Here is a 57671-nt window from a genome sequence, read left to right as displayed (position 1 = left end):
TCGGTTTTTACAAACTAAGTCCTACTTCTATAATTGTGTTTTATAGAAGTAGGACCTAATGATCAACAACTACTCCACCACAACTCTCCCAGCGCCGTTGTAGCTGCGGAGTTCGGGGTTGTACATGGCGTCGGCGGAGGCGGGGCCTACGATGAAACGGCCTTTGGAGACGGCGCGGACCATGTAGTAGACGGTTTTGGTTTCTGAGCCGCCCACCGAGAGATAGTAATTGACCCGGTCGTCGCGGATGTCGAAGTAATCGACGGGCGAGGCGTTTTTGATCCAGTCGAGGGTGCGTTGTTCGGCCGTGCCGTTCTGGGCGGTGGCGCCGCTGAGGCGTGGGTTCTCTACCTCGAAACCGGCGGGGAGCAGGTCGGTCAGTACCACGTTCTTCACCGGTAAGCCCGATTGGCTGCTCAGGGTCAGCTTCACCACGATCAGGTCGTTTTGCTTGAAGCGCGTTTGCACGGCACCGTCGCGGCTCAGGTACGTCCGGCGCACGATCAGGCCACGGTCTTCGTCGGGGACAAGGCCGCTGGTGGGTACGCCTTCGCTTTGGCCGAAATAATACAGGCTTCCGCTGCCTTTGGCGGTCAGCGTCAACGGTTGGCCAGTGGGTAATCGGCGGAGGGTTACGTCGGTGCCGGTAAACGTACCCAGGGCTTTACCAGCGCCGGTCAACGTGGCGGTGGCGGTGCTGTTGGCGTTTTGTTTGGCCAGCTTGCCGAGGGCCAGAAACGCGAAGGCGGCTTCCTGCGTGTTCAGGTAATCGGCCTGCTGCACCGCACCTGACAATTGCCGGGCCAGCGTCGGAATCTGCAAATTATCGGGATCGGTGTCGACCAGGTTGCTGAGCACCAGCGCCACGTTGCGGATCGGCGAGGCGTAACTGTCGCCGGTTTCGCGGCCCATCGTTCCGTCGGCAAACTGCTTGGGCAGGAGGGAGGCGCTGCTTGCCTGATCGCCGAGGCGGGCGTAGGTCGTTGCCAGCAGGTACCGTCCGTCGGTGGTCAACAACGTACCCGCCGATTCTTTGTAGACGCTCATGGCGGCGCGGTTCGGTTTTTCGGCCAGCGCCAGCACGTACAGGCCGTAGAGGTTCGTCCGGCTCGCCACGGTGCGGTCGGTGCGTGATCCGTCTTCGTTCATCACCGATACCGTTTCGGTGCGGTTGTTGCCCGTCAGCGTCGTGAGGCGGTCAATGAGTTTGCTCTTCATCGTGGCGTTGGCTTCAAAGCCCGCCTTTTCGGCTTCGACCATAAAATGCAGCGCATAGGCCGTGGCCCACGGATCTTCCACGTTGTAGCCCGGCCAGAGCGTGACGCCGCCGTTGAACAGTTGCCGGTTTTCGATCTGTTGCAACGCCTGCTGAATGTTCGTCGCCGGGTTATAGTCGGACTCGCCATTGCGGACGAAATAGACCGTGCCCTGCCGAACCGTTTTGGTCAGGTCGGCGAAGTAGAGCTGCGGAAACGCTTTCGAGATGGTCTGTTCCGTGCAACCGTGCGGATAACCCAGCAAATAGCTCAGCGTTTTGGCGTACTGTACCACCGGCGACCGGCTGATGGTAAGGCTACTGCGCGTGGTGCCCGGCAGGAAATTGCCTGTCAGCGTCAGGGTCTGGGTACGTCCACCCGCCACCACGCCCGCTACCGTCTTTTTCTGCAACGGCGCGGCGGGGCGAACGGTGATGTCGGTTTTCTCGACGTACGTTTTGCCCATCGCATTCACCGTCACCGTAATATCGCCTGGCCCCACGCCGCCCGTAGCCCGGATGCGGAAGGTCGTGCGGCTTTCGCGCCCCGGTTGCACGGTCAGCGACTGCGACACGCTACGCCCCGAATCGGCTACGACTTGAAGCGGCCCGCTGACGGTGACTTTCGCCACCACCCCGGCGGCTTTGCTGGTCGTGTTGCTCAGGTTGACGGGCATATTCAGCTCATCGCCGGGCGACAGGAAACGCGGAATGCCGGGGCTGATCACGATCGGGTCCGACACGGTCATGCCCTGCTCGCCCGACCCGAAGGCGTTATCTTTGTAGGCCACCGCCATCACACGCAACGTACCTGAGAACTGCGGAATGTCGATGGTGTATTCGGCATCGCCCGAGCTGTTGGCTTTGAGCACGCCACTCCAGAGCGCCACCAGTTGCACGCGCTTGTTGCTCAGCGGATTCACGCGCCGTTCCAGATCGTAGCCGTCACCGCCACTGCTCGACCGGCTGCGGAGTGACAGTTCAGGATACAGCAAGGCGTAGCCATCGGACGGGATCACTTCCAGCGCCCGTTTCTGGAAAAAATAACCGTGCGGATCGGGCGTTTTGAAGTTCTTCAACTGCAAAATCCCCTCGTCGACCACCGCCACCGTGACGGATGCGTTGGCCTTCGTTTTTACGCGAATGGTCTGTTTAGTTTTGGAAAACGACTTCGCTACGGCCTCAATCGCCACCGGCAACTTCGTGTCGGGGTCGGTTACGGCCACCGACGCAAAGCCGTGGGCCACGGTCAGCGGCAGGTCGGTACCGTCCATCGCGCGGATGAGCGTGGCCGTGACATACGCGTTGGGCAGGTGTTCGTCATCGACGGAAAAGGTCCATTCGGCGGCTTTGTTTTCGGTCGTCAGCCAGGCGTGGGTCAGCACGCCGCTGCGCTCTACCGTCACCAGGATTTTGCCCTCGAATGGCGCTTTGAACAGCACCTTCACTTTGTCGCCGGTTTCGTAGCTCGGCTTGTCGAACTCCATCAACACCTCGCCCTCGGTACTCACCTCAAACGACGATGCCGACGTGCTGCCCCAGCCATAGGCGTAAAAGTCAGCAGCCGTGTAGCCTATTGCGCCGGGGCGACGTACCCGCACTTCGTATTCGCCCGACACCGTGGGGACATACCTGAACGGCGTGGGTTTCGCGCCGAGGCTCAGCGTGTTGGTGTACACGATCTTCTCGCGGCGCTTGCTGCTGTATTTGATCTGTCCATCGGCCTGTTTTTCGGTCACGGTCTGGTAATCGAACCGCACCACATCGACCTGCGCCTTCGCCGATTGCGGTTGACCGTCCTTGTTCAGGCCCACGACCTCAACGGCCAGCGGGGTATTGGTTGTCAGGTACGTATCGGCCAGCCTGATGCCGTAGAACACGTCCTGCGTTTGCACGTCGAGGCGGCGGAGGCGGTTCACGGGGCGGCCATTTTCGTCAAACACGGTGACGAACAGCTTGGCTTCCAGTAGGCCAATATCGCGGTAATCGGCGGGGATGGGGAAGCTCTCGGTGGCTTGTCCGGCGGCGTTGGTCCGGCCTTGCCGCAGCGTTTTCTCGAACGATGTGGGTACGCCCGTCGCCTCGGCGGGAATGCTGAACGTGTAGGCCCCGTAGCCTTTGGGCGCGAAGACGCGGCGTTTCAGTTGCAATTCCACTTCGTAGGCGCGATCAGACGCGGGTGGGCCAAACAGGTTCTGCGCCGTAGCTGACAGCACGATCGTCTGCCCAGCCTTGTAGCTCTCCTGCGCCGTTTTCACGTCGACTTTGATGCGGTCGGGAATGAACTCTTCGATGCTGATGGCCTGTGAGGTCAGCAGCGTATTGCTGGCGTTCAGGACCTCCACGGTGTAGCTGCCCGTCACGGCGGCGGGGTCAACCGGTACGTCGAGTGGCACCGACCCCTGTTCGTCGGTCACCTTACGGAACACGCGGTATTCGCTGCCGTTGGGCATCAGCACCCGCACCGTCAGCGGAACCTCGGCCACGGTGGTTTTGCTGCCCGCTTCACTACGGATAACGGTGTTCAGGTGAATGGTTTCGCCGGGGCGGTAAATGTTGCGGTCGCCGTAGACGAAGGCGTTCAGGCCCGTCGCGTTCGTGCGTTTGCCGTCCACCTCGAAGCGCGACGTTTCTACCTGCGTATCGGTCAGGTGCAGGAAGTTGAAATCGTCGGCGGTACGGGCCGTGAGCATGGCGATGGTGAAGCCGGGCGCTTTTTCCTGGATCTTCTCGAATTTGACAAAGCCCTTTCCGTCCGTCTTCAGCGTGTACACCGACTGGTTATTGCTGCTGATCAATGAAATCTCCACGCCATCGAGCGGCTCGGCACTTTGGATGGAATTGGCCCAAACGAGCAGATCGGTATCCGTTTTCCGGGCAATCAAGCCAATGTCGGAAATTGAAACCAGCTGCGTCGCCGATACATACGCCTCGTCTTTCGACTGCACCGATACCAGATACGCGCCGCGCAACGGCCGTTCCCGATCACCGCCGCCCGTTTCAGGAATGGACAGGTTCAGTGCCGACACACCGCGCACTTTCGGCAGATCACTCGTCTGTACCGTTTTGTCGACCAGCACACTGCTCAGATCACCTTCTTCGTCGTTGCCGTAGGTATACGTACCTGATGGTCCCCAAGTGGCATCTTCGCCGCTGCCTTGCTGCACGTAGGCCTCGTAGCGATTATTCTTCAGGTAATGCAGCAGGTTGTTTTCGTACAGTCGGGCAATTTTCACCTGCACTTTCGCCACGTTTGTAATGCTCAGCCCCACATTCCGCGACCCTTTCGAGGAGAGGTACAGCGCGTTTTTCGTGGCGAATTGCAGCCCGGCGGGCATTTTTCCGAAGAATACATCGCGCGAAACGGGTTCTTCGAGTTTGGTATTCAGTACCCCGCGCATGGCGTCAGTGAAGGTGATGACGTAAGTGTCCGTTTCGTTGAAATCGCCTTTGATCAGCAGGCCGTTGTCGGTGAGTTCGGCGGTAGTAGCCAGGGCGGGCTGAATGGTGTAGTACTGGCTCAGGTTCTGGGTGGGTTGCAGCGTCTGCGTCGTTATTACACGCACCGTTCCCTGCCGGTTGGCGTAGCCCGTTTGCACGTCGACCACCTCCAGCTTCGAGCGGGTAGGCAGCGTGGCGGTTTGCTCAATGGCCTCGGTGCTCGTATAGGCCGTGTTGGGCACCTTCACGCCTTTGTCGACGGTCAGTGTCAACGGCTGCTCATTATCGGCATTGGGTGCATCGGTCAACGTCACCACCAGGCCACCGCCCGACAGCGCGTCACCCTGCGCCTGAATCGGGCCAGGTGTCACGGTCGCCTCTTCCGCCTTGATGCCTAACCGCGAAGCCACCTCCGCCGCCGAAACCGGGTAGTTGAACCGAAGCCGCGTTTTGGCCACTGGTTGTCCCGATGTACCTGCACCGTTACCCGCCGCCCGTGTCCACCATGTTTCGGTGCCGACGAGTTGCAGGTAGGGCGTATGAAATTCGATCTCCTCGTCCGATACGCTCAGGTCTTTATCGGTCGCATTCCGAAGCAGTTCTTTCGACAGTTCGGCGCGGTAATTTGTGGCGGGGTCAAAGGCCGTGGCGGGTGAAAACACCAGCTCGCTCGGCGATGTCCACTTGAATTGGCCTTTCACGGCGGGCTTAAACGTAATGTAGGGCGTTGATTCCCAGACGTCAGTCTGAGCGCCGTTCCCATCCGGCCCGACGTTTTTGTTAAAGGAAAAAACCAGGTTTTGCGACTGCTGAATCTCGTCTTCGAAATTCCGGCCAACGACCGAAACGGTATTGGATAAACGAGCGCAGTGCGACAGCGTCAGCGTGACGGTCAGGAGTGCCAGCCACAGGCGGGCGGGGGCAGAAAAGAACATGAATGGCAAGGGTTTACGCCGCTAATAAACGCAGAATTCCGGTGCCTTTCGTATAGTTGAAGGGGAATGTATGTTATACGGTAAATGGTGCAAAGAGGGACAAAGAACTTTCGCTAGGCCCTTCGACAAGCTCAGGGTGACAGGAAACTAAAGAATATGAACGACGAACTTGAGTTTCCTGTCACCCTGAGCTTGTCGAAGGGCCTAGCGAAAGCAATAAACGCAAGCATAAAAGCTTTTTGTTCTCTCTCAATGAAAAGCCAGTACGCGTTCGGAGGCTTTTAGCAGGTTATCGGCAATGCAATCGCCGGCGGCGGGTTCGGTGGGGGCGTGGGTGACGTGTACCGTTTTCACGCCCACACGGCGCCCGGCAAGCATATCGCGCAGGGCATCACCAATCATCCACGACTGGTTAACGTCGATGTTGTATTTGGCAATGGCTTTTTCGAGCATCAGCGACTCCGGCTTGCGTGTTAGCGATCGGGTGGTGTAATCGGGATGGTGTGGGCTGTAATAGATATCGTCGATCAGGTGGCCGCATTTTTCCTGGAGGTACGAATGGCAGCGCATCACATCATCGCGGGTGTATAGCCCTTTGGCAATCCCCGCCTGATTGGTAATTACGATCAGCATATAGCCTGCCTCCTTGAGTCTGCGAAGCCCTTCGACAACGCCGTCAGGAATAATAAAATCTTCGACCCGGTAGACATAATCAGACCTGTCCTCGTTCAATACGCCGTCACGGTCGAGGAATATGCATTTATTCATAGTTGAGCTGGTTGGAAATTCAGAAGTTGATGCCAATATACAAATGCAATAAAACTATTTCGTTAATCAATTGTAATTAATCAAGCAAAAATTCGGCCGAAGTTTTCATGAAAGGTAGTTTACGTACTACTCGACTTTCTTGATGTAATCAAAAGACAATGATCTCTATGGTTCGTTTAACGGCTCTTTTCCTTATTTCACTACTTGTTTGCCAAAAAACGGTTGGGCAAACAACCGATTTTTTATCCTACACCCAGGTTATTACGGGTAGCAATCAAACGTATCCGATGCAGGCAATTCCCGGCGGGACGTACCTAATGGGCAGTCCGGCGACCGAAAAAGGTCGTAAACCCGACGAGGGGCCGCAGCATAAGGTTACTATCGAGCCATTCTGGATGGGGAAGTTTGAGATCACCTGGGATATCTACGACTTGTTTACCACGAAGAACATCGAGAAGGAAATGGCTTCGCGTTATCCGGAAGGGGCCGACCTCAGTAAAACAGATGCGACAACCCGGCCTAGTCCCTCGTATGTCGATATGTCGTTTGGTATGGGGCGAACGGGGTATCCGGCCATTAACATGACGCAGTACGCGGCGGTCAAATTTTGCGCGTGGCTTTACGACAAAACGGGTGTTTTCTACCGCCTGCCTACCGAAGCTGAATGGGAATATGCTTGTCGGGCTGGTACTACCACGCCGTTCTCGTTTGGTGCAGACTCGAAACAGCTGGGCACGTATGCGGTCTTCAAAGACAATAGCGATGGCGGTTATAAAAAGATCGGCACCAAAAAACCAAACGCCTTTGGCCTGCACGACATGCACGGCAACGTGATGGAATGGACGCAGGATCAGTACATTGCCGATTACTACGCACAGGTAGCCAAAGGGCTGGTGAAAGAACCTTATGCCCCTCGGAAAACGCTGTATCCGAACAGTGTTAGGGGCGGTTCGTGGGATGATGAAGCCACGGTGGCACGCTCGGCCGCCCGCACGCCATCAGACCCCGCCTGGAAAGTGATTGATCCACAAAGCCCCAAATCTGACTGGTGGATGACCTCGGCCTCATTCTGTGGTTTTCGGATCGTACGCCCGCAGAAAACGCCGTCAGTAGAAGAGATAAGAGCCTACTACGACATCAAGCCGATCAAGGATTATTGATTAAAAATAGCGCCCGCAACAGGCGCTATTTTTATTTTTCATAATACTATATAAAATTTATAGATCAAAAAGGGTGTTGTGCTATACGACCCGCATTCACGCATAAACTGGATTTGACCTATGATTTCAAAAAAAGCTAAATATGCCATCAAGGCACTGAAGACCCTTACCGAGCTATACGGAGAAGGCCCGGTACTTATTTCACAAATAGCGGCCCGTGAATCGATTCCGCAGAAATTTCTGGAGGCTATTCTGCTCGAATTGCGTAACCAGGGTATGCTGCAAAGCCAGAAAGGAAAGGGCGGCGGTTATCTGCTCCGGGTCGACCCAGAGCGTATTACACTAGCCCAGGTAATCCGTGTTATCGATGGCCCCATTGCGCCTACGCCCTGCGTGTCGCTCAACTTCTACGTTCGCTGCGATGATTGTGAAGATGAGGAAACCTGCGCTATCCGGCCTATTATGCTCCAGGTACGTGACGCTAACCTCGCCGTATACGAAACCACAACGCTGCAAATGCTGGTCGACAGAGCCCAGCCAGCACACCTTGTTGAGGTTATAAAATAACATTGCCCGGACTAGGGAAGACCTGGGCGATGTATTGGGCCTAATGCGCGAAGCAATACTCTATAGAGTGAAGCACTCAAGAACCCTACGCCGCTTTCTGGAACGGTACCACTACCTGAACGTCATCCCAGGTTAGCAGCATGTTGAGGCCACCGGGCTGGGGTTCAAAGCTGATAAAAAACTGCTCCGCGGCTGGGCTGTAAGGACGGGTACTGGCCGGGAAACGCATGATGTCGGCCGCTTCTTTATAGCTGACACCCCACTGCCCCGTCCGGCGATTGATGATCACGGTCCAGTCGTTAGGCGTGGGAATGGTGTAGAGTGAATAACGACCTTTGGTGAGCCGATTGCCGTTGATGCGCACATCCTGCGCCAGTTCGATGATGGTAGCCGCGTTGGCTCCGGTGCGCCATACTTTATCGTATTTCACCACGCCCCCGAATATGGTCCGGTCATTTTTGCTGGGCTGGCAGTACAACACTTTCACGGTCATACCATTCTGCGTCGCTTGTGCGATTGCCTTCGGGCTTTTCTTGCCCGACCAGCGGAGGTATAAAGCGACAAGTAGCAGGAAGAGAAGAACACCCCCAATGATAAGCCAGGTAGTGGTGTCAATTGTTGAAAGAAATTCCATAGTTAGGTTGGTAAATTAAGTCATTACGCGTTGCTGTCATTAAGTACTCATTAGGCTTCGCCGTCATTGATTGCTTTACGACGAATGACTATTAATGATGGCGAAGCCTAATGACTACTCAATGACAGCAACGCGTATTGACAATTAAGCTGGAAAGTTACTGTATTAAGCCGGAAACCGTTCGTGTAAAAAATGGTATGCATGCATACTACCTATTAAATTATTCGCCATCTTTGTACGTAAATAGTATGCACGCATAACAATTCCTGAACAATGATTGCGACCGACAATAAAGCTTCGATTAAAGGCGGCGAGTTTTTGATTAAAGACACGGACGCCTCGCAGGTGTTCATTCCTGAAGAGTTTACCGAAGAGCAACAGATGATTGCGGCCACCTGCCGTGAGTTTCTGGCCAAAGAAATCTGGCCTCGTCTGGACGAAATCGATGCCGCCAAATCGCCGGACTTGATGTCGTCACTGATGGACAAAGCGGGTGAACTTGGTTTGCTGGGTACGTCGGTTCCGGAGGAGTACGGCGGATTTGGCATGAACTTCAACACGTCGATGCTGGTGGCTGAGGCAACCGGTGCCGGGCACTCGTTTTCGGTGGCCCTGTCGGCGCATACGGGTATTGGTACCCTGCCGATCGTGTATTATGGTAACGACGAGCAGAAGGCGAAATACCTGCCAAAACTGGCCACGGGCGAATGGAAAGCCGCTTACTGTCTTACTGAGCCTGATTCAGGGTCAGATGCCAACTCGGGTAAAACAAAAGCTAAACTGACGGAAGATGGTAAGTTCTACACCGTCACCGGCCAGAAAATGTGGATCACCAACGGTGGTTTCGCAGACCTATATATCGTCTTCGCCAAAATCGACGATGACAAAAATTTATCAGCCTTCATCGTAGAGCGTTCGTACGAAGGCATCACGATGAACGAGCCTGAGCATAAGCTGGGTATCAAAGGTTCAGATACGCGTCAGGTGTTCTTCACCGACGTGAAAGTGCCCGTTGAAAACCTGCTGTCAGAGCGGGGTAACGGCTTCAAGATTGCCGTAAACATCCTGAACATTGGTCGTATCAAACTGGGTATTGCCGTAGTAGGTGGTGCCAAACAGGCGATCAACGACGCGGTTCGCTACTCGAATGAACGGAAGCAGTTCGGTATCAACATCTCCCGCTTCGGTGCTATCAAGCACAAACTGGGCGAAATGGCGATCAAGGTATATGCTTCTGAATCAGCCAGCTATCGCGCCGGCCAGAACATCGATGATGCTATCGAAGACCTGAAAGCGGGCGGGATGGACGACGCCACCGCGAAACTAAAAGCCCTGGAGCAGTTCGCGATCGAGTGCGCGATCATGAAAGTACACGGCTCGGAAGTGCTCGACTACGTAGTGGACGAAGGCGTGCAGGTGTATGGCGGCATGGGCTACTCGGCCGACGCGCCCATGGAGCGTGCCTACCGTGATGCCCGGATCAACCGGATCTTTGAAGGCACCAACGAGATCAACCGGATGCTGGTGGTGGACATGCTGTTGAAGCGCGCCATGAAAGGCGAACTCGACCTGATGACACCGGCTATGGCCATTGCCAAAGAGATCATGTCGATTCCTGATTTCAGCGCCGATGAAGACGAGTCAATGTTTGCGGCCGAGAAGAAGGTGTTGAAAAACCTGAAAAAATCAGTGCTCATGATCGCCGGTGCTGCCGTTCAGAAGTTCATGGGTAAACTTTCGCACGAACAGGAGATCCTGATGAACCTGGCCGATATGGCTATTGAAGTGTATGTAGCCGAGTCGGTGCTGCTGCGCGTCGAGAAGTCGATCGGGGTGAAAGGTGAAGAAGCGCTATCGTTGCAGAAAGACATCGCGATCACGTACCTGCACGAAGCCGTTGAGAAAATCAGTGCCGCGGGTCGTTCAGCCATTACGAGCTTTGCCGAAGGGGACGAACTCCGCGTGATGCTGATGGGCCTGAAACGGTTCACTAAGATTGAGCCGATCAACCTGAAAGACGCTCGTCGCCGCGTGGCCGATGCCATGATCGCCGAGAACAAATATATTTTCTAGTGGCTGGAGTCACTAATTACGCTTTTTACAACAACTGAAGAATCAAAAAGCCGTTCCTGAATCAGGAACGGCTTTTTTGTGCGTTTGCTGGCGCGAGCATTTGCTCGTGCCTTTTATATCGCAAGCATCTGCTTGCAACGCGAATGCGCAATACGCTCAAGGCTGACAAATGGTAATAGTACAAACGGGTTCTTTTCACTACCGTATGCCTTGTCGGGCAGCAAGCGAATGCTTGCGACATTATAGGCACGAGCAAACGCTCGCGCCAGTTGCCCTAAGCCCTATGCCCCTTGCTACCTACCGCGTCAGCCCATCTCTCTTGGCCCGGTCGCGGATACGCTGAGCGCGTTTGGCACTGTCGGGGTGACTCGACATGAATTCGGTCAACTTACCGCCGCCGCCACCGCTTAGCTTCGCCAGCTTCTCGAACGATGAGGCCAGGGCCATCACGCTGTAACCGTTTTTCTTTAGAAACTGATAGCTGTAATCATCCGCCTCTGTTTCCTGCTGCCGACTAAATTTAGCATTCGCCACATAGTCGAACGCACCAGCCAGTTGTGAGCGCGATAGTTTACCTAACGTACCTGACGTTGAGCCCAATGCGTTGATTGCTGCTGACCGGCGAATGGCTGCTTTCATACCATCGCGTGAGTCCTGGTTAATCACGTGCCCAATTTCGTGACCCATTACCGCCAGCAATTCCTGATCCGTCATCAGATCCATCAGGCCTTTCATCACCCGCACACTTCCGTCGGCGGTGGCAAAAGCATTCACATCTTTTACCATATATACTTTGTAGTTGATGGGCACACCGTTCATGCTACGGTGACGACTGACAATTTTATTCAGGCGAACGGTGTAGGGGTCGTTAGGGCCAGCAATCGGATTTTTGGCGTCCATCTGTTGCACGGCCTGCCGTGAGGCGTCGGCTACCTGCGCATTGGTAATGACAAACGAACTGGCTGCTTCGAGGGCCGCCTGCGTAAGGCCACCATTTTGAGCAAGGGTTAAGGTCGATGACGTAAGCAATGACCCTACCAACAGGAGTGAAAAGCGATTCATGATTTGAGTGTGCGTTGAGTGAAGCACGATCTATTGTGTAGTTATATCTCTATTGACTAACTATACTCGAAATGGTTTAGGCAAAGGATCTTAACGAATGGACAATTGGGGCTTTAGACGCCGGACGTTGAACATTAAACCTTGATCCTCCCCACCCTCGGCCTAATCCAGTACGTGACTCCACCAATTGCCACCACCGCCAGGCCGATCAGGCTTTCGCGGGGGCGGTCGGTTAAGATGAAGCTGAGAACGAACACGCTAAAAGTGATGTAGATCCATTGCAGCCACGGACGGAGCGGGCTTGGGAAATCGCCGGGCTGACGTGGGGTTCGCAGTAAACTCGCCACCGCCAGCGTGCCCATCAGTTGTAGTACAAACGAAGTGCAGAGCAGCACCTGTTCCAACGTACCTGAGAACAGCAGCATTAGCGTGATACCCACCTGTAGCCAGATGGCCCGCACCGGAATTTGCTGCGCTGTCTGCTTGCTAAAGAAGCGCCAAAGCGGAAAATCCTGCGACATGCGCTGCGTGACGCGCCCGCCGATCCAGACGTATGAGCTCATGGTAGCGATCAATTGAAAGGCAATGCCCGCGCTGATCCACCGCCCTCCGGAAGGACCCAGCACATTCGCCAGCGAAATAACGGCCACATCAACCTGCCCCTGCAATTGCTCCACGCGGGCGAACTTGAGGAGTACCAGTTGCAGGGCGATGTAAACAACCGTAACGCCCAACGTACCCAGCAATAGCGCACGCGGCAGATTCCGGCGCGGATCACGAATTTCGGCCACGATATACGCCGCCGCGTTCCAGCCGGTGTAGGCGTAGGTGACGTACAACAATGAAACAGCGAAGGGGGAGGTAAATACCTCGGTCTGGTAACTGGCATCCCACCGCAGGGCATTGTCGGGAATAGCCGACACAAACGCGCCAATCGCCAAAATCACGGCAATAAAACCGATTTTCACCAGCGTCGTCACGTTCTGAAACAGGCTGCTATGGCGCAGGCTGACCGAGTGCAGGCCTCCGATCAGCAAGATGATCACGACCGTTAATATTCGTAGGTTGGGTAGTCCAAACGGAGCCAGGTATGATTCCATCGCTTTCCCCGCAATAGCCACTGGCGCCGCAAATCCACCTACCAGCGAAACCCAGGCTGACAGGTAACCCAGAAACGGATGCAGCCCTTTGCTGATGAACACGTAATCGCCCCCATTTTCGTGGGCGTAATGCGTACCCAGTTCGGCCAGGGTAAAGGCGCCAATCAGGGCCAGCACGCCGCCCAGCACCCACAACAGCACAATCGACCAGGTGTTTTGCACCACGGCGAGCTGAAACCCCAGGCTGGTAAACACGCCGGTGCCCACCATATTCGAGATAACTAACGCACAGGCCGTTCGCCAGGAAATTTTCATTGGGTAGGAAGGTTTCTGTAGAGACGCAATATCTTGCGTCTCTCAGGCGCGTCAGCAATGGGTTGTTTCTGTCAATAGGTTAGGCACGCTTTGTTGCTGACGCGCCTGAGAGACGCAAGATATTGCGTCTCTACAGAAAACCCACGCGCCATGTATCGCCACACCATCGGGCAACGTACCTACACCTTCGCCGATCTGAAAACGCTGCTGGCGCGGGCGTCGCCCCGACGGTCGGGCGATGAGCTGGCTGGTCTGGTGGCGTCATCGGCCGAAGAGCGGGTGGCGGCGCAAATGACGCTGGCCGACTTGCCGCTGACCTTGTTCCTAAACGAAGCCGTGATTCCCTACGACCAGGATGAAGTAACCCGGCTCATCATCGATACACACGACGCCGAGGCCTTTGCTCAGATCAGTCACCTTACCGTTGGTGATTTCCGCGACTATCTGCTGGCGGCTGAGCCGGCTCAACTGACCAACCTGCACCGGGGTCTGACGCCCGAAATGGTCGCCGCCGTGTCGAAACTGATGCGCAACCAGGATCTGATCAGCGTAGCGCGCAACTGCCACATCGTTACCCGATTCAAAAATACGCTGGGTGGTCCCGGTCATTTCCATACCCGCCTGCAACCCAACCATCCCACCGACGATCTGCTCGGTATTACAGCCAGCCTTATCGACGGTCTCTGCTACGGATCGGGCGACGCAGTTATCGGAGTGAACCCAGCCACCGACAGCGTACCTGCCACCATCAACCTGCTCCGTATGCTCGATCAGGTACGTGAAAGGCTGGCTATTCCTACCCAAACCTGCGTGCTGAGTCACCTGACCACCACCATCCGGGCCATTGAGCAGGGCGCACCGGTCGATCTGGCGTTTCAGAGCATTGGCGGCACCGAGGCCGTAAACCGGTCGTTCGGCGTTGATCTGGCCCTGCTACGCGAAGGGTACGAAGCCACCCTGGCGCTGGGGCGCGGCACGGTTGGGCAAAACGTGATGTATTTTGAAACGGGTCAGGGAAGTGCATTATCGGCCAATGCGCATCATGGCGTTGATCAACAAACCTGCGAGGTTCGGGCTTATGCCGTGGCGCGGGTGTTCAATCCGTTGCTGGTCAACTCAGTGGTGGGTTTCATCGGGCCCGAATATCTGTATGATGGTAAGCAGATTATTCGGGCAGGGCTGGAAGATCATTTCTGTGGAAAACTGCTTGGTCTGCCCATGGGCGTCGACGTGTGTTACACCAACCACGCCGAGGCCGATCAGGACGATATGGATACGCTCTTAACCTTACTCGGCGCGGCGGGTGTCACCTTCGTGATGGGCCTGCCCGGTGCCGACGATGTGATGCTGCATTACCAGAGCACCAGTTTTCACGATGCTCAGTATGTGCGCAGGGTGCTAGGTTTAAAACCAGCCCCGGAGTTTGCCGATTGGCTCGAAAAAATGGGATTGACAACAAAAGAAGGCCGCTTATTGCCCGTCCGTCCCGGCAATCTCCTGCTGGACATGGCGGCGAGAAGGTGAAAAGTGTGTTGCCTGACTAGCAGCGGGTTGGTATTAACGCGCAAAGGGCGCCAGGATTAGTATTCCTGGCGCCCTTTGCTTTATTCTCTCCTCTGGTGTTACACGGTAATCGTCTTGCCCGGAACGGCTACTGGGTAGAATCCGTCGGCGTTGGGCAGGAGTTTGGGTTTGGCATCCCAGGCGAGGGTATCGGGGAAGAGGTTGATCTGTGAATTGATAGCGTCGTCCCACTTCACCACATTGCCAGAATACGTTGCCATACGGCCCATGATCGAGGTCATCGTGCTTTTGGCTCCGTTTTCAGCATCCGCAAATTTGTACTGGCCTTTGGCAATTGCCTCGAAGAGCTCGTTATGCTCTACCTGATAGGGGTCGATGTCTGTTTTGGCACTTCCGTGGGCGTAGATGGGCTGCCCTTTATACGATTTCAAGATCGTTTTGTTGCCATTGAAAGAGTCGATTCGGCCTTTGGTACCCAGGAATTGCTCATCTACTTTACTGAACGTTCCTTCGTAATGGCGACATTGGCTATTGATCGTGGTGCCGTCGGCATACACGAAATCAACGATGTGGTGATCGAAAATCTCGCCGTGGTCTTTGCTGTTACGTACCTGACGGCCGCCAGTACCCTGTGCCGAAACCGGATAACCCTGCTTTGCCCAGTTGGCTACGTCAATGTTATGAACGTGCTGTTCGGTGATATGGTCGCCGCATAACCAGTTGAAATAGTACCAGTTACGCATTTGGTATTCCAGCTCGGTCTGACCAGGCTGACGGGGATTCATCCAAACGCCGCCGCTAACCCAGTATACGCTACCGCCTACGATGTCGCCGATGGCTCCGTCGTGAATCCGTTTCATGGCTTCGCGGTAGTTACTTTGGTAATGGCGTTGCAAACCAACCACTACGTTCAGCTTCTTCTTTTTTGCTTCTTCAGCCGCAGCCAACACCCGACGGATACCCGGTGCATCGGTGGCAACGGGCTTCTCCATGAAAATGTGCTTGTTCTGCTTAACCGCTTCCTCAAAGTGGCTTGGTCTAAAGCCCGGAGGCGTGGCCAGAATAACCACGTCGGCAAGGGCAATAGCCTGTTTGTAGGCATCTAAGCCAACAAATTGCCGCTCCTTGGGCAGATCCACTTTCGCAGCATTCTCCGGCTTGTTTGTCAGCGTCTTGTAAGCCAGATCGACCCGGTCCTGAAACGCATCGGCAATGGCCACAATCTTAATGTTCTGCTTGGTATTCAGTGCCTGCATAGCGGCACCTCTTCCCCGACCACCACAACCGATCAGAGCTACTTTGATGGTGTCGTCGACGGAGGTGTGAAAGCCGGGATTTGCGGCGGCAGACAACCCGAAGGGAAGGCTGGAGAGAAGGGCGCTGCCCGTGAAAAGTCCCGACGTTTTCAGAAAACGGCGGCGGTCGCCCGAAAGTGAATCAATATCGTGAGAAGCCATAGCGGTTGATTGTAAAGGGGTTGGTTTTCAGGGAAAGGAAAAGGCAAATCCTTTTTACTTGCAATGCTATCGGCAGAAACGCGAAGCTGGCGCGGCTGGCGCGAGCATGTGCTTGCGCCAGCTTCAGGGGCAGAATCCACGCGCCTGCTTAGAAATCACCGCCCAGTGCCCTCAGTAAAGCCACCAGATATTGCACCTCCTGTCCGCGGAGCTGAACATATTGTTGCTCATTGGCCAGCACGGTACGTTGCGCATCCAGCACATCGAGGTATGTAGTTAGGCCTTTTACGTACAGCTCGCGGTTATACTGTTCGGTGCGTCGTGCCAGAGTAAGCGTCTGATTTTGAAGGTCGAGTTGCTGCCGCAGGTACGTAAGGTTGTCGAGGGCGGTTTCGGCTTCGCGCTGTGCAATCTGGTACGTTTGCAGGTATGTCTGCTGACTTGTGGTAATCTGTTGCCGAGACAAAGCCACGTTTTCCCGGTTGCGCCGACCTTCATAGAGGGGCACAGAGGCATTGACGCCCAGCAGATAGGTAGCACTGCTGGGGGCAAACGTATAACCTAACTGACCGGAAAGTAGCCCACCCGACCCAACCAGTGTAACACGTGGCTGAATACTGGCCTGTTGTAACACCACCTGCGCCCCGGCTACTTGAATAGCGCGGTCGGCTTGAAGCAGATCGGGGCGGCGGCGGAGCAGATCGGGCGTGATGGCGGCGTACGGAAATATCGGTAACGTACCTGGCAACGCACCCGACGGAGACAGGTTAGCCTCGATGCCAAACGTGGCCGGTTCCTGTGCGGTTAATTGCGCCAATGCGTTGACCAGTTCAGTGCGAGCGCGTTGTAGACCCATTACCTGGACGCGAAGGCCGGCCACATCGGTTTCCGCGCGTTGCACATCCAGTTGGTTGACTAAACCTACCCGAAATCGTTCGCGCACAATACCCAATGTAGAATCGCGGGTCGCGATGTTGCGCAGGAAAACGGTCTGTTCCGATTCGTTGGCGCGAATGAGGTAGTAGGTGCGGGCAATGTCGGCGGCAAGGGTAAGACGAAACGCCCGCAGATCGGCTTCCGAAGCCTGCGTTTGCTGCTGAGCCAGTGCGATACCGCTGCGAATGCGCTTGAACAGATCAAGCTCCCAACTGGCATCGATCGGAAGTAGCTGAAACGTACTTAACTGAAAACGAGGTAGCTTATCAACGGCTAACGGAATAGCTACCGGCCGATGTTCGGACAGGCTTTGGGTTGTTACCAAGACGCTGCTCCTGACCGAGGGCTGCAAAAACGACTGCGCCACCCGTACCCGACCCCGCGCCTCTTCAATCCGGCTGATGGCCGCCCGTAGGCTGGGACTATTGGCTAAACCGGTTTGGATAAGATCAGTGAGGAGCGGGTCGTTGAACCGTTGAAAACCCGAGATCGACAAATCAACGGTTGCAGGAGCATCACCTGCCAACGTACCTGGTACAGGAGCCGATTGAGACGTTGCAGTACCCATTGGTTGCACGGTGCCCGCCCCAGGTTGTAACGTAACTGCCCCACCCGGCGGACTGGTTTGCGCAACGGCACAGCTGGAAAGAAAAAAGAGGACGATCAGTTTATTCATAAAGGGAATGGGTTTGTGGTTTGTAGTTTGAGGTTTGTAGTTGCGCTGCTAATCACGACTTGGTTCATTAGCAGCGCAACTACAAACCTCAAACTACAAACCACAAACTCTTTTCTACGCCTGTGCAGGCTTTGTTTTCTGTTGACGTAACCGAACTTTCAGGCCATCTTTCAGGCGGTCATTGGGGTTGGTGATAACCCGTTCGTTGCCAGTCAGGCCAGAGGTGACTTCAATGACGGTGCCGTAGTCGCGACCCAACGTGATAGGCTGGAAGCGAACTTTCATGTTTTCGTCGAGCACAACGGTAACTGCTCCTTTAGGGGTAATTTTCAGTGCGTTGGCAGGGAGAAGGACAGCTCCCTGCGCGGCGCCGCGCGGTGCGAATTTGACCTGGGCGTATAAGCCTGAGGGAATGCTTCGGCCGGGGTTTGGAATCACTACCTCGGTTAACAGCGTTCGCGAATCATTACTCAACGAACCAGCCGTGCGGGCAACGGTACCGGTCAGTGTTCGGCCTTTCAGTTCAGCAATGGTTACTGTAGCCGACATACCTACTTTGATGTGCTGAAAATAGGTCTGTGGTACATCGACATATACGCGCAACCGGTCTGTTTGGGCGAGTGTATACAGGGGTTTCACTGAAGTGGGCGAGATAAGATCGCCTACTTCGACGTCACGCGTTGTGATGATGCCGTTGAATGGCGCTCTGATTTCCTGCAACCCCCGCACTGACTGAAACCGCCGCAGATTGGCTTCGGCCACAGACACCGCCGACCGCCGATTGTCGATTTCCTGTGTCGAGACAGCGCCGGCCAGGGTCACGCTGGTTACGCGGGCGAGATTGGTTTGGGCCAGAGCCAGATCGGCGCGGGCACGGGCCAGATCCTGCTCAATTTCAGGTACGTCGAGCGTAGCCAGAAGCTGCCCTTTCTGAACCGTGTTGCCAATATCGGCCATTCGTTTTTTCACAAAACCCTGCGAGCGGGCGCGAATGGGTGATTCCAGAAAAGGTCGAATTTGGCCGGGTAAGGTTAGTCCGGTTGAATCCATGCCCTGTTGCAGCGAAACAGCATTGACAATCAGTTCGCGGGTACGTTCGGCGTCGGCATCGGCCAGTAATTCCTGCTTGTTTTTAATGCGCGGTAAGATGCCAACAAAGACAAACAGAGCAACCAGTCCAAGTGGAATCAGAAAGAGGAGGAGTCGTTTCATAGGAGAAGGTAATGCCGAAGCTCCAGCTTCGGCCGTATGGGTATGTCAATGCCTACCGAAGCTCCAGCTTCGGTGCTACAGGCTCTTTATTTTTTCCACCATCACTACGGCGTCTTTATTCAGTTTGCCGTAGAGGTGCGGGAAGTGTTCATTATTCGTGGCCAATTCGTAACGCAGGCTTTGTATCAGCTTGTTTGGATCTATCTGGAGCAACAATAAGTTGGGTACGTTCTGATAATACCGTTCCAACACACCAGCCACCTGCTCTTTCGTCGATAAATGGATAAAGCCTTCGGTCTGTAAACTAGCCGCTTCATACTCCGGCTCGTCGGCCTGTCGGTTCCAGTCTGCTTCGGTTACGATGTGATAGATCATGGGTGAGAGGGTGAAGGGTGAATTGGTGAGGGGTGAAGGGTGAATTGGTGCTCACGCCCTTCACCCTTCACCCTTCACCAATTCACCCCTCACCCTCTCACCACCTGCCAGATAACTAAATACGGTTGGTACAAACAGCAGGGTAGTGAACGTTGCCAGTAAAAGACCACCAATAACGGCTCGGCCCAGAGGTGCGTTTTGCTCGCCTCCTTCGCCAAGGCCCAGCGACATGGGCAGCATGCCGATGATCATGGCAATAGCCGTCATTAGAATAGGCCGTAGTCGGGTACGTCCTGCTTCCAGGGCGGCTTCGTAGGCGTTGTTGTTTATTTCGGGTAGGTGATCTTTCGCGAAACTAACCATCAGGATACTGTTGGCCGTGGCTACCCCAACGCTCATGATGGCCCCCATTAGCGAGGGAATACTAAAGGTGGTGTGGGTAAGAAACAGCATCCAGACCATGCCACACAGGGCACCGGGCAAAGCTGTGATGATGATAAACGGATAGCGGAAGGACTGAAAATTGACCACCATAAGCAGATACACGAGTCCGGCGGCAAAAATAATACCGATGCCCAGGCGGCTAAAGGCGCTCTCCATACTTTCGACTTGCCCGCGAATCAGAATCTTGTTGCCGGGTTTCAGTTGCGGCTCGTATTCTTTCGCCAGCTTGTTAAGTTCTTTAGCTACAGAGCCCAAGTCGGTGCGTTCAACGGCGGCGTACACATCGTAGGTTGGCTGTGTATTCACCCGGTTAATGATCTGCGGCGTTGTACTGCGTTTTACCGTGGCTACGTTGCTGAGCAGTTGCGGCGTCATGGATTGATTGGCCACCAGTGGCGTGCGCAACAGCTTATCGTAACTGTCTAATTTATAGGGCGGTGTTTGAACGGCAATCAGGTAGGGGAACCCGGTGGCAGGGTCGGGCCAGAAGTTGGGACGTACCTGCGCGGTGCCGCTCAGCGAAATATTTAGGTTGGTGGCCACCCGTTGCTCGGTAAGCCCAAACTGACTGGCCCGTTCGCGATCGACTTCCAGAAAAATTTCGGGTGCATCGAGCACCTGATGAATGTGTACGTCAACGGCACCAGGAATCTGGGCGATGCGCTGCCGGAGTTCGCGGGCTATTTTGAGGTTGTTTCCCCGGTCGAAACCGCTCACCTGTACGTCGATGGGTGAGGTGAGGCCGAAGTTCAGGATTTGGCCCACAATATCGGCGGCCAGGAAAAAATACGTTACCTCGGGCATTTCTTCGCGCAGGCGAGTGCGCAACTCACGGATGTAATCGTCGGTGGGCCGGCTGGGGTCTTCGGCTAGCGAAATCAGCAGTTCAGCATCTCCCGATCCGGCGGCGGCATTATCGGTGAAAATAAAGTTATACCGTTCGGAGGTAAGGCCAATGTTGCTGATGACCGAAGCCACTTCGCGTTCGGGAATAACCTCGCGTACAATGGCTTCTGTCTCGGCGGCAAGGCGCTCTGTTTCTTCGAGCCGTGAGCCGGCCGGAGCCCGCATGTGAAGTTTGATCTGACCGGCATCGACCCGTGGGAAGAAGTCGCGGCCGATGTAAGGCAGCATCACGACCGTTACGCCAACGGTAAGCGCAAATAATGCCAACACTGTCTTTCGGTGATTCAGCGACCAGACAAGCGCACGCAGGTAACTATTCTGAAAACGCTCGAAACCCGCGTTGAACTGGTCGTGGAAAGTGCGGCGCTTGGGGCTGGGGGTAGAATCGTCTGCCCCATGCCCTTTTTCTCCCCGTAGCATCAGGTCGGCCATCATGGGCACCAGCGTTCTCGACAGAATATAGGAGGCGAGCATGGCGAATACAACAGCCATAGCCAGCGGACCGAACAGGAACCGGGCGGGACCTTCCAGAAACAACACCGACACAAACACGATACAGATGGTGAGGGTAGCCACCAGCGTTGGTGTAGCAATTTGGGCCGCTCCTTCCAGAATGGCTTCTCGCAGGGGAAGGCCAAGCTCTTCGTTTCGGTGAATGTTTTCGATGGTTACGGTAGCATCATCGACCAGAATACCGATGGCCAGCGCCAAACCGCCCAGCGTCATGATATTCAGCGTTTCGCCCAGCAGATACAGCGTTGTCAGCGAGGCCAGAATGGATAGTGGAATAGACGTGGCCACAATCAGCGTGCTGCGCCAGCTTCCCAGAAAAAGCAAAATCATGGCCGCTGTGAGCAGGGCCGCAATGATGCCTTCAACCACCACACCTTCAATAGAAGCCCGCACAAAAATAGATTGGTCGAAGAGGGCTACCAGTCGCAGGCCGGCCGGAGCAGATGCCCGAATGGTGGGCAGTACGCGGTTTTTAATATCATCGACTACGCGGGTAGTAGAGGCGTTTCCGGTTTTTACCACACTCAGCAATACGCCCCGACTGCCGTCTTGTTTCACCACGTTGGTCTGCACCGCCGAGCCGTCGTGTACATTGGCTACATCGCGCATGTGAACGGTAACGCCGCCAACCACTTTCACAGGCACGTCGTTGAGCGTTGAAATGACATCGGGTTTACTGTTCAGTCGAACGGTGTATTCGCGATCTTCCAGGCGTAACGATCCGCTGGGGAGGGTCAGGTTCTGGGCCGATACCGCGTTGGTTACCTCTTCGGGGGTGATTCCGTGGGCAATCAGCTGTTCCGGTTCCAGGTCAACCACAATCTGACGGGTTCGCCCGCCGAAGGGTTGCGACATCCGACTGCCCGACACCGTAGCCATCTGTGGACGAATGCGCGTGGCCGAATAATCAGTTATTTGTGATTCGGTGAGGCTATCCGACGAGAGGCCTAGCTGAAGTACAGGCACGTCGGTGGCGTTGTAGCGAACAATGAGCGGTGGCTGCGTGCCGGGCGGCATGCGCACAATAATCGTTTGCGAAATGGCAGCTACCTGAGCCAGCGCCTCTTCAATCTTTACCGTTGGTTGAAAGTAGAGCTTAATAACCGCCGTACCGTTATAGGTCTGCGACTCAACGCGCTGAATGTCAGATACGTTATTGATGAGCGAAGTCTCGGAGAAGTTGGTAATCATCTTCTCCATTTCGTTGGTCGACAGGCCGGTATAACCCCAAAGAACCGTTACAACGGGGATATTTATTCGGGGAAATATGTCGGTGGGCATTTGCAGGCTGGCTACCGATCCCATGATCAGTATCAGCAACGCCATGACGGCTATAGTATACTTTTTTTCAAGGGCGAGCCTGACAATCCACATAGAAATGGCGAAAGAGAGGAATCAATACGCTTTTGCAACAGAAGGCCGTAAAAAATGGTTGCCGCAAATTTCGTCCGTTTCAATAGGGGGTTAATTACCTTTGTTTCTGCTTTATACGTCAACATCGCGTGTTCGCGCGTTAACAGGAATTTATTTATGAGCGTTATCAATCGCCTGAAGGGCATTGTTAAACAGGCTATTCAGCCCGCGCCCAAGCGGGTTACTGAGTTTGATTATCAAACTGTTCCCTGGATCGACAAGAAGAATGTCGATATCCAACAGTTTAGTAAGCAGTTTGCGCCCGGCGATTCTGTGCCTTATGATATGGCCGAAAAACTGGAGTTCTGGAAGAAGAACGGCTACGTCATTTTCGAACAGGCGATTCCGACCGAGTGGATCGATATGCTCTGGGGTGAGGTAGAACACGTGATCGATGAGCACGAAAAATACGACATGCAGGTACGTATCGATTTGCCCGAGTACACGAAAACGCCGGTGTTGGCGGTGAAAAACGTGCCGCAGTCGGTATTGGATGGTCCGTACATTAAATACATGGATTTTCACGATGCTTCGGTTGTCGGTAAGAAAATCATGCTGCACAAACACATCGTTACGTTTCTGGAAGCGGTTTTCAACGACCGGGTAGTGGCTATGCAAAGTCTGCTGTTTAAGTATGGTAGTCAGCAGCCTACCCACCAGGATTTTGCGTATGTGGTATCAGAGATTCCGAGCCACCTGGCCGCCGCCTGGATTGCGCTGGAAGATGTAAAGCCCGATTCGGGACCGCTGTTCTACTATCCCGGTTCGCACACGATTCGTAAATTCGATTTCGGTAACGGTATCTTCTTCAACGGCGAATCGACGAATAACCCGAACGACTTCGCCAACTACCTGGACAAAGCCTGTCAGGAAAGCGGCCTGAAACGCGAAACATTGCTGATCAAAAAGGGCGACCTGCTGATCTGGCACGCCGCACTGGCACATGGTGGCGATGCTATTCAGACCGAAGGACAGACGCGGAAATCATATGTTTGCCACTACTCGTCGCAAACTGCCTACAAACACCACCGATCAGAGGCGACTAAAGAGCCCGAGCGCTTTTCGTACAACAACGCCGACGTATTTAAAAACCCGCTCATCCCGCACGAAGAAAACATCTTCAAGGGAGGAGAGGCGTTGTAAGGTTTTAGGTCCAAGGTCCAAAGTCTAATGTCTAAAGTCTAAAGTTGCGCTGCTAGCTAGCCAGTCGTTCTCTAGCAGCGCAACTTTAGACTTTAGACTTTGGACTCATTTTGCCACAATCACCTGGTCGGAAAACTGAATGCTTTTCCCGGCGGAGGATGAGCGGGCCCAGCCTACGCGGTAGGTGCCGGGCCGGAGGTCGCTGGCCCGGAGTTCGGCCTGAAGAACGGGCGACGGGCGATGGAGCCAGAAGGTAGCCAATCGGTAAGGTGTGCTGGTTGCAGCCAGGTACGTTCGGTTGGCCGACTGAAGCACGGCATAGGCCTGATCGATGGGGTCGGGCAGACCGGGGCTTTCGATAATATAGAAACCGTTAGCCTGTTTAATGGTAGCCGTTATGAGCTCGTTGCTTGTCGGGTAATCGGCCACCGGACTGGCGGGAAATTCGTAGTACTTCTGTTGCACGGCACTATCCAGCGCATTTTTGATGTATCCTTCCAGAAACGTACCTACCTCGCCGCCCAGCCCAATACCGTTGTGTTGCTGGTTATAGGCACCGGCTTGCACAAACTTATTCCGGTATACCATTTCGGGTAAATGCCAGAAATAAGAGACCGCCCAGATAACAAGCCCCACCACCATGCCTACTCGCTGCCAAAGGGGCCGGTAACGTTGTGTGAGTTCCTGCAATCCATTGATATACAGCAGACAAATCAGAAGTGCCGGATATATCATGTAGTTACTGACCAGCATAACGCCGTATCCGTAGCGCATGCGTAGCAACCCCACGGCGGCAGCATTGATGAGCAAAAGACCGTAGCAACCCAGAAAAAAATTGTCGTTCATGGCCCGAACAGATCGGTTGTTGGTTGCCGAAAACTGCCGCCTGAATGGCCAGTTCATCTGACTCAGCAGCCACAGCGCAATTCCTATCAGCACTAATCCGCCGAGTGTAGGCAGGATACCCCGCCATTGATAGGGAAGCACAGGCAACAGATCGAAGGAGCCACCGATGAACGATAAGAAGCCGATGATGACCATATGCGGCTTGTGAATCAGAAAATCGAGGCTGTGGCCGTGCCCCTGCGCATTGGTGAAACCACGCACATACAATACCATGGTGACTACACCTAGTACACCCCAGATGACCAGCCGCCGGTAATGGCCCTGCCGCCACAGCACCACGCCGCCGCTAAGCCAGCCAAACAGCGCATTACTCATGGATAGCGACGCAAAAATCTGTAGCGGAATGGCCCACAGAAACCGATCTCGTCCACTTCGCGAAAGCAGGTACATGACCGCACACGACAAAAAGAGCACAACCGGGTGTTGCAGGCTGGTAATGCTCCAGCTAATGGTCATGAAATACTGCGGGTGAAGCAGAATAAACGGCACCGGAACAAAAGCCCAGACAGACAGGCGCATGGACCGAAATACGACATACAGCAACCCAAGAAGCAAAAAGAGAAAGAGATTGCCAATCAGCGTCATTCCCCGGAAATTGACGTACCCGGTTGTGTTGTACGTAAACAGGGTGGCTAGTTTGGCGAATAGAATCCGGTGTTCATTGTTGGGTTCGAGCAGCCAGTATATTTTCTCGTTCAGGGTATCAACCGTGTAATAATCCTGAATGAACACGATGAACATCTCTACATCGTCGTACCAGGGAATATTCTCAATGAAGTGAAAGGCAATACCGGCTGATAAGAGCACAGGCAACGCAATGAGTAGCCAGGCTAGCCAGGGCGAGCGGGTGTTCAGGGACGTTTGCAGCGAAGAAATCATAACCGGTTAGCGCAAATGATGGTACGTGCGGTAAATGCGATAGAGTTCGACCCACATCCTGAACATATAGGTTGGGCTGATGCGCGAATCGGCCTGTTCGATCCATTCCTGTAGCGGCTTTTCCAGCAGTTTTCCCGACAGATTTGGTCGACCAAACAGACCGACTAATCGGGCAATCAACTCAACATCGAATAGCCACGGACTGATAAACGGATCAGTAAAAACACGAGTAACAACCTCATTACGAAGCAGTTTTGCGCCGCATTGGGTATCATAAACGGGTAGTTTCAGAATGACACTGATGATGGTGGCAATGATACGCCCCACATAATGCCGGAATGCATCGCGCCTGATATTGACGCCCAGGTGTTTGATGCGCGAGCCCATCACAAACACACAATCGGGGTGGTTGTCGAGTACCAGACGAAGGTCGTCGATGGCGGTGAGTGGGGTAGCCAGATCAGCGTCGAAGTAGCCGAGGTAGGCGTGTCCAAGCTGTGCGCAGTGAAGCATTCCTGCCCGAACGGCCCCGGCTTTTCCCTGGTTTTGAGTCAGATTCAGCACCGTAACCTGCGTTGGGTTCTGTTGCTGTAATCGGGCCAGTACATCGGCTGTATGGTCGCGACTACCGTCGTTTACAAAACAAAACGAAATGTCGGGATGCGTTTGCTGATAGGCCAGAAACGCATCGGTGGGTAGTCGATCGGCCTCGTTATAGCAGGGTATGATAATACAAACGGGTGAAGTCATAAGCGGGGCGTCGAAGCGCGGAGCGTAGTGTCGACGATAATCGTTTTATGGTGGTAGTAGCTTGACTGGCAGCGATTCCACCAGTGCGTGGGGTCGGTTCGTACGTCTTCAAGAAACAGGCTGGCCGGGTAAACGGTAAGCGGTGCTACTCGGAGGGTATCGGATGGCTTTGAGGTGGCAAGGTACTGCTGACGGGCAGTCATTTCACGATCATACGTAGCTGCTTTACCGCGTAGCAGGTCACCGTAAAGCTGTTTCATGGGCTGGCTGATACCAAGACTAACCAGACACCAAAGGCCGGCAACGAGGAAAAGCCAGGTGGGTGGTGTAGCAGGAATTGCTTTGTTGCTGTAAGCCAGTTGACTGGTAATCAAATAAAACCAGCCAAACAGGAAAACGGCGTAGGTGGTGTTAACAGCCCGATACGTAAGAAACTGCGTGGCATAAAAAGAGGGCAGTACGGTAGCTAGTAACAGACCTGCTACAACCAGTCCAACATACCATCCGGGGGCCTGCATAAAGCCTGACAGGCTACCCTGACGCGCTAGAAAAGCGCGCCCGGCAATGATCCAGAGAGCCGAAAGCGGCAATAAAGGTGTTTTAACCAGCCAGCCAGGTACGTTCGTCGCCAGCCATTTTACAGATAGGATGAGTCCGCCCGCAAGGTCGCCCCCCGCCGCGCCGCCACTCATTCGCACCGCGTTACCCGGTGCCCGAAACACCAGCCAGGCAGAAAAGAGGGTTACCGCCAACATCGTGACCATGCGCCAGTCGAGGTGGCGCTGAAACACCAGTCGATAGCCAAAAATAGCCAGCAGTAGGCTGATCATCAGTAGCATATGGGTTTCGCCACAGCCAACAATCATGAAAATGAGCACGCTTGTCCACAGACCGGTCAGCGCACGCAACATACCTGGCGACTGCCGGTACCAGCGCAACACTACGACGCCCCAGTAGAGCATTAGAATAGTAGGAACTGTGTAAACGGCAATTGACGCCATCCAGACAAAGGCTTCCACCACGCTTGGCAGCACCAGCATGTAAACGGCAAACAACGTACCTGTTAGTAGCAGACCAACGCGGCGTATAGCGTTGCCGGGTACCAGATCGCGCAGCAATTCAACGATGAACAAGTAGGCCGCCCACACCCAGGCAATGGCCATCAGGGCCGGAATAAGCTTAAAACCATTGTACCAGCCCCAAACCAACGGACTACCATGTACCAGAAAATTAGAGAAGTAGCGCCCCGTCCAGCCGTCATAGTAGTATTTCTGAGCTTGCCAGAAGCCAAACCGGACTGTGGTATCGGCAAAGCAATAATCGTCGGCGGCCGAGGGGTGGTTGAACCAGGAAAGTGCGAAAAGGGGCACAAACGCTATGGCAAAAAATCCGTAAGCAGATAACGATAGCAGGCGGGCCATAGAGAGAATTAAGAATTGAGAGTTAAGAGTTGAGAAGTAAGAGACAAGAAACAAGATGGCGCGCTGCTAAGCCAAGTTTGATAATTCAGCAGCGTCATCTTGTTTCTTGTCTCTTAACTCTTGCTTCTATTCAAAAAAGGATAAGCCAGCACGGCTAGTAAAATAACGAGTGTACCAATGTAAAAGCCTGCAGTCATGCGTTCGCGGTCGTTGAAAATCAGTACGGCCAGCAGAATACCATATACAGGTTCCAAATTTACGGTCAGAATAGCCATGTAGGGTGAAAACTTGCGTAAGAGGCCTACGCCCGCCGTGTATGCGTAGACCGTACAGACGAAAGCAAGGATAAAAAGCCACATCCATTGAGCCGGCCGTTGGGGCAATAATTCGGTCATGGGCGGGTTGACCACGGCTATATAAATGCCGCATAGCACCGCCGACGTCAGAAAAGCGCCGATCATTTCGTGCCGGGCAATCACCAGCGAGCTATGCCGTTGCGCAAAGCGGCTGTTGATAATGGTGAACAGGGCTGCCAGCATAGCCGAGAAAACCGCCATAGTCAGCCCGGCTACCTTATCGAATTCGAAACGAAAAATCAGATAGAGGCCCGACATCACCACCGCACCCATAATCACTTCAATGGCTTTGATGCGCCGTTTCAGAATAATGGGTTCCAGCGCCGAGGCCCATAGTGAACTGGTGGCCATACCCGCCAAACAGACCGAGGCGTTGGCCAGCCGGGCCGCCCAGAAAAAGGCAAACCAGTGAACGGCAATGATACCGCCCGTAGCCAGTAACGCCCATTGGTCGCGCGCCAGTTGTTGATCTTGGCCAGGCGCATCCACGCCGGGTACGTTGCCAATTTGCGTTTTGTCGGGCCGGACTTTCAGTACCACAATAAGCCCCAGGGCGGCCAGTCCGGTACGCAAAGCCACCAGAGCAGGAGCTCCCAGCGGTTCGAGCAGAAGACCCAGAATAGCCGTAAACCCCCAGATGACAACCAGAAAGTGCAAATGAAGATAATCGCGGAAGGAGGGGTTGGGCATAATAGAGGTTCAAAGTTCCAAGTCCAATGTTCAAAGCCGCTTTGCTGCTTAACCAATCGTTCCTCGGCAGAGCGACTTTGAACATTGGACTTGGAACTTTGGACTTTTATCTCGGTATCGTGTTATACAGCAGTACGCCGATGCCGGCGAAAATAATGTTGGGAAGCCAAACGGCTATGATTGGGCTGATAGCGCCGGACTCGGCAACGCCTTTGGCCAGCATATAAAAGAGGATATACACAAAGGCCAGAATGAAGCCCAGTGCCACCTGCCAGCCTACCCCCCGCCGACTTTTTCGGGCCGACATGATTACGCCAATAACGGTGAGAATGACAATGGCAAACGGGCGCGTGTCGCGGGCATATTTTTCGAGCAGGTACGTCTCCACACCGTCGGCACCCCGGCTTTGAATGAGCGCTATATAGCTGTCGAGTTCAGGCTTGGTCAGGGTTTCGAACAGGCTGAAATCAGAATCGAAATCAGAGGGTTTCAGATTGAGGGTCGAGTCAATGCGGAGGCCGGGCGTGAGGCTTTCGCGTTGTTGATCGTCGAATTTGCGTACCTGATAATCGTAGATGGTCCACTTCCCTTTTTTTGTATCCCACTCAATGCGGTCGGCCGATAGTTTCTGACGGAGCTGATTGCCGCGTACTTCTTCCAGTGTGAACTTATACCCCGTGTTGTTCAGGTTGTTATAGCTTTCCAAGTAAGCATACACGTTGGGCGATACTTTCAAGTGTATGTTTCGACCCGTGTAGGTGTAGGCATCTTTGGTGTATTTCAGCTCGAAACCGATCCGGGTTTTGTTGGCCCTTGGAATCAGGTAGTTAACCATGTAATAGCTAACCGCCGCCAATATCAGCGAACCCATTACGTAGGGAACAAGCAACCGGATAAAGCTGACGCCACTGCTCAGAATGGCAATGACTTCAGAGCGGGCGGCCAGCTGAGAGGTCAGAAACACGGTGGCAATGAACACCATTAGCGGACTAATCATGTTGGCCCAGTGCGGAATGAAATTCAGGTAATAATCGAACAGGATAGCGGCACCGGGAGCCGAACGTTTTCGAAAATCATCGACTTTCTCGGTGTAATCAACTACGCAGACAATCAATACGATGAGCAGCACTACGAAAACGTAGGTCTGCAAAAACCGCTTCAAAATGTACCAGTCAAGTATTTTCATCAGGCCTATTCAGGGAGATACCAACAAATTCTTCGCCACTTCATGGCTAATGAACAACGCCTGTCCGGGCCGAATTGTCACTTGCATCGACCGGTCGAAGGCACTGATTTCAGAAACTTTAACAACGCTGCCCAGGGTTAGTCCGCAGGCGTCGAGGTGTTGCAGAAAGGCTACCGAATGGTCGAGCACCCCCATCAGACTAGCTTCATCGGCAGGTAACAGGTCGGCTAATTTACGGTAAGTTACGTCGGGCATCAATCCGGCCGGGGTGGGAATAGGGTCGCCGTGGGGATCAAATTGCGGATGGTTCAGAAAAGCATCCAGGCGGCTCACCAGTTCGCTGGAGCGGACATGTTCCAATTCTTCGGCCATTTCGTGCACCTGATCCCAGCCAAAACCGAGCTTATCGACCAGAAAAACTTCCCACAGCCGATGCCGTCGAATAATGGTCAGGGCCATGCGTTCTCCTTCCTCTGTTAGCCGAACACCCTGATACCGTTTATAGTGAATTAATCCTTTGTCGGCCAGTCGTTTAAGCATATCGGTGACTGAGGCGGCGCGGGTAGCCGTCATTTCGGCTAAGGCATTGGTTGTTACCTCACCTTCCTGCCTACTGGCAATGGCGTAGATCGTTTTCAGGTAGTTTTCTTCAGTGAACGATGTAGTCGCCATAAAATCGCAGGTACGTTCTTTCCCGTTTGTACGAGTAACGTGAACAAATGTCAGGCAAATGTAGTTTTTTGATCAGTAATAATAAATTTTTAGACGAATCTAAAAAACGAGTTCAAAGTCTAATGTTTAAGGTTTAATGTTGCGCTGCATGAGGCATAAACAGTATTGATGCAGCGCAACCTTGAACCTTAAACATTAGACTTTGAACCCCTTATTTTATGGCCTGGCGGCGGGAAATCTTTACTCAATCGTTACCGGAAGCGCATGCCAGTATTCACGTACCTACGTCGGCTGGTTTTTTTCGGACTTTAAAAGCGTACCTCGGCCCCGGACTGATGGTGGCTGTTGGCTACATGGACCCCGGCAACTGGGCTACTGATATTGCTGGTGGAGCTCAGTTTGGCTACAAGCTGCTGTCGGTAGTCATGATTTCTAATCTGTTTGCGATTCTGTTGCAGCACCTGTCGCTTAAACTCGGTATTGCCACTGAGCGCGATCTGGCGCAGGCCTGCCGCGATCATTACAGCCGCCCCGTAGGAATGGGTTTGTGGGTATTGGCCGAGATTGCTATTGCCGCTACCGATTTGGCCGAAGTCATTGGCTCAGCCATTGCCCTGAATCTGTTGTTTGGGATGCCACTGCCCGTTGGTATTGTTATCACCGCCGTTGACGTGCTGCTGTTGCTGTGGTTGCAAAACAAGGGTTTCCGCGTTATCGAACTTATTGTGGCGGGACTGATTTTTATGATTCTGGCTTGTTTCGCTTACGAACTGATCGTTTCACGCCCCGAAATCAGTGCTGTGCTGGGTGGTCTTGTGCCCCGCGCCGAAGTGGTGACCAATCCGAAAATGCTGTATATCGCCATTGGTATTTTGGGAGCAACCGTGATGCCGCATAACCTGTATCTCCACTCCAGCATTGTACAAACCCGCGATTATCCCCGTAATGACACCGGGAAAAAACAGGCCATCAAATTTGCTACCATCGACTCGTCGGTGTCGCTGTTGCTGGCTTTCTTCATCAACGCCGCCATCCTGATTCTGGCCGCTGCCGCTTTCCACTTCTCCGGCAATCAGCAGGTGGCCGACATTACCGATGCGCACCGCCTACTCGATCCGGTGTTGGGCGTGCAGGTGGCCGGTACAGTGTTTGCCGTGGCGTTGCTGGCGTCGGGCCAAAACAGTACGCTCACCGGTACGTTGGCTGGGCAGATTGTGATGGAAGGTTTTCTGAATCTACGCCTGAAACCCTGGGCCCGCCGCCTCATAACCCGGCTGATCGCTATTGTACCCGCCCTGGTGGTGGCCATTATTTACGGCGAAAAAGGGACGACCGAACTGCTCGTTTTTAGTCAGGTCATTCTATCACTGCAACTCAGTTTCGCCGTGGTCCCGCTCGTTCAGTTTACCAATGACCGCCTTAAAATGGGCCGTTTTGTCAACCCCACCTGGGTACGTTACCTCGCCTGGAGCGTTGCCAGCATCATCATCGCCCTAAATGTGTATTTGTTAGCCGAAACGGTGTTTGGGTAACGTTTACTTTGTTGCTTGGTGTTTTCGGTTGCAGAATGACTATCTTAGAGTCATTACGCCTAAGGGCCAAGCGATTGTATGAAGAGCGTACTACTATTTTCCCTGGTGATCTTACTGACAGGTAGTTGTAAACACCAGCCTGACCTTGATCCGAGTACATTTGAGGTGGCTGCTTGGATTGATTACGGTACCAAGCCTGTCTCTGTACAGTTTCGGGGGACTCTATTCCAATCAATGGTTGGTCCCGTTGAAACGCCTTTCGATAAGGCAGAGGTGTATTTGTCTGACGGCCAATCGGGAAACTACCAATTGTTGACAACAACCGATCAGGCCAGCTATTCGTTGCCGGGGTTAAAGCCGGGGACCTCATACTACGTTCAGGTGAAGGGTACCTTAAGCGGGTATACCGCCGAAAGTAAACCAGTTTTGGTGGTGAACGATGTGGTGTTACCCGCCAACAAGCTGATGCCCTACGACCCGCTTGCTTTGTACTACGTATCGTCGGCAGGTTTTCCCGTGATTCGGCAGAAAGCAGAGTACACGAATATCTCCAGTATCATAACCACGACGTTGATCGATGCAACTGGAACGAAACCGTTGGCTGCTTATGGCGGCTCAACGACCAGTCAGCTTCTTTTCAAGGGATGGAACAGCACAAATCAGCGCGCTTTTTTCGAAATAAGCCGATCGGCCAAACGTGGATTGGTAAGCTATGACGTAACCACAAAAACGTATACCGACCTGCCCTTACCGGCCGAGGCTGACCTGTGGAACTACGCCCTTGCCGCTGATGGTCAGCAGGTCGTCTTTACCGACTATAAACGCTCCGGCCTGTGGTATTTCGATGCGCGAACCGGTTTGCAGAAGCAACTTGACAGTCAGCTTACCGTATATAACCTAAGCTGGACGCCCGACAGTAAGTCTATCTGGCTCACGAGCCCGAACAGCGGCGGCGGCATATCAGTAAAGCAGTACGATCCCGCTACATCGACAAGAATAAGCGTATTCGATGAAAGTGGTAGCCTGTCGGGCGTTCAGCCGTCGCCAGATGGTCAATGGACCCTATACGCGAACAATACCTCTGGACAGGATATTTTGTGGCTTCGAAACAATGAAACCGGCTACAAGCGGCCCGTAGGATTGGTCAATCAATACGGTTGGCTAAATGATGGTACGTTCTGGGCGGCTTACCGGGCTAACGACATCAGAGCACAAGCCGAGCGCGACTCGTTTATCTGGGCGTTCAGGCCGTAAAGAGTCAGACGGGTAAAAATATAAAACGGTCGTAGCGCCCGGACTGGGCAACCTGTCAAATGCAAAATCCCGTCTTATTTTCGATAAGACGGGATTTTGATAATGGGGGAAGGCGTAGTCGCTTACTTGCCGTATTTCTTACGGAACTTGTCGATACGACCAGCGGTATCGAGCAGTACGTTCTTACCCGTATAGAAAGGGTGCGATTGTGAGCTAACTTCGATTTTAACCAATGGGTATGTTTGACCTTCGAACTCGATTGAGTCTTTAGTCTGAACCGTCGAGCGCGTTACAAATTTGTAGTCGGCCGACATGTCGTGGAATACCACATCGCGGTACTCTGGGTGAATGCCCTTTTTCATTGTATCTATCTGATTATCTGCCAAAATTCGGTTTCCGTCCGAAAAGGATTGCAAAAATACGGGCTTTTTCGCTGACACACAACACTTTCTGCCAACGAATTGCAGAATTAACCGCACCCTAATATTAATGGCGTAAAACGGTAGCAGAGGCTGGCATTTTCGAGCGTAAATCGGCTATTTTGATCTATTGCTTCGTATGACACCTTTCCTTTTAACTATCAACTCTATATATCGGATAGTTTTTATGGGTTGCGGGCTATATAACTTTTCTGAGTAGTACCTTTTCTAGGTACGTTGCTACATAGCTTGCTGTAAGTCGTTTATGATCAGTCGACAACCAATGACGAAGCGAGTTTATCGAGTTTCACTTTTCAAAGGACTTGCTCAAAGAGTGAATTTTTCGGCGGCTTTTGGGTTACCTTTAACAGTGACTTAACGTCTATTTTAAGCATTAAATGTTTCTGTATTTATCTAATTGTCAACACATTGTATCATAACCGATTGGCCTGTTGTGGAACGGTTTCTCTGATCATTCCACAGCTATGTTAATCCTATAATTCACGGTAAAACGCATATCTAACCCCCTACAAGCACCATGTATGTAATTAAGCGAGATGGCCACCGGGAGTCGGTCAAATTCGACAAGATCACCGCCCGTATCGAAAAACTGTGCTACGGCCTCGACCCAGCCTATGTACAACCCGTTGAAGTAGCCATGAAAGTGGTCAACGGTCTTTATGATGGCGTGAAAACCACGGAACTCGACAATTTGGCGGCAGAAACGGCCGCGTCGATGACTACCCGGCACCCTGATTACGCGATTCTGGCAGCCCGCATTGCTATTTCCAATCTGCATAAGGAAACGAACAAATCATTTTCGGGCACCATCAAGCGACTTTACAACTATATTGATCCTAAGACGGGGGAAAATGCGTCGCTGATTTCAAAAGAGGTATACGACATCGTTCGGGAGAACGCCGCTATCCTCGACTCCACGGTGATCTATGACCGTGACTACGGCTATGATTACTTCGGCTACAAAACGCTTGAGAAGTCATACCTCCTGAAAATGGAAGGCCGTATTGCCGAACGTCCGCAGCATATGCTCATGCGGGTATCGGTTGGTATTCACATGGACGATATCGACGCGGCCATTGATACCTACAACCTGCTGAGTGAGAAGTGGTTCACCCACGCTACGCCTACGTTGTTCAACGCCGGTACGCCGAAGCCACAGATGAGTAGCTGCTTCCTGCTGACGATGAAAGACGACAGCATTGAAGGCATCTACGACACGCTGAAGCAAACCGCCAAAATCTCGCAGTCGGCGGGTGGTATTGGCCTGAGTATCCACAACGTGCGGGCAACAGGTACATATATCAAAGGCACTAATGGAACTTCGAACGGTATTGTGCCGATGCTGCGCGTGTTCAACGACACCGCCCGGTACGTTGATCAGGGTGGTGGAAAGCGCAAAGGTTCGTTTGCCGTTTACCTGGAGCCCTGGCATGCCGATATTTTCGACTTCCTGCAACTAAAGAAAAACCACGGTAAAGAAGAAAACCGCGCCCGTGACTTGTTCTTCGCCCTGTGGACACCCGATCTGTTCATGAAGCGGGTAGAAGACAACGACGTTTGGTCATTGTTCTGCCCACACGAGTGCCCCGGCCTGTCTGATGCCTACGGCGACGAGTTCGAAGCCCTCTATACGCGTTACGAGCGTGAAGGCCGTGCCCGCCGTACGGTAAAAGCACAGGATCTGTGGTTTGAAGTGCTGGAGAGCCAGACCGAAACCGGTACACCATACATGCTGTACAAGGACGCTGCTAACCGGAAATCGAACCAGAAGAACCTCGGCACTATCAAGTCGAGTAACCTCTGCACCGAGATCATGGAATACACCTCGCCCGATGAGGTGGCGGTGTGTAACCTGGCCAGTATTGCCCTGCCCAAGTTTGTGCTGAAAGGTGACGATGGCGTGTTGCGGTTCGACCATCAGAAACTATATGAGGTAACGCGCACAGCCACACGCAACCTGAACAAAATCATTGACCTGAACTATTACCCCGTTGAGGAAGCCCGGCGCTCGAATATGCGGCACCGGCCAATCGGTTTGGGTGTACAAGGTCTGGCCGATGCCTTCATCATGCTGCGTATGCCGTTCGAATCGGACGAGGCGCGGCGATTGAACGAAGATATTTTCGAGACGATCTATTACGCGGCTATGACTGCTTCGCTCGAACTGGCTAAGAAAGAAGGTCCTTACGAAACGTGGAAAGGCTCGCCGATCTCGCAGGGTCAATTCCAGTTCGATATGTGGGGTGTAACGCCAAAATCGAACCGTTGGGACTGGAATGCACTACGCGCCGAAGTAATGGAGCACGGTGTTCGTAACTCGCTGTTGCTGGCTCCCATGCCAACCGCCTCGACGAGTCAGATTCTGGGCAACAACGAATGTTTCGAGCCGTACACCAGCAACATTTACACCCGCCGTGTACTGTCGGGCGAATTTGTGGTGGTGAACAAGCATCTTCTGCGTGATCTGGTGAAACTGGGTCTGTGGAACGATGCGATGAAGAACAACCTGATCATTGCCAACGGCTCGGTTCAGGATATTCCGAACATTCCGCAAAACCTCAAAGACCTGTACAAAACGGTTTGGGAGATCAAGCAGAAGCACATCATCGATATGGCTGCTGACCGGGGTGCGTACATCTGTCAGTCGCAGTCGCTGAACATCCACATTCAGGATGTGAACTTCGGTAAACTGACGTCGATGCACTTCTACGCCTGGCGTGCCGGCCTGAAAACAGGTATGTATTACCTGCGTACGAAAGCCGCCACTGACGCCGTGAAGTTCACCGTAGTACAGCCACAGGCCGAGCCACAACTCGAACCTGCCATGGCAGAAACCGCCCCCGTCGAAAAACCACTCGACTACGTAGGCTACGCCAAAGAGCACGCGGTGCAGCACCCACAGCAGGTCAGCGAAGCCGAACAAGCCTACGCCGCCATGATCTGCTCAATCGACAACAAAGACGATTGCGAAATGTGCGGATCCTGATTATAGGACTGAATATCAGTTATTTATCGCTCCCGACTGTGCATAACATGGTCGGGAGCGTTAGTAAGTGATAAAATCATAGTAGCCTACAAAAGTCAGATTTCCACGATCCACAACAAATCCATAATGAATCAAGAAAAATATAAGTTAGAAGTAAATAGAGAAAATAACGTATATGTTTTTGAGAGTGACGGGCCGCGAGGAGTCATTATGAAAGTAGTCCAGTTCTGCCCAGTTGATTTGGAAGAATCTACTTTTGAGAATGTGTACAATCTTGGGTTCGGCGACTATGATTCAACAACAGGAACACTGGATGATAAAGTAAATTCTAACAATGGGGATAGGGATATAGTGTTAGCCTCGGTTGCTGCTGCCGCACTTCATTTTTTGAGTGAAAATTCAAACTTAACATTACGTGCAGTGGGTAGTACGCCAGACCGTACCCGGCTATACCAAATGGGCATAAACAGGTTTTACGATGAAATTATAACCGATTATGTTATGTGGGGATTGACGGAAAGTAAAGGTTGGGAGTTATTTGAACGAAACACAAACTATCAAGCGTTCGTAATGCGTAAACGGTAAATCCATATATTTCGCTTATGAAAGCCTCAGCAGAACAAAAATCGATTAGTATAAAGGACGTTGTGATAACGGAGAATCCTGAATTAGGTCGCCTTTTTGGAGGCCGTGTTCTTTTTCCGGAGAAGAATGAACTGGCCAAAGAGCATATTCGCCAGTACGGATTGCCCAAGGATCTATCCATTGCAAAGCCTTCCTAGCGCTAGGAATAGTCAATACGTCACTTACTTAAGGGTTATAAAAAGAATGCCCGCCTAGTTTTAAACTGGGTGGGCATTCTTTTTATAACCGTTTATCAGCTATTCGACCTAGCTATTTCATCGACAACTTCACCATAAGGGGTTGGCGCTTATAAAGCGTTTCGGCGCGTGGTGTTGGCTCACCTGCTGGGTACGTATGGAAGACGTGTAGTACGTGGTGATTATTCCACCATATCCGCATGTAGGTAGACTTTCAGCAGGTTATCTCCTGATACGGTAGGTGAAGCGTAGGGGATACCGTTACGATCTGCAAACTCTAACAGATATCGCCCCTCTGGGCCGATGTCGATAATTACCCCCACATCGCCACGCCGTAAATTATGGTCTGGCAGCGTTACCGTGAGAGCCACAATGTCGTGCAGTTTAAGCGTTTCCATCTTTTTTCGGTTAACACGTGATTAGTTGATCTGTAACTGGCTGCCCTATCGGGGCAAAACAGCGTAGCGCCGGTAGAAATGTAGAGCTAACCCGAAATTCGTGCGTGCCGTAGCCGGGCCGCCGTTGCGGTACGCGACAATGCTCGGTGGTGTACCTATGGCACACGTTGATATTGAACCGATAATATATCTCTACCGACGCTACGCTGTTGTGCTTCTATGGAGCAATGGGTACTCCTGAATTTTACATGATTGCCTACTACTTCATCATCAACTTCACCACAACGGGCTGGTGATCGGAGGGGTAGCGTTGATCTTTGGCGTCGGAGAGAACGGCGTAGGAGAGGACCTTGATGGGTTTGCTAACGAATACGTAGTCGATGCGATCTTTTAGCGGGGCATCGAATTTGAAGCCGTTGAACGTTCCTACGGGGCCATAGGGCGGCATTTCGGTTACCTGATACGAATCGTTCAGGAGCGTTTGGATGGTTTTTACCTGCTCGGTGTCGGGGGTTGAGTTCAGGTCGCCAACGCAGATGGTCAGGTCGTTACCGGCGATTTCCTTCATTTTCTGCACCATCAGCTTACCCGATTCGCGGCGGGCTACTACGCCTTGATGATCGAAGTGAACGCTGAAGAAGTAGAACGTCTTTTTGGTGGTTTTGTCTTTGAACCTTGCCCACGTGCAAATTCGATTGCAGCAGGTGGCATCCCAGCCTTTGCCAGGTACGTCGGGCGTTTCGCTCAGCCAGAAATCGCCGGTTTTCAGTAGCTCGAATCGGTCTTTCTTGTAGAAGATAGCTGAGTGTTCACCGGCTTCTTTCCCATCGTCGCGGCCTTTTCCAACAAAAGCGAACTCGTTCATCTCGGTCAAGTCCGTAAGCTGTCCGCGTAAGGTTTCCTGTACGCCGAAGAGGTCGAAATCGTGGTACCTGACCAGGGCTTTTACCATCTCTTTGCGGTTGGGCCAGGCGTTGATGCCGTCGCCGGCATTATTGTAGCGAAGGTTATACGAGGCAACAGTTATCAGCTCTTTCTTCTGGGCAAAGGCGGTGTGCATCCAGAACAGGCTACAGGCGCTTAACAATATGACTAGTTTCATAGCAGGCTATGCGTCGGTATAGGGTAGATAACTGCCCGGTTTTAGTTTGAGATAAATGGGGGCTTAAAATAGGGCTGAAAATAGAGTTTCAAACCTATTTCATATTAAATGGGCCGAAAAGGTCGAATAATAGTAAAAAAGTACAACTTTTCTTTGCGGTTTACAGTTGCCTATACGGTGGGTTATGTTATACCCACACGGATTGGTAGCCTACTGCGGCGTTAAATGACCTCTCTGACAACCAATCCTGGCGCATCTGCGCGGGTTTCTCACTTAATACCAATCTTGAATGGAGACATTTAGCAAAAAAGAAAAAGAAAAAGCAAGACAGAAAAAGAGAAAGGATAAAGACGAGAAGCGGGAAGAACGCAAAGCCAGTGCTCAGAAAGGTCTAGGTCTTGACGACATGATGGCCTACGTTGACGAGAATGGTAACATTACCTCGACGCCGCCGGACCCAAATAAAAAGCGGCGCGTCATCGACCAGGCAGACATCCAGATCGGTGTGTCTAAACAGGAAGATGCAGCCCCTGAAGATTTAGTCAGGAAGGGTATTGTAACCTTCTTTAATTCCTCGAAAGGCTATGGCTTCATTCGGGATCAGCAGAGCCAGGAAAGCATTTTTGTGCACATGAATGGTCTCATCGATGCTATTACCGAGCAGGATAAGGTAACCTTCGAAGTAACGAAGACGCCTAAAGGTCCGAATGCTGTTGAAGTTAGAAAGCAAGTAGCTTAATACAGCTTCAACGAGTTCGTCAATAGCAGGCCGCATGCGCCCGGCCGACAAGATTCGCGCACAAACCACGTTGACTAGTTATACAGGACGGCCGTGTAGGCGTCCATATTCATTTTAAACATACGAATCATGAGCAAGCCTGTTTATACATCCATTCCACCTACTACTGATAATGTGTATTGGATGCTTAAATTTTCGGACGGAAAAACAAGTATCTACGTTCCACGGGATAAGGATCTTGATCGTCAACTGAAAATCAAATTTCAGGCCGAAGTCGCTGCCCGCACATCGGTTAAGCGGAAGCGGAATAGCTCAGCTTCATAATCTTAGGTACGTTGTATCTATTTTGAGCAGCAGATCAATCAGCATTGGTTTGCTGTTTTGCTTTGCTATTTTTCCTACAAAAAATGCCCGACTATTTCTAGCCGGGCATTTTTTGTAGGAAAAATAGCAAAGCTTACATTGCTTCTGACGTGATTTTGGCACCCAGATATTCGCGGTTCAGGCGGGCAATATGGTCAAGCGAAATCTCTTTCGGACATTCAACTGAGCAGGCTCCGGTGAATGAGCAGGCGCCAAATCCTTCGGCATCCATCTGAGCAACCATACGCTCGGCGCGTAGACTGGCTTCGGCCTGGCCTTGTGGTAACACCGCGAGGTGAGACACTTTCGCCGCTACGAACAGCATAGCCGATGCATTTTTGCAAGCCGCTACACAAGCACCGCAACCAATGCACTGGGCCGCGTCCATAGCTTCATCGGCAATGGGGCGGGGCACTAGTGTTTCGTTGGCATCACGAGCCGAACCAGTGTTGACCGATACGTACCCACCCGCCTGCACGATCCGGTCAAACGCTGACCGATCGACCATTACGTCTTTAATAACGGGGAAGGCCCTAGCGCGCCATGGTTCAACCACGATGGTGTCGCCATCGCTGAACGAACGCATGTGCAACTGGCAGGTAGTAGCCCCTGTTTGCGGGCCATGCGCCCGGCCGTTGATGTACATTGAGCACATGCCGCAGATACCCTCGCGGCAGTCGTGGTCGAAGGCAATAATGTCTTCGCCTTTCATGGTCAGTTCGCCGTTCAGTACGTCGATCATTTCCAGAAAAGACATATCAGGCGATATGTTGTCGAGTTGATAGTCAACGAGTGCGCCCTTTGCGTTCCCGTTGCGCTGTCTCCAGACTTTGAGGTTGACTTTCATGATTTATAGTCGAAAAAAGTGCCGGGTTCCAAGTCTGGAAAGTCTGTTTCAGTTGAAGACTTTTTCATACAAAACGGACTTTCCAGCACTTGGCACTCTGTACCTGGCACTCTTGTTATTTATAACTACGCTGGGTGAGTTTGACGTTTTCGAACACGAGCTCCTCTTTGTGTAATACTTCAGGTACGTTATCCCCTTTGTACTCCCAGGCGGCTACATAGGCGAAATCGGCGTCGTTACGCTTGGCTTCGCCGTCTTCGGTTGCGTACTCTTCACGGAAGTGACCGCCACATGATTCCTCACGAGCGAGTGCATCGTCGACCATTAGTTCGCCCAGCTCAATGAAATCGGCTACACGACCAGCGCTTTCCAACGCCTGATTCATTTCTTCGTTTTCACCCAGTACCCGAACATTCTGCCAGAAGTCGGCTTTCAGGGCCTGAATCATCTTCTTGGCTTTCTTCAGTCCTTCGGCCGTGCGCGACATACCGCAGTATTCCCACATGATGTGGCCCAACTCCTTGTGATAGGTGTCTACGGGCTTGGTGCCTTTCGTATTCAGGAACCGATCGATCGTGTGTTTCACATTCGCTTCGGCTTCTTTAAACGCAGGGTTATCAACCGATACTTTATCGGCGGGGCCAATGGTGGCCAGATAATCACCCAGTGTGTAGGGAACAACGAAATAACCATCGGCCAGGCCCTGCATCAGTGCCGAAGCCCCCAGGCGGTTAGCACCGTGATCAGAGAAGTTGGCTTCGCCCAGTGCATAGAGACCGGGAACGGATGTCATCAGGTTGTAATCGACCCACAAGCCACCCATTGTGTAGTGAACAGCCGGGTAGATCATCATCGGTGTTTCGTACGGGTTCTCGTCTACGATCTTTTCGTACATCTCGAACAGGTTACCGTATTTGGCGGCAATGGTTTTCTGACCATCACGCTTAATGGCATCGGCAAAATCCAGATATACCGCCAGACCTGTCGAGGCCACACCGCGCCCTTCGTCGCACATGTTCTTCGCGTTCCGTGAGGCCACGTCGCGGGGAACCAGGTTACCGAAGGCCGGGTAACGGCGCTCGAGGAAGTAGTCGCGGTCTTCTTCTTTCAGGTCAGTTGCTTTCAACTGCCCCTTCCGAATTTTCTCGGCGTTTTCTTTTGTTTTGGGCACCCAAACGCGACCATCGTTCCGCAGCGATTCCGACATTAGGGTCAGCTTAGATTGGTAATCGCCTTTAACCGGGATACAGGTTGGGTGAATCTGCGTGAAACAAGGGTTGGCCATCAGAGCGCCTTTCTTGTGTGCACGCCAGGCCGCCGTTACGTTCGATCCCATCGCGTTGGTCGACAGGTAGAATACGTTACCGTAACCGCCTGTACATAACAACACCGCATGAGCTGAGTGCGACTCGATTTTACCCGTTACCAGGTTACGCGTTACAATACCACGGGCTTTTCCATCCTGAACCACCACATCGAGCATTTCGGTGCGGGGATACAGCTTCACTTTACCATTGGCAACCTGACGACTGAGGGCCGAATAGGCGCCCAACAGCAGTTGTTGCCCGGTTTGGCCCCGTGCATAGAATGTACGTGATACTTGCGCGCCACCAAACGAGCGGTTGGCTAACAAGCCGCCATATTCGCGGGCGAAAGGTACCCCCTGCGCCACGCATTGGTCAATGATATTGACGCTCACCTCGGCCAGACGGTATACGTTGCCTTCACGAGCGCGGTAGTCACCTCCTTTGATGGTGTCGTAGAACAGACGGAACACGGAGTCGCCATCGTTCTGGTAATTTTTAGCGGCGTTGATACCCCCCTGCGCCGCAATACTGTGGGCCCGGCGGGGGCTATCCTGAAAGCAGAATGCTTTCACGTTGTAGCCTAATTCGGCTAGTGAGGCAGCGGCAGACGCACCGGCAAGACCCGTACCTACAACGATAACGTCGTATTTACGCTTGTTGGCGGGGTTTACCAGCTTAAGAGCAAACTTGTGCCGTGACCATTTTTCGGCAAGGGGCCCTTCTGGGATTTTTGACTCTAAGTTCATAGACAATCGTTGTTAGGAAAGCTACTTATCCGATTATACCTACGTGTTTTAAGAACATATATACCGGCATCGCTGCGAAGAGAGCCGGGATGAGAATGCCGAAGCCATATACACCCAAAAACTCAATTAGTGGGGTATATTTCTTGTGGCGCAGACCAATTGTTTGGAAACCACTTTTAAAACCATGAACCAAATGGAAGCCCAGGGCGCCCATTGAAATTACGTAGATGAGCACGTACCACCAGTGTGAGAAAGCCTCAACCACGGTAACGTACAAATCTTTGTACTGTTTGCCGTCATATTCAGCCATAGGTACACTGCCAAAATGCATTTCGTACCAGAAGGTGCGCATATGGAGAACAATAAAGACGAGCAAAATTGTGCCCAGAATTCCCATATTTCGCGACGACCATGGGCTGTTCGCTTCGGGACGGGCATAGGCGTATTTGACCGGACGGGATGCCTGATTGTGGCGCGTAAGAATGAGGGCCATCAGCGCATGAACAATAATCGACGTGTAGAGCAGGTAGGAAACCGTCATGATCACCGGATTGTGGGTCATGAAGTAACTATACTCGTTGAAGGCCCGGCCTTCATCACCTTTAAATAGCTGAAGATTGCCCGCAACGTGAACAATCAGGAACGTACACAGAAACAGACCGGTAAGTGACATAATCACCTTCCGACCAAGCGAACTGGCTAACGTTTGGGTTACCCAAGACATAGATTAGTTGGCAGAGATAAACAGTTGAAAAACAACAAAACAAGTCTTTGATTTTGGCTAAAGTGTAGCCTCTGAAAGACCGCGTAAAAGTACAGCCCGATGGATACGCAAACAAGGTAGATCCCTGTTTTTTGCCATTGGTAAGGTGCTTTGAGCGTATGTTCGCTAACTACCTGTTAAATAGGTTTGTTTCAATACCAATCTACTTACGCCATTTTAGTCGGCGATAAAGATCAGGATGAGTACGAATAGCGCTAATGGAAACAGGCTATTTTTCTGATTAACAGATCTGTTACATCACTTATAGATGCTTGCGAATCTGCCCACAAGTACTTATATTTACTCTACTATTTCAGTAAACTAACAACTCTAATGAACGCCGGTCACCGATAGGGTGGAACCCGGCTTTTTTGCGCTTATGGCACGTACCAAATATCACCCTGCACAGCTTCAGATTGATTTTCTGGCCAACTTTCGCCAGATGCTTATTAGTCTGGGCAACGCCGATAACCTGCCTCACAATGAGGCTCTCTTTGTCCGTATGACTGATCTGTGGGAAAGTCGGAAAGTGTTGCCGGCCGATCTGCTGTTTCAGAAAAGTCCCGTTGACGCGGTAGTATATCGACTTCAGAAAGAAGACGGGGTATCTGGCGAGAACCGGCTCCGTTTTCCGGCCGATCTAATGGCCGGTGAACTGCGCGGCACGCCCGGCCTCACCGGGTTTTCGGCTAAATTCAGGGAACAGGGTTGGATTATATTGCCGGCCGAACTGTCAGGTATGTACAAAAACCTGTTCCTTAACATTTTGGCTGCTTCCGTTGGATTGGAACACCTGTACCCAAGTCGGCGCGAGTTGTTGGCCGAGGCCGAAAAGGTGGCGCTGGCATCGCTGTTGCCCGAGTCGGAAATGAAGAAATTCTTCGGTATCAAGCTGTCGCGTTTTCCCGATTCGTTCAGGAGCGAGGTGTCCAACTATTTCAACCTGCCTTTCGATTACGTGCTGAAACGCGCGCAGCATATGGGTGCTGTTACGGCCGAGGCAGTAGAGGAGGCCACTAATCCGCGTAGTGTTCGGTCAACAACGCTCCGTAAGGTAGCTACTTCGAGGGCCGCTTAGGTGTAATTTAATCAGTTGTTTAGACCGTATGTGTAAAAAGGGTGATTCGTCGGGATCACCCTTTTTACGTTTGTGGCTGGGGAGGTTGATTAGGAAACGTGTAACCCTGTGCGCCTAAAAGGTCTATGTTGTGTTTTGGTATTAATCACAGACTGTTTTTACCTGAGAAAAGAATCTTAGAAAAACTGAGGAAACTTTAAACTTTCTGTAAGTTTCCTCAGTTCCGGCCTCAATGAACGTACCTGCAAACGAGACCATTAAGGACAAAATACTGGCTGAATCGGCGAAGCTGCTCTGGAAGTACGGTGTACGCACGATTACGATGGATGATATTGCCCGTCGGTTAGGCATTTCTAAAAAAACCATTTATCAGCATTTTTCCGACAAGGAAGATATTGTTTATCAAGCGGTTAAATATCATATCGAGTATGAAATGATGGAATGTGATCGGGTGATGTGTCTGGATATGAACCCGATCGAAGAGATATTGCTCGTGTCGGAGATGATGCGCCGTCAGGCCGATCAGGTGAATCCAAGTTTGTTGATGGACGTGCAGCGTTATTACCCTAAAGCGTGGGCGGTTTTTCTGGAACACAAAGAGAAACGCATTGTCAGCGACATTAAGGCTAACCTGCAACGGGGCGTAGACCAGGGTTTGTACCGGACCGATATCGATCTGGAAACAATGGCCCGCCTGCGGGTTGAACTGGTTCAGTTGGGCTTCGATGACCGCCTATTTCCCAATAACAAAGACGTTTTATTCACGCAGGATCAGTTGGCGCACCACTTCATTCGGGGTGTGCTGACCGAGGCCGGTTTTACCGTGTATAACGAGTGCTGTACCCGATTTTTAAAATAAGTACTATTTGATTCTTCCATAACTAATGAAAACTCCTTTACGAAAACAGACGCTCAGGCGGTTCATACCAGCGGTTTGTCTAGCCGTAAGCTGGCTGGGGGCAACTATGCCGGGTACGTTGCTGGCGCAGGTACCTGCTGCCGGGGCGCCAACGGGAACCGTGCCTACGCAGCCATCGGTAGGGCAACAGCCAACCGGAGCGGCCGCCAGTGGTCAGCAACCCGGAGCCCAGCAACCGGCTGGCACAGGATCGATTTCACCCGATGGGCAGGCAACGGTCCCTTCGCAGCCAGGTACGTTACCGTCGGGGACTACCCAGTCGGGTATTCAGAATACAACGGTCAACTTGCAGCCAGGCAATATTTCTACGTTCAACTCGGGACTGGCTCCGGCCAAAACAGGGTTGAAGCCAGCTAATCAGGCAGGAAACGGGCAATCGTTCTCGATGCAGGAAGCCATTGACTTTGCTATTAAGCAGAACATCAACGTGCGCAATACGCTGCTCGACGCGGTAAGTGCCGAAGCTCGGATTCTGGAAGTAAAAGCGTCGGCGTTGCCTCAGGTAAGCGTCAACGGCTCATTCACGGATAACCTGATTATTCAGCGTGCCTTTTTACCGGCAGTCTTCTTCGATCAAAATGCCTCTCCCGATGCACCTGCAGTGCCGGTTCAGTTTGGGGTGAACTATGCCGGAAACGCAACCGCCAGCGTGAACCAGTTGCTCTATAGCGCCAGTCTGAATGTGGGCTTACGCGCGGCGGCAACCTACCGCGAACTAGCTCAGCGTACCACGCAGGCGACCAAAGTGACGGTAGCCGAGCAGGTTGCGAAAGCCTATTACGGTGTGTTGGTAGCCCGTGAACGCTCGAAACTGCTTGACCTGAACATTGGCCGGTTAGATACGCTCCTGCGCGATACACGTGCCTCTAACCAGCAGGGTTTCGTAGAAAAACTGGATGTGCAGCGACTGGAGGTACAAGCCAATAACTTACGGGCTGAGCGTCAGAACGTAGAGAACCTGATTCAACTGAGTTACGCGCTGCTGAAATACCAGATGGGCTTGACGGTCAACGATGAAATCACGCTAACCGAAGAGTTGCAGGATCGTAACCTGGCCGAACTTGAATCGTTGATTGCGCCTGATCCGACGTTCCAGTACCAGAGCCGGATTGAGTATTCGACCTTACAAACGCAGCTTAAATTGGCCCAACAGGATATTGAACTGACCCAGAAAGGTTATTACCCCACCGTGTCAGCGTTTGTCAACTACGGGTACAATAACGGTAAAAACCGGATTGGCGATATGGTTACCACCCCCTGGCTGAATTTCGCCACGGCTGGTTTAAGCGTCCAGATTCCGATTTTCGATGGGTTTCTGAAAAAATACCAGATTGCTCAGAAGCGCATCACGCTCCAGAAAGCGCAGAATAGCGGTGAGTTGCTGAAAAACTCGATCGATCTGCAAATCCGGCAGTCGAGCATCACGTTGAACAATGGTTTCCAGACGTTGCAAACGCAACTGCGCAACCGTGATCTGGCTCAGGAGATCGTTCGTGTAACCCGGATCAAGTACAAAGAAGGCGTTGGCTCGAACATCGAAGTACTCAACGCCGAAACCAGCTTCCGCGAGGCCCAAACCAATTATTTCGCCTCCCTCTACGATTTCCTGATTGCCAAAGTAGATCAGGACAAAGCACTGGGCCGGCTGTATACAGGACAATAAAATTTGCGAAGTACGAATTACGATGTACGATTTAGCTCTGCAACTGAACAGGGAAAAGGATCGGCAGCGTAAATCGTACATCGTAATTCGTAAATCGTAAATCATGAAACAGACATATATACTTATTGCGCTGCTGGGTACGTTGCTCGCGGCATGCGGGGAGAAGAAAAGCGACCTGCAAACGAAGAAGGCCGAACTGGACAAGCTAAAAGGCGAGCAGGCCGAACTAAGTGCGAAGATCAAAGGGCTGGAAGGTGAATTGACCAAGCTCGATCCGGTGAAGCGCGAAGAAGCGAAAGTAAAAGCGGTAGCGGTTTCTCCGCTGGCGGCCACCACGTTCCGGCACTTTGTGGAACTACAGGGCGCTGTTGATGCGAAGAATAACGTGCAGGTAACGCCGAAAGGGCAGGGCGGAGTCATCACGGCCATGTACGTGTCGGAAGGTTCGCCGGTTCGGCAGGGTCAGGTGATTGCCAAATTGGATGATCAGATTGTGCGCGAATCGCTGGCTGAGGTGCAGACGCAACTCGCGCTGGCTAATACGGTTTTTGAAAAGCAGAACAACCTCTGGAAACAGCAGATTGGCACCGAATTGCAATACCTGCAAGCCAAGAGCAACAAAGAATCGCTGGAGCGTCGGATTGCTACGGTGAAAGCGCAGTTGGGTCAGTCGTCGGTAACGTCGCCTATTTCGGGCGTTGTTGATCAGGTGATTGGCAAGGTTGGTCAGGTGGCAGCACCGGGCATGGGCATTGTGCGGGTGATTAATTTGTCGCAGTTGAAGGTGGTTGCCAAAGTGGCCGACACCTATGCAGGCACCGTGAAACGCGGCGCTGCTGTTCAGGTTGTTTTCCCCGATATCGACAAGCAGATCAACGCACCGATTAGCTTCGTATCGACCTCGGTTGACCCACTGAGCCGGACGTTCACGATTGAAGTTCCACTGCCGTCAGACAAGGCCCTGAAACCAAACATGCTGGCGCAGGTGAAGATCAACGATTTCTCGAAGCCAAACGCCATTGTGATCAATCAGAGCCTGATTCAGAACACGGAGAACGGTCAACTGGTGTACATCGCGGTTACGGAAGGCAACAAGAAAATTGCCCGCGCCAAGAAAGTGGTGGTGGGACAGAGCTATGGCGGACAGATCGAAATTACGCAGGGCCTCAGCGCCGGTGATCAACTCATCACGCAGGGCTACCAGGAAGTGACAGACGGACAAACTATCTCATTTTGAGTTTGTGGTTTGTGGTTTGAGGTTTGTCGTTGCGCTGCTACGGTACCATCTGGTTGACTGGCAGCGCAACCACAAATCTCAAACCTCAAACCACAAACGGCCTTCTTTATGAAATTCACAGACTATAAAACCCTCGGCTTTACCAACTGGTGTGTCGAGAACAGGACGGCGATTTACATCTTCACCTTCCTGATAACGTTCGGAGGGTTGTTCGTCTACAATAACCTGCCGAAAGAGCAGTTTCCGGATATTAAAATCCCGACGGTTATTATTCAGACGGTCTATTTCGGTACGGCACCCGCCGATATCGAGAACACGATCAACAAGCCGATTGAGAAGCAACTGAAGGCGGTTACGGGCGTGAAACGCGTGAAATCGAACTCATTGCAGGATTTCTCGCTCATTACGGTCGAATTCAATCCCGATGCCGACGTAGCCGAAGCCTTGCAGCGGGTACGTGACGCCATTGATAAAGCTCGTCGCGATCTGCCGCAGAAACTCGACAGCGGCCCAACGGCGCAGGACGTGAACTTCTCGGAGTTTCCGATCATGAACATCAACCTGGCCGGTAATTTCTCGCTAAACCAGTTGAAAGACTACGCTGAGGATATGCAGGACGCCATTGAGGCCATGCCTGAAATCAGCCGCGTGGATATTGTAGGTGCCTTGAAACGGGAAATTCAGATCAACGTGAACCTGGCCCGGATGCAATCGACCGGCCTAACCTACTTCGACATTCAAAGCGCTGTTCAGGGCGAAAACATCAACGTATCGGGCGGTGATCTTGACGTAGATGGCGTTCGTCGGACGTTGCGCGTGAAGGGTGAATTTACGGACGTAGCCCAGCTTCGCGATCTTCAGATTCGGACCGGAACGGGTGCTACCGTACGCCTTGGCGATGTGGCTGATGTGCAGGACAGCTTTGAAGAACAACAGGATTTTGCCCGCCTCGACAACAAAACCGTAGTGACGCTCAACGTCATTAAACGGGCAGGTGCCAACCTGCTGTCGGCGTCGGAGCGGATCGAGCAAACGATTGAGGAGTATAAGGAAGATCGTTTCCCGCAGGGCCTCGATATCCGCATCACGGCTGACCAGTCGGAGAAGACGAAAGAGAACGTGAATGACCTGGTGAACACGGTAGTGCTGGGCTTCATCTTCGTGGTGTTGGTACTCATGTTTTTCATGGGTGTGCGCGATGCCATTTTTGTGGGTCTGTCGGTACCGCTGTCGGCGCTGGTGGCTTTCGTGCTGATGCCTGTGCTTGGCCCTATCGTTGGCACGGCCTTCACGCTGAACACCATTGTGCTCTTTGCCTTCCTGCTGGGCCTTGGTCTGGTGGTGGATGATGCCATTGTGGTGATCGAGAACACGCACCGACTTTTCAATCAGAACAAAGACTGGACCATTCAGCAGGCGGTAAAAGCGGCAGCAGGTGAGGTATTCATTCCGGTATTCTCAGGTACGTTAACGACGATTGCGCCCTTCTTTCCGCTGTTGTTCTGGCCGGGTATTGTGGGTGAGTTCATGAAGTTTCTGCCTCTCACGCTGATTTTAACACTGTTCGCCTCGCTGTTTGTCGCTTACGTGATCAACCCAGTATTCGCCGTGTCGTTCATGAACCGCCACGACGACGATCACCATGAAGACAATCAGGGTTTCGACGCCATCAAACGCCCACTGATGATTATGGGGGCATTGGCCATCATTGGGTACGTTGTGGATCGGGGTGTGGGTAACCTGTTTGTGGTTGGTATGTTATTATACGTGTTCAACCATTACGTGCTGACGCCAAAGTTGATTGTTCCTTTCCAGGAAGGGTTGCTACCCCGTTTGAAAAATGGTTACCGGAGGCTGATTTCGTTCCTGCTAACGGGCTACCGGCCGGTGTTTGCCGTGTTGGGTGCTTTTGGTCTGCTGGTCATGACCTTCATCCTGCTGGGCATTTTCCCGCCAACGGTTATCTTCTTCCCGAGCGGTGAGCCCGACTACATCTACGTATATAATGAGCTTCCCCAGGGTACCGACGCCCGCGTAACCGACTCGGTAACGAAGGTGATCGAGAAGCGCGTGTATAAAGTGCTGGAAGAGAATAAAGCAAAAGGCACGGTTAACTCGGTGATCTCGAACGTGGGTAAAAACGCCGGTGACCCTGCCAACCCCGACCGGAACGCTACGCCGCAGAAGTCGAAAGTGACGATTGCGTTCAAAGGCAACGAAGAGCGCGAAGGCATCTCGACGGATACACTGCTGACCAAGGTACGTATCGCCATGCAGGGTATTCCGGGCACCAATATTTCGGTGCAGCGCGAAAGCAACGGACCGCCAACAGGTAAACCCATTTCGGTTGAAATTGCGGGTGACGACTTCGTTCAGTTGCAGAAACTGGAACAACAGGTACGTCAGCGTATTCAGGCGGCGGGTATCGAAGGAATCGAGAAACTGCAATCTGATCTGGTGACCAACAAGCCCGAAATCGTGCTGAATATCAACCGTGACAAAGCGGAGCGCGAAGGAATCTCGTCGCAGCAGGTAGCGTTTAGTGTTCGTACGGCCCTGTTTGGTACCGAAGTATCAAAGTTCCGGGATGCGAAAGACGAATATCCGATCATGGTTCGGTTGCAAAAAGATAACCGGAGCAAGATTGAGCAGTTGCTGAGCCAGAACATTGTATACCGCGACATGAACATGGGTGGTGCGCTCCGTCAGGTGCCGCTGTCATCGGTTGTCGATATTCAGTACTCGACCACGTTCAGCCAGATTAACCGGAAAAACCAGAGCCGCCTCGTTACGCTGAGTTCCGACGTGGTGACGGGCTACAACGCCAACCAGATTGTGGGTCAGATTCAGCAGATTGTGAATGACCTTGACGTACCCAATGGTTACACCATCAAGATGGGTGGTGAGCAGGAAGATCAGCAGGAGTCGATGAACTTCCTGGTGTCGGCGTTCGGTATCGCTATTCTGATGATTTACCTGATTTTGGCCACGCAGTTCAACTCGGTCATTAAGCCACTGATCATTTTTACCACCATTCTGCTGTCGCTGATCGGGGTGTTCCTGGGCTTCATGATCACGGGTAAATCGTTCTCGGTCATCATGTCGGGTGTGGGTATCATCGCCCTGGCTGGTATTGTGGTGAAAAACGGGATTCTACTCATCGAATTCATCGAAGAGTTACGCGGACGGGGTGTTCCCACGCGGGAGGCCATCATTGAAGCAGGTGGAACTCGTCTCACGCCTGTATTGCTGACCGCCGCGGCGGCCGTACTTGGTCTGGTACCCCTGGCCTTCGGTATCACGGTTGATTTCGTCGGTCTTTTCCGTGACTTTGATCCGCACCTCGTGATCGGTGGCGACTCGTCGGTATTCTGGAACATCCTGGCCTGGACCATCATATACGGCCTAACCTTCTCGACGGTACTGACGCTGATCATTGTGCCTTGTCTCTACTGGATCAACGAGCGCGTCCGCGACAAGTGGTTCCGCAAAGGTGCCGTAGCGCAACCCGCCCATCAGGCAGAACCTGCCGAAGTGTAGGAACGTACCTGGAGTAACTAAAAAAGCGCTCATCGTATGGTGAGCGCTTTTTTTATGTGTCAAGATGAGATTACAAATTCAGAAAATTCTTAAACTGTGCTGGTGTGGAAATGTTGATAGTAGGGAAATCTAAGGTCTTAAATATGTCAAAACCACGATCATACGTCACAAGACATTCCGCATTAACTGACATCGCTAGATTTGAAAATTTATCGTCATCAGGGTCAGCGCCCAGACGAAGTGAGGCTCCGAAAAAATTACGTTGGTTGCTGTACACAAGATTGTCAACACCAGATTAGCTGTAGAGGCACTGTAAAAATTGGTCAGTATCTCTTCGTACTCGATTAGAATTTCGGTACTGACAGCCCAATCGAACTTCTTCGCCAGAAATGCCTCATAGATGAAAAATTCAGGATTGGCACGATTTACTGTTGTGAGCAGTACGTTCGTATCAATAACAACCTTTGGGCGGCTCATAGCCGATTCCCTTGCCGCAGTCGGTCGTAGTCGGCTTCGGTAATGCTCCTTTCACTCACAACCTGATCCACATTTGCCAGGAGTTGGTCTGAGTAATGACTAGTTAGCAAATCCCGGAGTTGCACGATTTCCTGGTCGCTCATTGGCCGATTGAACATCCGTAATAGCGTCAGTTGCATCTCGTTAAGCCCTGTTTGATGTGGTTGTATGTGACTCATACGAATTGAAAAAGTAGGTGTATGACAACTCAGCTTTCTAACCAAAGATACACATCTTATCGTTCCTCTTTCAACAGCTTGGTCGGACTAAGGGTTAGCTATATATGATAGATTTAACGGCGCTTATCACGAGAAATAGCTAGCTTACCAGCCCTTACTCACGAATCAATTTCACTCAACGACTGCAAAACATGGGTACGTTCTTCTATCGCCTGTTATTCGTACTGGCTCTTTTTGCTTTTCTGTACAGCCTGATCACTACAATTTGGGCGTATTTAACGCATAACCAGCAGTTGCTAACTGGCCTTATTACCTTGACTGGTGGGCTGCTCGTTGTTACTGTGGCCCTTAGGAGACTGGCTGCTAAGCATCTAAACACGCGTACTAACTAAGCTGATCACCGGCCTGGCGTTATCTGCACTTTTGGGCACCCTGGGCACCGGCAGTCGGTTGGTCGGAGGATAGTCGTCACATCAACCGAGCAAAGCCCCGATGGACTGAACAATCGGACGGTATACGGCTGATTCGCTGCGGGATTGGGTAGGTTTGAGAAACTAACGGAACCGCTCGCTACTAACCGGTTGCTAACTGCTCCATAGGTCGGTCCGCTTCCATACGTGCTACCCGAAACAATATCGGCTCGCTCTGTATTCTGTAGAGTCGTGAAAGTAATGCGGGCGTTGCTATTGGGTGTTGCCCCAGTACAGGTTGCCAGGGTAACGGTTGGTTGCTGGCTATACGAAGGTGTAGGTCGTACCGTAATTGTTGTCGATGCTGTAGCCGAGCACCCACTAGCTCCGGTACAGGTAACCGAGTATGTGGTAGTGGCTAAAGGAAGCACACTAATGGATGTTGACGTGGCTGTTGTGCTCCAGCGCAACGTTCCTCCCGTACAGCCGCTTACTGTTAATGGGGCCGACGTACCTGCACAAATCGTTGCCGAATTGACCGTCAACACGGGTGTAGCTGGCTGAGGATTGACCGTCACAGAAGTAGCCGTCGACGTGCAACCACTGGTGTTACGAACCGTTACGGGATAAACGCCGGGGGCTAGACCGGTAAAAACACCGGTTGTGTTTGTATATGACGTGCCGTTGATGCTGTATGTAAGGCCAGCTTCGGTAGGGGCGGTAACGGTTATAGTCCCGGTCGCTAGTGTGCAGTTAGGTTGTGCCGTTACTGTAGCTGTAGGGGCGGCTGGTGTTGTTGGTTGTGGATTGACAGTCAGTGATGTGGGTACAGAGATGCAACCAGTAGCGTTTCGCGCGATCACGGCATAAACACCAGGTGCAACACCCGTGAAGGTGCCATTGCTGGTAAAGTTGGTGCCGTCAATGCTATACGTTATACCTAGTCCGGTAGGGGCGGTAACGGTGATGGTGCCCGTAGCCAATGTACAAGTGGGTTGAGCCGTTACCGTAGCCGTAGGAGCTGGGGGAGATAGTAGTGCCGCATTAATGGTTGCCGTAGTGCCCGCCGATGTACAAAGGCTACTCGTTCCATTTCGGGCTCTTACCGTATACGTACCTGACGGTACAGCCGCAAAGATAGTATTCGATGAATAGTTGATCCCGTCTATACTGTATGTGAGGTTTGCCCCCAAAGGCGTAAGAATAGTGATGGTACCGGTGGGCAACGTACACACAGGCTGAACTAATGCTATTGTTGGGGCCGATGGTACGCCTGTAGGCCCATTTACAATCACCGGGGTGGTACCGCCGTAACAGGCTTTAGAACTGTTGTAAAAAGCCGTGTAGTAGGTGCCGGGCCCAACAGCGGTAACACTGCTGAGCCGGTTGGCATCGGTAGCTACTGCACCCGTATGCCAGGTTTGTATCGTTCCGGCAGGCTGATTAGTGGGTGTAAATCCGCTCAAACTGGTTGTCGTTTGCGGGCACGCCAGTGTCACCGTTCGGCTTCCGTTCAAAGTTGGTGCCAGATCCGCAATGGAAATAGCATCCAGAAAGTTGCCCACCGACGTATTGCCACCCGCTGCCGAAACCGAGGTAAATCGAATAGAAAACGCATTGTTGGCCACTCCGGTAGGCAGCGTGAAGGAGACTGTGTAATAACCCCAAGCCGTGTTCCCGTCAGAAAAGTTACCCAGATTAAGGTACGTCGTTCCTGACACGGCCGTTCCGCTAGCCAAACTGGTTGGGCTGGGCGAACCGATAGAAACATTCATGACGTCGACGCCACTTCGCCCCCGGTGGGCAAAGTTCAGGGTAAACATGGTGCCGCCGGGAGCTACAAAATTCTGAAAAGTCGTAGCGGCTACGTTGGCATTCAACTCAATGAACTGATTACCAGAGTAAGACGGAACGCCGTTGAATCCACTACGCCAAATCTCCTGGGCTCCGTCTCGGGCAGTTGTTCGCCAGGGTGCTATGGTGCCTGTGCTTTGGTTTACGGTAACAATAGACGCACCAATCTGTGTATCCTCAAAGTCGGTATTCAGCAGGTATGTACATTGACTCCATGCATCCTGAGTAAGCAAAAGCAGGGACACGAATAAGCCAATGATCAGGCATATTCGCCGTTTACAGGCAACAGAGTAATCGTCAATTATCATACGTGTGATAACAGATGTACCCTTTTTCAGGCAAGGAAGAACCGGCTGGCGGATATCCAACGGGACTCATTTTTCTTAGAAGAAGGATAATTGAGCGTAAGCGGTTAAAGGAGCCAATTTCGTGCCAAGTAACTACATATGTTGGAAAAATCATTATTATTACTTCGTAGTTTACATGGGTCACGAAAAGCTGCTTCCTGGAGTTCTGTAAGCTGATTCCGCAAGGCGTCAGTAACCAGCGTCTTTTCCGTAGTTTTGGTTGTATAATTCAAACAACAAACTGCATTTCATGGAGCCTATTTTCGCCACCGACCATACCCGTGCGCTAATTCCCCGCATTCGCGCATTCATAGAAAACGAGATCATTCCGCTCGAAACGGCTGAGCACCTGACGGGTAACTTCTCCCAAGTGGCCAACATTCTTGATCAGAAACGCGAGCTGGTGAAGCAGGCGGGGCTGTGGGGCTTGCAGCATAGCGTAGAAGAAGGAGGCCTGGGACTGACACTATGCGAGTTCGGACAGGTGAGTGAGGTACTGGCCTATAGTCCGTTCGGGCATTATACGTTCAATTGCCAGGCCCCCGACATTGGCAATATGGAGCTGATGCACAAACACGCGCCGGAGCACCTGAAGCATACGTACCTGGAACCGCTGAAAGAAGGCCACATCCGCTCGTGTTTCTCCATGACCGAACCCGAATTTGCTGGCTCGAACCCCACGCAGTTGGGTACGTTGGCCGAGCGCGATGGCGATGACTGGGTGATTAATGGCCATAAATGGTTCACCTCTTCGGCTGACGGGTCTTCGTTTGCCATTGTGATGGCTGTCACCAATCCCGATGCCGCACCGCACCGCCGCGCCAGCATGATTCTGGTGCCGACCGATAATCCGGGTTTTGAGCTGGTGCGCAACATCAGCATCATGGGCGATGGGTCTGACCATTGGGGAAGCCACGCCGAGGTACGGTATACCGACTGCCGCGTGCCCGCCGCCAACCTGATCGGCGGCGAAGGAATGGGCTTTACGCTGGCGCAGGAACGCCTCGGTCCGGGTCGTATTCACCACTGCATGCGCTGGATCGGTATTGCCGAACGCTCGTTCGATCTGATGTGTCGCCGCGCCGCTACCCGCGAAATGGAGCCGGGTGTGATGTTGGGCGAAAAGCAGTTTATTCAGGGATTCATTGCCGAAAGCCGCGCCGAAATTGATGCGTCGCGCCTGATGGTACTCCGCACGGCCCGTAACATCGACGAGCAGGGAGCGGCCGCCGTGCGCAACGAGATTTCGACCATCAAGTTTTACGTGGCCAACATGATGCTGCGTGTGGTAGATCGGGCCATACAAACCTTCGGCGCGGCGGGCATCACCGACGATGTGTTGCTTGCCTGGTATTACCGCCACGAACGCGGAGCCCGCATCTACGACGGTGCCGACGAAGTGCACAAAACCGCCCTGGCCCGCAGCATCCTGAAAGGCTACGGCCTCGATACAAGAAAGGCCAAACAAGTAGTGGGTTGATCTGATCAATCCGTCAACCTGAACCGCATGCTACGCCCCTACAGGGCTAAGGTTTTGTTCAGCAATGCTGGTTTCTACTGATGCTACGGCCCGCTGGGCCTATTCGTTTGCATATAGCCGGCCGCAGCCACTTTTAACCTGTAGGCCCAGCGGGCCGTAGCATCGGTAGGTATCCCAACGCACATCGTTAAACCCTAGGCCCAGCGGGCCGCAGCATGCGTTTTCTGTGTCCCGTCTCATACCACCCGAAAGAGAAACCCCTACGACTCATTGCTTGGCATTAATAAGTCGTAGGGGTTTAAAAACAATTCAGTTAATCGTGAACAGCTCAATGGGCGTAAGCCACAACGTGCGTTGCCCCGTTTGAACGCCTCCTATTGG

General features: G+C 52.5%; 44 protein-coding genes (1 of these 44 cut by a window edge). 18 read left to right on the top strand and 26 right to left on the bottom strand.

Translation table 11 applies throughout. The annotated features are described in order from the left end of the window. Nucleotides 1–69: 69 nt before the first annotated feature. Together ACAW87_RS16070 and ACAW87_RS16065 are read right to left on the bottom strand one after the other, a co-directional pair. The gene (locus ACAW87_RS16070; RefSeq protein WP_370724648.1) at nucleotides 70–5631 is read right to left on the bottom strand and encodes an alpha-2-macroglobulin family protein; all 5562 of its coding nucleotides are present in this window, start codon (nucleotides 5629–5631) and stop codon (nucleotides 70–72) included. 249 nt (nucleotides 5632–5880) lie between these two features. Then, nucleotides 5881–6399: a D-glycero-alpha-D-manno-heptose-1,7-bisphosphate 7-phosphatase gene (locus tag ACAW87_RS16065; protein ID WP_370724647.1), complete on the bottom strand. Its 519-nt coding sequence runs from the start codon at nucleotides 6397–6399 to the stop codon at nucleotides 5881–5883. A 167-nt stretch (nucleotides 6400–6566) separates the two neighbouring features. On the opposite strand from ACAW87_RS16065, the gene ACAW87_RS16060 reads away from it, so the two are divergent. Both ACAW87_RS16060 and ACAW87_RS16055 read left to right on the top strand, forming a co-directional pair. Continuing rightward, nucleotides 6567–7559, top strand: a complete 993-nt coding sequence (locus ACAW87_RS16060; protein WP_370724645.1) for a formylglycine-generating enzyme family protein — start codon at nucleotides 6567–6569, stop codon at nucleotides 7557–7559. A 120-nt stretch (nucleotides 7560–7679) separates the two neighbouring features. Continuing rightward, nucleotides 7680–8126 carry an RrF2 family transcriptional regulator gene (locus ACAW87_RS16055; protein WP_370724643.1) on the top strand — a complete coding sequence of 149 codons (447 nt, stop codon included), beginning with the start codon at nucleotides 7680–7682 and terminating at the stop codon, nucleotides 8124–8126. An 85-nt stretch (nucleotides 8127–8211) separates the two neighbouring features. Here the strand turns inward: ACAW87_RS16055 and ACAW87_RS16050 are convergent, their stop codons facing one another. Then, the gene (locus tag ACAW87_RS16050; RefSeq protein ID WP_370724641.1) at nucleotides 8212–8760 is read right to left on the bottom strand and encodes a DUF2911 domain-containing protein; all 549 of its coding nucleotides are present in this window, start codon (nucleotides 8758–8760) and stop codon (nucleotides 8212–8214) included. Between the two features lie 273 nt (nucleotides 8761–9033). Here ACAW87_RS16050 and ACAW87_RS16045 point away from each other — a divergent pair, with 273 nt between their 5' ends. Continuing rightward, the gene (locus tag ACAW87_RS16045; RefSeq protein WP_370724639.1) at nucleotides 9034–10833 is read left to right on the top strand and encodes an acyl-CoA dehydrogenase FadE; all 1800 of its coding nucleotides are present in this window, start codon (nucleotides 9034–9036) and stop codon (nucleotides 10831–10833) included. A 297-nt stretch (nucleotides 10834–11130) separates the two neighbouring features. Here ACAW87_RS16045 and ACAW87_RS16040 read toward each other — a convergent pair whose 3' ends face one another. Together ACAW87_RS16040 and ACAW87_RS16035 are read right to left on the bottom strand one after the other, a co-directional pair. Then, complete coding sequence (locus ACAW87_RS16040; protein ID WP_370724637.1) at nucleotides 11131–11895, bottom strand: M48 family metallopeptidase; 765 nt, start codon at nucleotides 11893–11895, stop codon at nucleotides 11131–11133. Between the two features lie 134 nt (nucleotides 11896–12029). Beyond that, complete coding sequence (locus ACAW87_RS16035; protein ID WP_370724635.1) at nucleotides 12030–13310, bottom strand: APC family permease; 1281 nt, start codon at nucleotides 13308–13310, stop codon at nucleotides 12030–12032. Between the two features lie 150 nt (nucleotides 13311–13460). On the opposite strand from ACAW87_RS16035, the gene ACAW87_RS16030 reads away from it, so the two are divergent. Further along, nucleotides 13461–14834: an ethanolamine ammonia-lyase subunit EutB gene (locus tag ACAW87_RS16030; RefSeq protein WP_370724633.1), complete on the top strand. Its 1374-nt coding sequence runs from the start codon at nucleotides 13461–13463 to the stop codon at nucleotides 14832–14834. Nucleotides 14835–14932: 98 nt separating this feature from the next. Here the strand turns inward: ACAW87_RS16030 and ACAW87_RS16025 are convergent, their stop codons facing one another. The 5 genes from ACAW87_RS16025 to ACAW87_RS16005 form a co-directional block, all read right to left on the bottom strand. Then, nucleotides 14933–16291: a Gfo/Idh/MocA family protein gene (locus tag ACAW87_RS16025; protein ID WP_370724631.1), complete on the bottom strand. Its 1359-nt coding sequence runs from the start codon at nucleotides 16289–16291 to the stop codon at nucleotides 14933–14935. Between the two features lie 148 nt (nucleotides 16292–16439). Further along, entirely contained in the window at nucleotides 16440–17903 is a 1464-nt protein-coding gene (locus ACAW87_RS16020; protein WP_370724629.1) for an efflux transporter outer membrane subunit, read from the bottom strand. 114 nt (nucleotides 17904–18017) lie between these two features. Next, entirely contained in the window at nucleotides 18018–19115 is a 1098-nt protein-coding gene (locus tag ACAW87_RS16015) for an efflux RND transporter periplasmic adaptor subunit (RefSeq protein ID WP_370724627.1), read from the bottom strand. 75 nt (nucleotides 19116–19190) lie between these two features. Continuing rightward, nucleotides 19191–19490: a DUF952 domain-containing protein gene (locus ACAW87_RS16010; RefSeq protein ID WP_370724625.1), complete on the bottom strand. Its 300-nt coding sequence runs from the start codon at nucleotides 19488–19490 to the stop codon at nucleotides 19191–19193. Between the two features lie 60 nt (nucleotides 19491–19550). Continuing rightward, a complete protein-coding gene (locus ACAW87_RS16005; protein ID WP_370724623.1) occupies nucleotides 19551–22727 on the bottom strand; it encodes an efflux RND transporter permease subunit in 3177 nt (1058 codons plus the stop codon). A gap of 156 nt (nucleotides 22728–22883) precedes the next feature. On the opposite strand from ACAW87_RS16005, the gene ACAW87_RS16000 reads away from it, so the two are divergent. Then, the gene (locus ACAW87_RS16000) at nucleotides 22884–23909 is read left to right on the top strand and encodes a phytanoyl-CoA dioxygenase family protein (protein ID WP_370724621.1); all 1026 of its coding nucleotides are present in this window, start codon (nucleotides 22884–22886) and stop codon (nucleotides 23907–23909) included. 105 nt (nucleotides 23910–24014) lie between these two features. Here ACAW87_RS16000 and ACAW87_RS15995 read toward each other — a convergent pair whose 3' ends face one another. The 6 genes from ACAW87_RS15995 to ACAW87_RS15970 all read right to left on the bottom strand — a co-directional run bounded on the left by ACAW87_RS15995 (nucleotide 24015) and on the right by ACAW87_RS15970 (nucleotide 30769). Further along, on the bottom strand, nucleotides 24015–25694 hold the full coding sequence (locus ACAW87_RS15995) for a hypothetical protein (RefSeq protein ID WP_370724619.1): 1680 nt from the start codon (nucleotides 25692–25694) through the stop codon (nucleotides 24015–24017). Between the two features lie 6 nt (nucleotides 25695–25700). Beyond that, entirely contained in the window at nucleotides 25701–26444 is a 744-nt protein-coding gene (locus tag ACAW87_RS15990; RefSeq protein ID WP_370724617.1) for a glycosyltransferase, read from the bottom strand. After that, on the bottom strand, nucleotides 26441–27865 hold the full coding sequence (locus ACAW87_RS15985; RefSeq protein ID WP_370724615.1) for a DUF6056 family protein: 1425 nt from the start codon (nucleotides 27863–27865) through the stop codon (nucleotides 26441–26443). Before ACAW87_RS15985 ends, ACAW87_RS15990 begins: the two co-directional genes overlap by 4 nt. 113 nt (nucleotides 27866–27978) lie before the next feature. Beyond that, nucleotides 27979–28911, bottom strand: a complete 933-nt coding sequence (locus ACAW87_RS15980) for a DMT family transporter (RefSeq protein ID WP_370724613.1) — start codon at nucleotides 28909–28911, stop codon at nucleotides 27979–27981. A gap of 106 nt (nucleotides 28912–29017) precedes the next feature. Then, a complete protein-coding gene (locus tag ACAW87_RS15975) occupies nucleotides 29018–30097 on the bottom strand; it encodes an LptF/LptG family permease (protein ID WP_370724611.1) in 1080 nt (359 codons plus the stop codon). 9 nt (nucleotides 30098–30106) lie between these two features. Then, the gene (locus ACAW87_RS15970; RefSeq protein ID WP_370724609.1) at nucleotides 30107–30769 is read right to left on the bottom strand and encodes a metal-dependent transcriptional regulator; all 663 of its coding nucleotides are present in this window, start codon (nucleotides 30767–30769) and stop codon (nucleotides 30107–30109) included. A gap of 218 nt (nucleotides 30770–30987) precedes the next feature. Between ACAW87_RS15970 and ACAW87_RS15965 the strand changes: the two genes are divergently transcribed. Continuing rightward, nucleotides 30988–32301 (top strand): Nramp family divalent metal transporter, encoded by a 1314-nt coding sequence (locus ACAW87_RS15965; RefSeq protein WP_370724607.1) that lies wholly within the window; start codon nucleotides 30988–30990, stop codon nucleotides 32299–32301. Nucleotides 32302–32379: 78 nt separating this feature from the next. Beyond that, on the top strand, nucleotides 32380–33555 hold the full coding sequence (locus tag ACAW87_RS15960; protein ID WP_370724605.1) for a hypothetical protein: 1176 nt from the start codon (nucleotides 32380–32382) through the stop codon (nucleotides 33553–33555). Between the two features lie 122 nt (nucleotides 33556–33677). On the opposite strand, the gene ACAW87_RS15955 is transcribed toward ACAW87_RS15960, so the two are convergent. Further along, a complete protein-coding gene (locus ACAW87_RS15955) occupies nucleotides 33678–33917 on the bottom strand; it encodes a type B 50S ribosomal protein L31 (protein WP_370724604.1) in 240 nt (79 codons plus the stop codon). Nucleotides 33918–34512: 595 nt separating this feature from the next. Here ACAW87_RS15955 and ACAW87_RS15950 point away from each other — a divergent pair. The 3 genes from ACAW87_RS15950 (at nucleotide 34513) to ACAW87_RS15940 (ending at nucleotide 37763) form a co-directional block, all read left to right on the top strand. After that, complete coding sequence (locus ACAW87_RS15950; RefSeq protein WP_370724602.1) at nucleotides 34513–36981, top strand: ribonucleoside-diphosphate reductase subunit alpha; 2469 nt, start codon at nucleotides 34513–34515, stop codon at nucleotides 36979–36981. A gap of 126 nt (nucleotides 36982–37107) precedes the next feature. After that, the gene (locus ACAW87_RS15945; protein WP_370724600.1) at nucleotides 37108–37566 is read left to right on the top strand and encodes a DUF6934 family protein; all 459 of its coding nucleotides are present in this window, start codon (nucleotides 37108–37110) and stop codon (nucleotides 37564–37566) included. Nucleotides 37567–37583: 17 nt separating this feature from the next. Then, nucleotides 37584–37763, top strand: coding sequence for a hypothetical protein (locus ACAW87_RS15940; protein WP_370724598.1), 180 nt, complete (start codon nucleotides 37584–37586; stop codon nucleotides 37761–37763). 221 nt (nucleotides 37764–37984) lie between these two features. Here ACAW87_RS15940 and ACAW87_RS15935 read toward each other — a convergent pair whose 3' ends face one another. Next, nucleotides 37985–38200 (bottom strand): DUF4926 domain-containing protein, encoded by a 216-nt coding sequence (locus ACAW87_RS15935; RefSeq protein WP_370724596.1) that lies wholly within the window; start codon nucleotides 38198–38200, stop codon nucleotides 37985–37987. A gap of 259 nt (nucleotides 38201–38459) precedes the next feature. Next, nucleotides 38460–39302, bottom strand: coding sequence for an endonuclease/exonuclease/phosphatase family protein (locus ACAW87_RS15930; RefSeq protein ID WP_370724594.1), 843 nt, complete (start codon nucleotides 39300–39302; stop codon nucleotides 38460–38462). Between the two features lie 289 nt (nucleotides 39303–39591). Here ACAW87_RS15930 and ACAW87_RS15925 point away from each other — a divergent pair, with 289 nt between their 5' ends. Next, entirely contained in the window at nucleotides 39592–40041 is a 450-nt protein-coding gene (locus ACAW87_RS15925) for a cold-shock protein (protein WP_370724592.1), read from the top strand. A gap of 129 nt (nucleotides 40042–40170) precedes the next feature. Then, entirely contained in the window at nucleotides 40171–40365 is a 195-nt protein-coding gene (locus tag ACAW87_RS15920) for a hypothetical protein (RefSeq protein ID WP_370724590.1), read from the top strand. A gap of 133 nt (nucleotides 40366–40498) precedes the next feature. On the opposite strand, the gene ACAW87_RS15915 is transcribed toward ACAW87_RS15920, so the two are convergent. The 3 genes from ACAW87_RS15915 to ACAW87_RS15905 form a co-directional block, all read right to left on the bottom strand. Continuing rightward, on the bottom strand, nucleotides 40499–41251 hold the full coding sequence (locus tag ACAW87_RS15915; protein WP_370724588.1) for a succinate dehydrogenase/fumarate reductase iron-sulfur subunit: 753 nt from the start codon (nucleotides 41249–41251) through the stop codon (nucleotides 40499–40501). 115 nt (nucleotides 41252–41366) lie between these two features. Next, a complete protein-coding gene (locus ACAW87_RS15910; protein ID WP_370724586.1) occupies nucleotides 41367–43304 on the bottom strand; it encodes a fumarate reductase/succinate dehydrogenase flavoprotein subunit in 1938 nt (645 codons plus the stop codon). A gap of 25 nt (nucleotides 43305–43329) precedes the next feature. After that, nucleotides 43330–44028 carry a succinate dehydrogenase cytochrome b subunit gene (locus ACAW87_RS15905; protein ID WP_370724584.1) on the bottom strand — a complete coding sequence of 233 codons (699 nt, stop codon included), beginning with the start codon at nucleotides 44026–44028 and terminating at the stop codon, nucleotides 43330–43332. Nucleotides 44029–44446: 418 nt separating this feature from the next. Here ACAW87_RS15905 and ACAW87_RS15900 point away from each other — a divergent pair, with 418 nt between their 5' ends. The 5 genes from ACAW87_RS15900 (at nucleotide 44447) to ACAW87_RS15880 (ending at nucleotide 52504) form a co-directional block, all read left to right on the top strand. After that, nucleotides 44447–45145, top strand: coding sequence for a hypothetical protein (locus ACAW87_RS15900; RefSeq protein ID WP_370724582.1), 699 nt, complete (start codon nucleotides 44447–44449; stop codon nucleotides 45143–45145). Between the two features lie 232 nt (nucleotides 45146–45377). After that, complete coding sequence (locus ACAW87_RS15895) at nucleotides 45378–46004, top strand: TetR/AcrR family transcriptional regulator (RefSeq protein ID WP_370724580.1); 627 nt, start codon at nucleotides 45378–45380, stop codon at nucleotides 46002–46004. Nucleotides 46005–46110: 106 nt separating this feature from the next. Further along, complete coding sequence (locus ACAW87_RS15890; protein WP_370724713.1) at nucleotides 46111–47727, top strand: TolC family protein; 1617 nt, start codon at nucleotides 46111–46113, stop codon at nucleotides 47725–47727. A 103-nt stretch (nucleotides 47728–47830) separates the two neighbouring features. Next, a complete protein-coding gene (locus ACAW87_RS15885; protein WP_370724578.1) occupies nucleotides 47831–48964 on the top strand; it encodes an efflux RND transporter periplasmic adaptor subunit in 1134 nt (377 codons plus the stop codon). A 108-nt stretch (nucleotides 48965–49072) separates the two neighbouring features. Then, complete coding sequence (locus ACAW87_RS15880; protein WP_370724576.1) at nucleotides 49073–52504, top strand: efflux RND transporter permease subunit; 3432 nt, start codon at nucleotides 49073–49075, stop codon at nucleotides 52502–52504. Between the two features lie 195 nt (nucleotides 52505–52699). Here the strand turns inward: ACAW87_RS15880 and ACAW87_RS15875 are convergent, their stop codons facing one another. The 3 genes from ACAW87_RS15875 to ACAW87_RS15865 form a co-directional block, all read right to left on the bottom strand. Continuing rightward, nucleotides 52700–52981: a PIN domain-containing protein gene (locus tag ACAW87_RS15875; RefSeq protein WP_370724575.1), complete on the bottom strand. Its 282-nt coding sequence runs from the start codon at nucleotides 52979–52981 to the stop codon at nucleotides 52700–52702. After that, nucleotides 52978–53199, bottom strand: coding sequence for a DUF8507 family protein (locus ACAW87_RS15870; RefSeq protein ID WP_370724573.1), 222 nt, complete (start codon nucleotides 53197–53199; stop codon nucleotides 52978–52980). Before ACAW87_RS15870 ends, ACAW87_RS15875 begins: the two co-directional genes overlap by 4 nt. 397 nt (nucleotides 53200–53596) lie before the next feature. Continuing rightward, nucleotides 53597–55771, bottom strand: coding sequence for a hypothetical protein (locus ACAW87_RS15865; protein ID WP_370724571.1), 2175 nt, complete (start codon nucleotides 55769–55771; stop codon nucleotides 53597–53599). A 289-nt stretch (nucleotides 55772–56060) separates the two neighbouring features. Here ACAW87_RS15865 and ACAW87_RS15860 point away from each other — a divergent pair, with 289 nt between their 5' ends. Continuing rightward, nucleotides 56061–57290, top strand: coding sequence for an acyl-CoA dehydrogenase family protein (locus tag ACAW87_RS15860; protein WP_370724569.1), 1230 nt, complete (start codon nucleotides 56061–56063; stop codon nucleotides 57288–57290). Between the two features lie 309 nt (nucleotides 57291–57599). On the opposite strand, the gene ACAW87_RS15855 is transcribed toward ACAW87_RS15860, so the two are convergent. Further along, nucleotides 57600–57671: the 3' end of a hypothetical protein gene (locus ACAW87_RS15855; protein ID WP_370724567.1), read on the bottom strand. The gene runs 531 nt beyond the window's last position; 72 of the gene's 603 nt are visible here — the last part of the coding sequence; the start codon falls outside the window, past its right edge; it ends in the stop codon at nucleotides 57600–57602.

The organism is Fibrella aquatica, assembly GCF_041321135.1.
GTDB lineage: Bacteria > Bacteroidota > Bacteroidia > Cytophagales > Spirosomataceae > Fibrella > Fibrella aquatica.
This window is presented reverse-complemented; position numbering and strand designations above follow the sequence as displayed.

Bases quoted from the DNA above. Each gene is read 5' to 3' on its own strand.
- ACAW87_RS16070 (WP_370724648.1), bottom strand. From the start codon at position 5,631: ATGTTCTTTTCTGCCCCCGCCCGCCTGTGGCTGGCACTCCTGACCGTC.
- ACAW87_RS16065 (WP_370724647.1), bottom strand. From the start codon at position 6,399: ATGAATAAATGCATATTCCTCGACCGTGACGGCGTATTGAACGAGGAC.
- ACAW87_RS16060 (WP_370724645.1), top strand. From the start codon at position 6,567: ATGGTTCGTTTAACGGCTCTTTTCCTTATTTCACTACTTGTTTGCCAA.
- ACAW87_RS16055 (WP_370724643.1), top strand. From the start codon at position 7,680: ATGATTTCAAAAAAAGCTAAATATGCCATCAAGGCACTGAAGACCCTT.
- ACAW87_RS16050 (WP_370724641.1), bottom strand. From the start codon at position 8,760: ATGGAATTTCTTTCAACAATTGACACCACTACCTGGCTTATCATTGGG.
- ACAW87_RS16045 (WP_370724639.1), top strand. From the start codon at position 9,034: ATGATTGCGACCGACAATAAAGCTTCGATTAAAGGCGGCGAGTTTTTG.
- ACAW87_RS16040 (WP_370724637.1), bottom strand. From the start codon at position 11,895: ATGAATCGCTTTTCACTCCTGTTGGTAGGGTCATTGCTTACGTCATCG.
- ACAW87_RS16035 (WP_370724635.1), bottom strand. From the start codon at position 13,310: ATGAAAATTTCCTGGCGAACGGCCTGTGCGTTAGTTATCTCGAATATG.
- ACAW87_RS16030 (WP_370724633.1), top strand. From the start codon at position 13,461: ATGTATCGCCACACCATCGGGCAACGTACCTACACCTTCGCCGATCTG.
- ACAW87_RS16025 (WP_370724631.1), bottom strand. From the start codon at position 16,291: ATGGCTTCTCACGATATTGATTCACTTTCGGGCGACCGCCGCCGTTTT.
- ACAW87_RS16020 (WP_370724629.1), bottom strand. From the start codon at position 17,903: ATGAATAAACTGATCGTCCTCTTTTTTCTTTCCAGCTGTGCCGTTGCG.
- ACAW87_RS16015 (WP_370724627.1), bottom strand. From the start codon at position 19,115: ATGAAACGACTCCTCCTCTTTCTGATTCCACTTGGACTGGTTGCTCTG.
- ACAW87_RS16010 (WP_370724625.1), bottom strand. From the start codon at position 19,490: ATGATCTATCACATCGTAACCGAAGCAGACTGGAACCGACAGGCCGAC.
- ACAW87_RS16005 (WP_370724623.1), bottom strand. From the start codon at position 22,727: ATGTGGATTGTCAGGCTCGCCCTTGAAAAAAAGTATACTATAGCCGTC.
- ACAW87_RS16000 (WP_370724621.1), top strand. From the start codon at position 22,884: ATGAGCGTTATCAATCGCCTGAAGGGCATTGTTAAACAGGCTATTCAG.
- ACAW87_RS15995 (WP_370724619.1), bottom strand. From the start codon at position 25,694: ATGATTTCTTCGCTGCAAACGTCCCTGAACACCCGCTCGCCCTGGCTA.
- ACAW87_RS15990 (WP_370724617.1), bottom strand. From the start codon at position 26,444: ATGACTTCACCCGTTTGTATTATCATACCCTGCTATAACGAGGCCGAT.
- ACAW87_RS15985 (WP_370724615.1), bottom strand. From the start codon at position 27,865: ATGGCCCGCCTGCTATCGTTATCTGCTTACGGATTTTTTGCCATAGCG.
- ACAW87_RS15980 (WP_370724613.1), bottom strand. From the start codon at position 28,911: ATGCCCAACCCCTCCTTCCGCGATTATCTTCATTTGCACTTTCTGGTT.
- ACAW87_RS15975 (WP_370724611.1), bottom strand. From the start codon at position 30,097: ATGAAAATACTTGACTGGTACATTTTGAAGCGGTTTTTGCAGACCTAC.
- ACAW87_RS15970 (WP_370724609.1), bottom strand. From the start codon at position 30,769: ATGGCGACTACATCGTTCACTGAAGAAAACTACCTGAAAACGATCTAC.
- ACAW87_RS15965 (WP_370724607.1), top strand. From the start codon at position 30,988: ATGGCCTGGCGGCGGGAAATCTTTACTCAATCGTTACCGGAAGCGCAT.
- ACAW87_RS15960 (WP_370724605.1), top strand. From the start codon at position 32,380: ATGAAGAGCGTACTACTATTTTCCCTGGTGATCTTACTGACAGGTAGT.
- ACAW87_RS15955 (WP_370724604.1), bottom strand. From the start codon at position 33,917: ATGAAAAAGGGCATTCACCCAGAGTACCGCGATGTGGTATTCCACGAC.
- ACAW87_RS15950 (WP_370724602.1), top strand. From the start codon at position 34,513: ATGTATGTAATTAAGCGAGATGGCCACCGGGAGTCGGTCAAATTCGAC.
- ACAW87_RS15945 (WP_370724600.1), top strand. From the start codon at position 37,108: ATGAATCAAGAAAAATATAAGTTAGAAGTAAATAGAGAAAATAACGTA.
- ACAW87_RS15940 (WP_370724598.1), top strand. From the start codon at position 37,584: ATGAAAGCCTCAGCAGAACAAAAATCGATTAGTATAAAGGACGTTGTG.
- ACAW87_RS15935 (WP_370724596.1), bottom strand. From the start codon at position 38,200: ATGGAAACGCTTAAACTGCACGACATTGTGGCTCTCACGGTAACGCTG.
- ACAW87_RS15930 (WP_370724594.1), bottom strand. From the start codon at position 39,302: ATGAAACTAGTCATATTGTTAAGCGCCTGTAGCCTGTTCTGGATGCAC.
- ACAW87_RS15925 (WP_370724592.1), top strand. From the start codon at position 39,592: ATGGAGACATTTAGCAAAAAAGAAAAAGAAAAAGCAAGACAGAAAAAG.
- ACAW87_RS15920 (WP_370724590.1), top strand. From the start codon at position 40,171: ATGAGCAAGCCTGTTTATACATCCATTCCACCTACTACTGATAATGTG.
- ACAW87_RS15915 (WP_370724588.1), bottom strand. From the start codon at position 41,251: ATGAAAGTCAACCTCAAAGTCTGGAGACAGCGCAACGGGAACGCAAAG.
- ACAW87_RS15910 (WP_370724586.1), bottom strand. From the start codon at position 43,304: ATGAACTTAGAGTCAAAAATCCCAGAAGGGCCCCTTGCCGAAAAATGG.
- ACAW87_RS15905 (WP_370724584.1), bottom strand. From the start codon at position 44,028: ATGTCTTGGGTAACCCAAACGTTAGCCAGTTCGCTTGGTCGGAAGGTG.
- ACAW87_RS15900 (WP_370724582.1), top strand. From the start codon at position 44,447: ATGGCACGTACCAAATATCACCCTGCACAGCTTCAGATTGATTTTCTG.
- ACAW87_RS15895 (WP_370724580.1), top strand. From the start codon at position 45,378: ATGAACGTACCTGCAAACGAGACCATTAAGGACAAAATACTGGCTGAA.
- ACAW87_RS15890 (WP_370724713.1), top strand. From the start codon at position 46,111: ATGCCGGGTACGTTGCTGGCGCAGGTACCTGCTGCCGGGGCGCCAACG.
- ACAW87_RS15885 (WP_370724578.1), top strand. From the start codon at position 47,831: ATGAAACAGACATATATACTTATTGCGCTGCTGGGTACGTTGCTCGCG.
- ACAW87_RS15880 (WP_370724576.1), top strand. From the start codon at position 49,073: ATGAAATTCACAGACTATAAAACCCTCGGCTTTACCAACTGGTGTGTC.
- ACAW87_RS15875 (WP_370724575.1), bottom strand. From the start codon at position 52,981: ATGAGCCGCCCAAAGGTTGTTATTGATACGAACGTACTGCTCACAACA.
- ACAW87_RS15870 (WP_370724573.1), bottom strand. From the start codon at position 53,199: ATGAGTCACATACAACCACATCAAACAGGGCTTAACGAGATGCAACTG.
- ACAW87_RS15865 (WP_370724571.1), bottom strand. From the start codon at position 55,771: ATGATAATTGACGATTACTCTGTTGCCTGTAAACGGCGAATATGCCTG.
- ACAW87_RS15860 (WP_370724569.1), top strand. From the start codon at position 56,061: ATGGAGCCTATTTTCGCCACCGACCATACCCGTGCGCTAATTCCCCGC.